The organism is Marinomonas foliarum, assembly GCF_016906065.1.
GTDB lineage: Bacteria > Pseudomonadota > Gammaproteobacteria > Pseudomonadales > Marinomonadaceae > Marinomonas > Marinomonas foliarum.
On the sequence record NZ_CP070273.1, the window covers coordinates 115343 to 173013 of the forward strand.

Below are 57671 nucleotides of genomic sequence, written 5' to 3' on the forward strand. Positions count from 1 at the left end.
TCGCCTCTATTGGTTGGTTCGCCTTTAAATTAGGGCGATCACTAACGTCTGGAGCCACCAGCGGCTGGCAGATAGGCCTTGCTTCACTATACCGAAGACTGGTTCCAAACCTGTTCCAACTATTGGTGTTCACATTAATCATTATGCTCACATTAATCCTTATTGGAGTCAGGTCAAATTTGATTGCAGATTGGCAACAACAACTTCCTGAAGATGCACCAAATCACTACTTATTCAACGTGCAGGCAAACCAGATTGAGCCAATTAATGCCCAAACATCTGAATTAGGTGTACAAGCATCTGCTTGGTATCCAATGGTTCGAGGTCGTGTAACTGAAGTAAATAATGAAACAGTACAATCACTTTATCCTGAGGAAAGAGGTGAACCAGAGTTATATGAGCGCGAACTTAACCTGACATGGTCAGACACACTTGGACAAGGTAATGAGCTGGTTGCTGGTGATTTTTCTGCACAAGGTCTTTCTGTTGAGCAAGATGCTGCTAAAGAAGCGGGTTTATCACTTGGGGATGAGTTAACAATTAACATTGGCGGCAACCTCGTCACCTTGCCAATCACATCTATTCGCACGGTTGATTGGGGATCAATGCAACCTAACTTCTATTTGATCCTACCTAAAAATGCGTTAGAGGATTACCCTGCCAATTTTGTTAGCAGCTTGTTTGTTAGTGATACCGAAGCTCAGTCTTTCTATCGAGCGATGGCGCAGTATCCTACGGTATCTATCTTGAACGTGGGTGATATCTTAAAGCAGATACAAGCCATCATAGGGCAGCTTTCTAAGGCAATTCAATTGGTATTGTTTTGTATATTGAGTGCTGGTGCCTTGGTGTTGTTAGCTAGTGTCCGCTCAACTCTAGAAGAGCGTCTCGAAGAGGGTGCGTTATTGCGAGTTCTCGGCGCAAGAAGTGCATTAGTTAGACAAGCTCTTCTCGTGGAGTTTGGTGCTCTGGGCTTCTTTTCTGGTTTGATTGCTGCCATAGGGGCAGAAACCTGTTTGTTTGGCTTGCAGGTATTTGTATTCAACGCTGAAGCGAGCTTTCACCCACTACTATGGATACTAGGCCCTGCTATTGGTGTTTTGGTAATAACAACCATAGGCGTGTTTGCCAGCAGAACAGTACTAAAAGTGCCACCCATGCTACTACTGCGTGGGTTATAATGTAGACCATTTTAAAAATACATTAGGCTGTTTAGATGTTTGTAGAAAAAACTGGCTATATTGTGAGCCGTCATACGCGCGAGGTTGACGGCCATATTGAAATGAGCCTTTTTATAAAAACTCCAGAGGGAACCGTAAAGGTCCTTCCAGATAGACAGCTGAGTGTATTTTTTACAGATGCGCCGTTAGAGAAACTTCCCAAAGATATCGCTGGCATTCAATGTTCAGCATCACAATTGAAATCATTTAATAACGAACCGGTTTCATTGGTTCAAAGCAACAGCCTGATGCTACACCAGCAGATGATTAAGTGGGTTAAGAACAATGGCTTTGCTGTTTTTGAAGAAGACATAAAAGCCCACAACCGATATTTGATGGAACGTAATATACGTGGCGCAGTGCGCTTTATTGGCATCCCCGATTCTAGTAATCAAACGTTTCATCAAGCAAGAGTCATTGCAGGGGATTGGCAACCCGATTGGAATGTTTGGTCTTTGGATATTGAGACGTCAGTTTCAACCAATACATTGTTGTCTATTGGCATTACAGCTCGGGATCAACGCATTGCATTTGTTGTAACTGAGCAAGAAAAAGCTTCCCACATTATTCATCGTTTTAGCGATGAAAAAAATTTATTACTGGCGTTTATTCGTTATGTACGAAAGCATTCCCCAGACATTTTTATCGGCTGGAACTTAATTGGCTTTGATTTGCAGTTTATTGATCAGCGCTGTCAGATATTAGGTATTCGCCCAGCATTTGGTGTGAATGGGGAGAGTTGGAATATTCGCTCCTCTGACAATCAAGGAAGGTACTTTGCCAGTATTCCTGGGAGAGTCGCCTTAGACGGTATTACTTTACTTAAAGTTGGCGGATATCATTTCGAGTCTTATAGCCTAAACAATGTCAGCAATGAAATACTCGACGATGGAAAGCTGTTACATGGCAGTGAGCGCTGGCAAGAGATTGAACGCCTTCACAAGGAGGACCTTGAAGCTTTTGTTGCCTACAACCTTCAAGATTGCGATCTTGTTATGCGCATTTTTGAAAAATTAAAACTCATAGAGCTACAACAAACCCGTGTGGATTTAACTGGTATTCCGTTTGAACAAACTGGAGGCTCCGTTGCGGCTTTCGAGAATTTATATTTACCTAGATTACACTCTGCTGGCTGGGTGGCTCCTGCTTGGAGCACTGATGATTTCGTCGCCAGTCCAGGTGGTTTCGTTATGTCATCCATACCTGGACTTTATAAAAACGTCTTAGTGTTTGACTTTAAAAGTTTGTACCCCAGTATTATTCGCACTTTTTATGTTGATCCTTTGGCTCGCATAACGGCTCAACACTCTCAAAACCTTTCAGCTCAAGACAAATCATCATTACTGCTGGTTCCAGGCTTTCTCGGTGCTCATTTTGATCGCCAACGAGCTATTTTACCTTCATTGGTCGGGGAGCTTGCCCAAGCACGCGAAGAAGCAAAAAAGACAGGTAATAACATCTTAAGCTATGCAATCAAGATTATTATGAACTCCTTTTATGGAGTACTGGGCTCAAACGTCTGTCGCTTTTACCATGCCGAGCTCGCAAGCTCGATTACAATGCGAGGCCATGAATTACTAGGAAGAACGCAAGTATGGATGGAAGAACGAGGCGCAACAGTAATATATGGCGATACAGACTCTCTCTTCGTAATTCTTAATAGCGATATAGAAGACCCACAAAAGCAAGGCGAACAATTACGCGATGAAATCAATGCTTGCTTAGTCAACTGGTGTAAGGAATACGCTCAGCTTGATTCCCACCTAGAATTGGAATTTGAGCGTGTCTATGAACGGTTTTTTATGCCGACCATACGTGGGCAGGAAGAAGGTAGTAAAAAACGCTATGCAGGTTTATCAAAGGGGGAATTAGTCTTTAAAGGTTTGGAAGCAGCTAGAACAGACTGGACACCTTTGGCTCGCAAATTTCAGCGCACTTTATTTGAAAAAGTGTTTAGTGACGAAAATCCTATTACTTATATCCAAGAAACTATTAGTAACCTTAGAGCGGGAGTCTATGATGACCAGCTGGTTTACAGTAAACAACTCAGCAGACCTTTATCATCTTACACCAAAAATAAGCCGCCTCATGTCAGAGCTGCTGCCATGATAGATCAAAAAAGAGCAGAGCAGGGACTTCCTTTGGAATACAATAAAGGCAGAAAGCGCGTTTACTATCTATATCAACGTGCTGGTGTGGTGCCTTATGAAAGCAGTGAGGACTTAATTGACTTGGACTACGAGCATTACATCGAAAAGCAGATAGAACCTATTGCTGACAGCATACTACCATTTTTCAAATCCAATATGGCGAGCCTGCTGTCACAACAAATTTCCCTACTCTAAAGTCATGTGGTTTGTACGCTTCCACCTTAAAGACTTAGAGGCGAATACCGAAAACTCGCTCAGTATTTTCTGTGGTTGTTTTAACTAATTCCTCAAGCGAAATACCTTTTAGCTTGGAAACCTCCTCAGCAACCCATGGCAAAAATTTGGGGTGATTCTTTTTTGCACGTGGGCGAATATTTCGTGGCAATAGGTAGGGGGCATCCGTTTCTAATAGCAGCCTATCCAGCGGAATGTGAGGAATAGATGCTTTTAAGTTTGCGCCTCGACGTTCATCGCATACCCAGCCAGTAATACCAATACTCAACCCCAGAGCCAAATAACGATCTAATTCTGCTCGAGAACCGGTAAAGCAATGAATGACTGATTTCTTAGCCAAGTTAGGAAACTTGGACAGCATTTCTATCATTTCTTGGTGTGCATCTCGCTCGTGAAGATAAAGCGGTAGCTGATACTGACTAGCAAGCTCAATTTGCTCACTAAACGCATAGCGTTGTTCGGCAGGCGTAGAATAATTACGATTAAAATCAAAGCCCGTTTCGCCTATCGCAACAGGCCTTGCTTTGTCGATAAGAGAAGCTAGTTCAAGTTGACTTTGTGCGTTCCAGGTTTTCGCTTGATGAGGGTGACAACCTAACGTATTCCAGAGCATTGAATGCTCTAGGCTTAAAGATTGAACAAGCTGACTTTCAACCATATCTGAAGCAATACAAATCATGCCTTTCACGCTAGCTTGCAGCATATCTTCTATGGTTTTGTCTAAATCATCCAGAAAGCATGAATGGTTAATATTTACACCAATATCAATCAAAATGCCCCCATTTCTCTAGCATCTTTTAAACTCTTCACATACAACTCTCTAAGGGATTCTTGAGTTATTTCTCTATCTATTAAGTGATCAAATGGAATTTTCGACCACTGACCAGCCTCATAAGCCTTAACTACTTTCAACACCCCACCTAAGTTACCTTTTGATTCAATGAGGGCAATCTTAATATTCTCTTCCAAAGGAAGATCTTTTAATAACACCTCCAGCTCTTCATCTAAGAAACTAGGCAAATATGAAAAGAGACCAACCAAAAAAGCACCTTCTAATTTGGGAAATAGAAGAGCTGATAAGTTATTGCAAAAACAGGCTCTAGAAAGCGCCATGGAGAATATACAAGCGGGCTTTCCATCGACACTGCCAAGCATAACGAGGCTAACCCATTTGATTAGATCCCTGATACCTATGATCTCAATGGCTCGTTGAGCGTTTGATACATTGAATTGACTGCGATACATAGCAGAGTGGGTAAGCTTAATAATGCGATATGTTAGCGTTGGATCACGTTCAATGCATTCTGCTAATTTTTTAGGTGAGGTCTCACGATTATTAAGAGCGGCTAATAGGTCAATCAAAATAGCCTGATAAGCTAAAATTCGCTTACCTTTTACAGACGTCATTTTATGGATGAAATTTCCGCTAAACTGACCAACTGGCAATTTTTCCTGTAAAAGCGAATATTGATCCGCTGTTTCTACTTTATTCACCCAAATTGTTTTAAGTTCCAAAAGTGGGCCAGCTAAACGTGATATCACATCATTAACAGACGTCCGATCTAGTGAAAAATGTACATGGGTAAATATATTAAAGAACTCTGACGAAAAGTCAGATACCTGAGGATTAGAGATCCCCAATACATGACCTTGCAAACGTAAATCAGAGAGGATTTCAAAATTTTCTTCATTTAATTCAGCTGCATTTAAAAAAAACACGGCATGAATGTTATTTTGTAATGGCAATGCTTGAAGTTCGTCTAAACTAGTCTTTATGTAGATAGTTTTTTGTTGTGTAATCTCGCTAAGATTAACATCTACAAACAAGGCACTTAAAAATAAAGAATTGTGGCTATCTGAAGAAGCTACAGGGTGCAGAATATAATATGCAACGGTATCCGAACCGCGGTTAACAACTGCCTTACGGCAGAAAAGTATGTCGTTATTACTCATTGCACATCCTTGAAAGAAGAGTTGACGCAAAAAAATACTGTAACCGTCAGCCGAATACAATATCATGGTAAGAATTGATTAACGCCTTAAATTTAAAATGTTTGGAGTAAAATATGGCAAGCATGTTAGACGCTGTAGACCAAAGAACCAAGTTAGTGGGTGAAAACCGCTTGGAACTACTCATGTTTCGACTTGGTGGAATGCAAATGTTTGCAATAAACGTTTTTAAGGTTCAAGAAGTTGTCATGCTTCCTAAGCTTAATTTAATGCCACATCGTCACCCATCTGTAGCAGGCGTTACACATTTTCGAGGTAGAACGGTACCCGTTATCGATTTATCAGAAGCTGTCGGCATGAGACCTATTGACCGCACTCAACCATGTAACTTAATTGTGACAGAATATAACAATACCGTTCAAGGTTTTATGGTTGGTGAAGTAGATCGTATAATTAACATGAACTGGAACGAAATATTGCCACCGCCAGATGGCACAGGTCGTCAACATTACTTAACGGCCATCACTCGCGTCAATGATCGCATCGTTGAAATAATTGATGTGGAGAAGGTCTTAGCTGAAATTTCACCTTATGACGGCAGTATCAGTGATCATGTTATTGATAAAGACCTATTATCTCTTGCAAAAGGTTTAGAGGTTTTAATTGTGGACGATTCATCTGTTGCTCTTGCCCAATGTCGCTCCACATTAAATTTTTTAGGTATAAAAGTGCATGAGGCGACCAACGGAAAGCGTGGCTTAGAGACCCTTAAGAAGTGGGCTGATGAAGGTGAAAATGTTCCAGAAAAGCTACTGATGATGATCACTGACGCAGAAATGCCTGAAATGGATGGGTATCGTTTAACGCGAGAAGTGCGTGAAGACCCAAGACTGAAAGATCTTTATATCGTTTTACATACATCACTCAGTGGTAGCTTCAATAAGGCAATGGTGCAAAAGGTGGGCTGTGATGATTTTTTGTCTAAATTTCAGCCAGATAAACTAGCTACTTTGGTTCAAGATAGAATGAGAACCGTCGTTGATCAGGAATGATATTTAGACTAACTTTTGAATTGTTAATCTTGACCAGTTGATTTGACCCGACAAAAAAGCAGACTTGTGTCTGCTTTTTTGTCGGTTTCTCCCATGGCTAGGAAGGATGTTTTATCTTATGCCAACAATAGAAATGATTATACTATTGCTCTTTATTGGAGCTACCACAGGCTCTATTACTGCTTTAATCTCTATTGCTCCAACACTTATTGCTATTCCTGCTCTGTATTTATTTTTGCCTATATTTGGGTATTCATTAAACGAATTCATGCTGACAGCAGTAGCGACCTGTATTACCGCTTTTATCCCAACGCACCTTTTTGCTTGGATCCACTCAATGAAACAGGGTGCAGTCGATTCTCAGCACCTAATTCGCTTTTCTCCTGGAATTGCTATGGGTGGTGTCATTGGCGCTCAGTTGCTTTCATTAATCAGTTTCGATGTATTCAAAATCTGCTTTAGTACGCTGGTTGTTATCACTATCATCGGCATGATGTTTCGCTCATCGCTATCAAATAGTAAAAACCTTGCAATTCATAAAAGCACTGCATTACCAATAGGTTTAATTATTGGAACCTCGTCCGTCATTTCTGGGCATTGTGGGAGTGTGCTCGCGTATGGCTTAGAAAAATTCAACAAAACTGACACGAGACTGAGTACGGGGACAATTAATGGCTTTGCCGTATTCACATCTATTGCAGCACTAATTGGTTTTGTTTTTCCAGCAAAAGCATCTGAAATCGTTGAACTATCAGGTTTTGCCGGCGCAATACATATCCCATCCATGTTGATTCTAGGGCTGAGTCATTTTGCCTTCTACTTATTATGTCGTGACCGTGGAAATGCGCTTGATAAAAAAGTTTTATCAATTGGCTTTATCGTCTTTCTGGCCTGCTCATTAGTCCGCCTGTGGATTGCTTAATTGTACACTCTAAAGTAAAGAATCACGTGCCGGTAAACTTGGTATTTCCATTATTGTCCCAATTGTATGGGTTTATAATAAACCTAGGATCTAAATCAAAAGGTATCACATGAATAACTTAAGTAATTACGGTGTTTTGATGATGAATCTGGGAACCCCAGATGGACCTCAAGCATCTGATGTTCGTCGCTACCTTAGAGAGTTCCTCTCAGACAAGCGCGTGGTAGACGTCAATCCTTTTATTTGGCAGCCCATACTGAACCTCGCTATTTTACCTTTTCGCTCTCCTAAAGTTGCAAAAGTCTATCAACAGGTGTGGATGGATGAAGGGTCACCTTTATTGGTATTAAGCAATCGCTTAAAAACAAATGTAAAGAAAGCCTTATCTGACAAAGCAGGGCACTCGGTCCCGGTTGAGTTAGCAATGACTTATGGTAACCCTAGCGTAGAGTCAGCAGCAAAATCCTTAAGAGAACAAGGTGTAAAAAATATCGTAGTGATTCCTATGTATCCGCAATTTTCAGCGACAACAACTGGTGCAGCCTACGATAGGCTAATGATATCTCTTAAAAAATGCCCTCATTGGCCGTCACTTCAGCTTTTGCATGATTATGCCGACCATCCAATGTACATTAAGGCCCTCGCTAATTCCGTTCGCGATCAATGGGATAAGCAAGGCGAAAGACGTCACCTTGTCTTGTCTTACCATGGCATACCAAAGCGCTACGTTTCTAACGGTGACCCTTATGCTCGCCGCTGCGAAAAAACTAGCCAGCTAGTAGCAGAGCAGTTGGAGCTAGGAGATCACGAATGGACTCATGTTTACCAGTCCAGATTTGGTCGTGAAGAATGGTTGAAACCTTATGCTGACGCAACTTTAAAAGCACTTCCTTCAATGGGAATTAAAAAAATCAATGTCATTAGCCCTGCGTTTTCTATCGATTGCATAGAAACCCTTGAGGAGGTTACTTTAGAGCTTGGTGATGAGTTCAAAGACAATGGCGGTCTGGCATTTGATTACATACCAGCCCTAAATGATACGCTGGACCAAGTCGCGTTATATGTAAACCTAATAGAAAAAAACACTCAACAATGGTCATGAAATGCTTTTAAATAGTAACCAAATACAAACAATCGCTTTTGATGCAGACGACACTTTATGGCGAAATGAAGACATCTTCATAAATGCGCAAAGCGATTTTATAAGTCTACTTTTGCCATACCACGACGATGACTATGTGCGCTCTCATTTGGCGGCAGTACAGATTAAAAATTTAGAGTATTTTGGTTATGGTATTAAAGGCTTCACCTTATCCATGATCGAAACCGCCATAGAACTAACCGAAGGTCGTATTTCAGGCACAGAAATTCACCAAATCATCGAGCTGTCTAAGCGTATGCTTGCCTCTCCAGTTGAATTATTACCAGGCATAGAGGAAGTATTATCTAAATTAAAAGGCCGCTTCCGCTTGCTGGTAATTACAAAAGGGGACTTGCTTGATCAAGAAAGTAAATTAGCGCGGTCAGGTATCACCGATTACTTTGATGCCATAGAAATTGTCAGTGATAAAAATCCAGAATCGTACCGACAGATACTTCAGCGTCACCAGATTTCAACTGACAATTTTTTGATGGTAGGGAATTCATTAAAATCCGATATAATACCTGTATTGGATCTTGGGGCCCATGCTATTCACGTTCCTTATCACAGCACATGGGAACACGAAGAGGTTTCCGATGACGCTTTATTGCTGTATCCGCAACTAACGAGTTTAGTGGATATTTCTGAGCTAATGTCTTGGTTAGACCTTAAATCTCAAAGCACCACATCCACAAACGAGAAGGCAGCATCGTGAACTGTTTTAAAGTATTTATTGTCACGCTTTTTTTAATATCCTCTTTGGTGCAGGCAAATGAGTCGACGTTTGATAAAGCAAAAAGCGAAACTGAAATATTATGGAATAAAACCAAGTCTACAACTGCTGAAGTAATTGATAATACATCGGAAAAAGCTTCAGAGTTTGGCGAAAAAGCATCGGAGTTTGGAAGAAAGACTGCTGAAAGAGCCAAAGAAACAGGCGCTACTGTTTGGAAAAAAACAAAAGAAGTAGGTAATGCTGCCGCTGATGGTGCTCGTGCAGGCGCTTCGAAAATTAGATCGTTAGCAGATGGCAAAAAGTGTGAAGAAAACAGCGCAACCTGCCACAAAAATAAAGAGTAAAACAGTGAAGGATGAGGATCGTAAAAACACCGCAGCTAATAATTGGGAGCAAGAGTTCTTAGAACAAGATGATGCCCATATTACATCGGCAAAAGTGCGCTATCGTTGTCCTAAATGTGAAAGCCTATTGATTTTAAAAGAAGGTGCTAATGGCGAATTTTGGGGATGTGAGTCTTACCCATCCTGCGATTACACCGCCAATAATGAACAAGGGAAGCCGGTTAGAACAAAACGTTACCTTTGCCCAGCCTGCCAATCACCTTTACGCAGAAAGGTATTCAAAGACAACGCTTTCTGGGGGTGCTCTAATTATCCCGAATGCAAGGTCACAGTCGAAGATGACAATGGAACCCCATCAAGTACAAAGAAATACCCTTGTCGTGCCTGTGGCCATTACCTAGTGCGCAAGAAGAGTAAAAACGGATACTTTTGGGGCTGTATTACTTACCCTAAATGCACCAACACTCTTAACGATGATAAGGGTCTGCCTGTATTAAAGAAAAAACGTTAATTATGTTTTTTCTAATAGCGCAGAGCAATGTCTGATAGTGCACCTTCAACATCATCAAACTTAAACTCAAACCCTTTTTGCTCCAGCCTATGAGGTACAATTCTTGCGCCTTCTGTTAACAAAGATGCCATTTCTCCCAACATAAGATCCAATAGCCATTTAGGCATTGGCAAAAAAGCAGGGCGCTTTAATGAAAGCCCGTAAGCCTTTGCAAAGTATTTTTGCTCTATGAATTGAGGAGCCACTAAATTATAGGTTCCACTGTAAGAGTTATCGTTCATTGCAAAACAAATAGCCTGTAGTACATCGTCTATGTGAATCCATGGAAACCACTGCTTTCCACCAGCAATAGGGCCGCCAAGTCCAAGTTTAAAAGGCAAGCGCATTTTTTCTAATGCTCCTCCCACACCCAACACAACACCTAAACGATAAATCACAACACGAGTTTGTTGGGATGAAAAACTATCTGCCGAATGCTCCCAAGCTGCACATAGATCGTGCGCAAAACCAGGTCCAGGCGGGGTGTTTTCGTAAAAGGTGCCATCTGTTTCCGCCCCATAAAAGCCCACAGCAGACATAGAAATTAACGTTTTAGGGGGCTGCTGCAAGGCACTTTTAACACGGTTAGTCAAAGTCACTCGACTTTCAAAAAGGGCCCGCTTGCGCTTTTTGGTCCAAGGCTTGTTAGCTATGTTTTCTCCAGCTAAATTGATAAATACATCAAAACATTCGTCGATGAGCTTTAAATCATCTATTGATACCTGAATAATGCGAGGATCTAACTGCTGACTATTCATTCTAACAAGCGCATAAATCTGATGGCTTTCATGCAATAAAGTGGAAAGCAAAGAACGACCAATAAACCCCGTCGCACCAGATAGCAAAATTCTCATAAAACACGCTCTCGATATAAGTGGATAATAAACATACGTACAAAAAAAGAAATAGGATCAATAACTTCCTGATACTTCAGAATAGATTGTATTTCGCAAAATATATGCAGAAGATGATAAGGTTTTTTGTTCTGCACCTTCTTTTTCTGGTATAGGATGGCTAAAATGGGGAATCGAGAAACATTAGGTATCAAAATGCTACGCAAAGAATACGATCACATCATACTTCTTGCACACGGAAGCCCCGATCCTCTTTGGAAACAGCCCTTCGAGTCACTCTACCATCAAGTGTCACTAACTTATGGTAAAGATAACGCGAGTTTAGCTTATATGGAGCTTACCACTCCTTCTTTAGAAGATGTTATCGAGAAGTTAGGGGAAGAGGTTAAAACTGTTGCCGTGCTGCCACTTTTCTTAGCCGTTGGCCGACATCTAAGACACGATGTACCTGCGCAAATAGCAGCACTACAAAGCGATGACCTACAGATAGAGCTACTGCCTCCAATCGGTGATGATGACTTAGTAAAGCAAGCTATGCAAACTGTCGTAGCCAACCATTTAGGTAAGGTTTAAACATGCCATTCGTTTTCGATAATTCAGGGAGTCGGATAAATGCTATTTAAACATTTACCTGATGAAATATTTCAGGCTTTGAGCGGATCTAACAGAGCATTAATTGAAGCTGTGCTGAACGATCTTGCGGATGTTTTTTATGATCATGCAGAAGACCCAATAAAAGATAAATCAACCATTATTGAGTCGATAGAAGACACGCTTCATAAGTTAGACACGCTTGCTTGGCATGACGATCAGAAAGAATCTTTTGATTCTCCAAAGACCATCCATGATTACGCATTAAGAATTTACCATCGTTTGGTGAATACAGGATGGCTAGTGGAAGAGCAGGAGTTGTATCGTGTCAGTGTTCTCATGACACCACAAATATCTATGCTGTTGCGCTCTTTAGTCGAAATTAGCCGACATGGTAAACGCAACTATGGGGCAACCGTATTAAGCATTTTGAGTAATTTGGAGTCCGTTGCTAAACACCCCAAAGAACGAGGGGTCACTTTACGCCAATCAGCAGAGGCATCAAGAGACTTTTCAGCTCACCTCAATCAGATATTACTTGGTATACGCAGTTTGCAGAGAGAACTCTTTGCCAGCCGAGACCCTAAAGCCATTGTTGCCGGTTTTTTTGACTTGTTTGTTGAGGGCATATTAATCGCCGATTATAAAACCATCAAAACGAGCAACAACCCATTTCGGTTTAGAAGACAAATACTAGAACTAACACAAGATTTCTTAAGTAACCCTGAAACCATGGGGCAAGTTGCTCAGTGCTACGTTGATCAGCAACTCATTACTATGGCTGAAGCACAAGCTATGGTTGAGAAAGATTGTCGAGACATTATCCAAACCTTCAGCAATATTGAACAGCGCCTAGAACGTATTGACGAATATCGATATCGCCTTGAAAAACGAGCGGCTGATACGGCACGTTATATGGACAGCTCTCGTCCTGGCATGGCGAACAAAGTCGCAGGTATTATTGCGGATGTTGCAAAATTCGACAAACTACCAATATTAAAAGATGTTATTGGTGCTCGCTTTGTTGGCATGGCATCTGCTGCACAACCAACAAAACGTCGAGAGCCACCACCACCACGAGTAATGACACCTTCGGAAGTATCAGCGGATGCGATAAAGTTGCGCGATCATCAGCGTCGCTTCCATGAAGCTCGACAGGTTACCATCCCGAAAATGCAAAATTATTTGGATAAACAAATAACCATCGGTGATAGCAAGCACATTTTAGACTTTACCATTGAATCAGTAGAAGACTTTGTTTGCTTTGATCATTTGCGTTACGTCGGATCTCTTGGCGTAAGTGCTAAGAAAATAGAAGAGTTATTTGAGATACAGTTTACTGACCAGTATTTGGATGTGCATAATTTCGTTGAATGTCGTGAATTTACTGTAGTGCGTAGGAGCAAAGCGTAATGCTTAGAGAATTAAAAAAAGTCGTTGAAGAGTCAGGCAAAGACGCTCAAGAATTCCAACAAACGGCAAATTTTGTGATTGCGAATCAGTTTGCCAGCGCCTACAAACATGGCCAACGAAAACATTATTTGCTGCTTGAATCCTATCAAGACTACTTTGATAACCTATTCGATGCTTTGGGTATGAAGCTCTATATCAATGAGAATGAACGTCTTGCTGGCGTCTTGCCAATCCAAAAAGAGGCTTTTGTTCGTTTGAAAACGGACGAAACCTTGTTCTTGTTGGTCCTTCGTCAAATTTACGAAGAAAAAATCGAGAACTTTGAGGTTGATAATGGTTTTGTGGCAACCAATACACACACCATATTAGATAGATTCGTACAGCTAGTTAAACGCGAAATTCCAAACGAAACCCGATTCAAAGATATTCTGGCCTTATTCAGCCGTCATGGCATTGTCATTCGAGGCAAATCCTATGAAGAAGACAGTAAGAACCAGATGATTAACATAACACCTGTGGTGAGATTGATCGTGACGGAAGCATACCTAAGACAATTAGAGTCATTCAATGGTACGGATCCAGATGAAGACGACATAATGGAGACAGATGTCGAAACAGAAACACCACTAGAAACGACTCAAGACTAGGGCCAAGATATGAAAAAGTTAAATCGCATCGTATTAGTAAATTGGTACCTGTTGGGTGCAGAAGAGATAAGTATTCGTGGCAATACAGCCATAATCGGGCCAACAGGCTCTGGTAAATCCTCTTTACTTGATGCCATACAAACCGTATTGACCGGTGCCAGCAAACGACACCTAAATTACAATGCCAGTGCCAATGATGGTAAAGCAAGTGGCCGAAGCATTCGTTCCTACATTTTAGGGATGATAGACTCAGGCCAAGCTAATGCCAAAGCTTTCGGTACCCAGCCAAGACAAGATGCAACCAGTTATCTTGCATTGGTTTTTGAAGATAGCATCACAGGAAAAGAATCCACCGTTGGTATTACATTGAGTGCTTCCTTAGCGTCGCCCGAAGAAGATGTACTTGGTCGCTTTGTACTTTCTAATTTTGGAGCTCGCAAATCTGATTTTATTGATGCGATGGAAGGCAAAAGTTACAAAGCCAAGCCTTGGATTGAGGTGCGTGAAAATCTGAAAAAAGTCTGCCTTGACCCATACATCAAGTCCGGTAGCGCCTCTGCTACTCAATATATCAACCGCTACTTGGAAGAACTTAGTCCAAGTTCTGATCATTTAATTACGCTTGATAGCTTTCTTAAAAACTTCAAAAATGCCCTTAAGTTTGTACCTATTGCTTCACCTACACGCTTTGTACAGGACTTCGTCTTGGCAGAAGCACCGTTGCAAGTAGGTGCTTACCAAAAATCTCTAAATGAATACCGCCAACTAGAAGCGAAAACACTAGAAGTTTCTAAACGTATTGATGATTTAAAACTCATCCAACAAGATTGTGAGAAAAAACATCAGCAAGAACAAAGTGCGATTAACTATCAATGGATTGCGACAGAAGCGCGTTTTGATGAGCTAGGTAGTAAGCAAGACGACATCCAAGATCAGTATGAACTTCAAAAAGAACGTGAAGAAGAGATAGAAGAAGAACTCACCACTCAAGGTAGCTTATTAAAACAACTGCAGGGGCAATTACTGCGTTTTGAACAACAATATGAACACTCTGACGTTGGTCTAAAGCTGCAGCAACTAGAACAAAATAAGAAGCTATTAACGCTACAAGGTCAACAAGATCAAAAAGCGATCTTACAAGTACGACAGCTCACTGTATTGCTATCGGCGCTTAATTCATTTGAAGATATACTTTCAAAAGAAACAATTGCTTTGGTGGGTGAGCTTTCATCATTTACTGGTTTGATTTCAGAAGACGGCCGTGTCGAAGGTAATCTAAAACCTTTGACTCAAAAATTAGTCGCGCTTAATGAATCGCTAGACAAAGAAAAATCTCAAGTATTTGGTCAGCGCTCTGAGCTTAACCGAACAATTTTGAATTTGAAGGATGAGTGCAAGCAACTTGAGTCTGATGTTTCCTCTTTAAAAGGCGGTGTCAGCCCGCTTTCTCAAAACACAAAACGTCTCATCGCGCTATTAAGAGATGCCAATATCACTGCCACACCATTGAGTCATTTGTCTGAAGTAACAGACCGAAAATGGCAAGACGCTATTGAAGGGTACCTTGGCGCACAACGTGAAGCTTTGATTGTAGAGCCTGAAGACGCAGAAGAGGCGATTCGTATTTTTCGTGCTCATCGACGTCAGTTAATGGGCTGTCGAGTTATCGACACCACACAAACTCGACTTTGGTTGAATCGTGGTGACAATAATTCAGCATTGCGCTTTATTCGTTGCAACAATGATCACGCTCAAGCTTATTTGAATCGTCGTTTAGGTGGAATTAAGCCTGTCGATACAGAGCGTGAGTTGCTACGTGAAGACAGCGCAATGACTGCGGATGGCATGTTAAAGCTTGCAGGTACTATTTCTACGATTCGTTTTGTTCCTCACATGATGGTTGGTATTAATACAGAAGGTATGCGTGAATCTCGTGAAAAACAATTAGTCAGCTTAAGTGGCGAGCTAATGAATTTCCTTAAAGCGGATCAACGTCTGGAACAAGCAGATTCATTGCTTGGTCGTATCATGGCGAACAACCAGTTTGATGCAGATACAATAAGTAATGCGAGCCATTCGGTCACTAGATTAACTCAAGAACTAGAGTCCGTTGAAGCTGAAATCATGCAATTACAAAAACATGATGATACCGAGCTACAAGAACGTATTGAAGAACTAAAATCTCGTATTGCTAATGTTGAACTAGATCAGAAAAAACTCGACCGTGAACGCCAGCAAATTGCTGAGCAATTTGGTGCGCTAAACACACAGAAAAGCCAACTAAGCTCTGCTTTATCGGCCCTTGATGAAGAGCGTAATAGACTTACATCAAATCCAAAATACGATGCCGAATTCGCCAGTGAACGCTATGCGTTATTGGAAGGTAGTATGGTAAATGGCGCTGCCATTTATAAAGAAGCCATCAGCCGTGCTGAAAAGGCCAACGAAAAAGCCCGTAGTTTCGATCAAAAAGTTCGTAAAGAAGTCGCAGACCATTATGGTAAATACCATCATGCCAATCTCGACAATGATGTTCAATTGGATTATCTAGAATCGAAATTTGAAGAGTTCGAACATTATGTTTCTTACCAAATCGATATTCTTAGCGAAACTGAATTGGCAAAATACGCTAAACGTGCGGAGTTAGCCCGTCGAGAAGCCGAAGAAACTTTCCGTTCAGATTATGTATCTAAACTGAAAGACTCTCTTGACCAAGTGGCACACATTATTCGCGAACTAAACCACAGTTTAAAACGCCGTCCATTTAACCAAGAAATCTATCAATTCCGCTATTACCCAAATGGTGATATGAAAGACATCTTGGATCTAGTAGAACGCTTTAGCGCTCAAGACCAAGCGAATGTAGGTGGACTATTTGACCCAAATTTAAGCGACGATCCAGATCATGCTCGCGCTATAGAATCTATTCAAGAGCTGATTTCAGATGATGAGAAACAACAAGATCTTGCTGACTATCGTAAATTTTATAATTTCGAAGTCGATATATTAGATGCCGATGGTAACAAGAAGACGACGCTAAGCCAGCGAATTCAAACTGGCTCTGGTGGAGAACACCAAATTCCATTTTACTTGGCTATTGCAGCGGCCTTGTCGACCACTTATCGTTTACATGAAACTATGGATGGGGAAATTGTTGGTGGCTTCTCTTTGGCGATGTTTGACGAAGCTTTCAACAAAATTGACATGGTGAAAACATCGACTTGTATGGGCTTTATGAAAGACATTGGTCTACAGGTTATCGCTGCAGCACCAGATGATAAGCGTGCGGTTATGGCAGCGAACATGGATACTATTATTAGTGTTTGGCGAGAAGGTGGCGCAGTCTCAATTGATGTTGCTTACCCTAAAGAAAAAGGCCAAACCTTGCTAAATGGCCAAGTAGAAACGCTACCGACTCCAGCTTAATAGAGAGCGAAATGATCGTACAAAATCAGATAAACACACGTATTAATGAAAACTTAGACGTACAGCATATGACTCTCGAAAACGAGAGCCATATGCATAATGTACCAGAAGGCAGTGAATCTCATTTCAAACTTGTTTTAGTTAGTGATGCTTTTGAAGGGAAGAGGCTAGTTCAGCGCCATCAACTTGTCTACGCTACACTGAAAGAAGAAATGTCGATGATTCACGCCCTTGCTATGCACCTTTACTCTACAAAAGAGTGGCGTGAGCGTAACGCGCTTGCCCCATCATCGCCAAAATGCCACGGAGGCGAGTAGATCAATTGATCCCGCTCGATTAGCATATGAGTATTTCAGTTACTGTAAACGAAGAAAAAGACCTAGTTACCATTAATATAATTGGAAGTTTCGATTTTTCATTATTTAATGATTTTCGTGAAGCCTATTCCTCATTGACGAGTACATATAAAAGCTATGTTGTCGATATGAGCATGGTCGAGTATTTAGACAGTGCTGCACTTGGCATGCTCCTTAGCATGAGAAATGCAATCGAGTTGGACAGCGCTATTAGACTAGAAGGAGCTAATGACTTTATTAAAAACATTCTAATGATTTCACGCTTCGATAAACGCTTTGACATTCAGTAAGGCTAAGTAGATGAAATTATTATGCGTAGACAGTGAGCCGGTTTACCGCGAAATTATTTCTTTATGTGCAGAAAGCGTCGGCGCAAAGGTTAAGAGTGTTGATTGCTTTGATGAAGCAATAAGTGCCTTTTCTGACTTCGCACCAGATATTGTCATCTTGGACGTTATTATTAAAGGTGGCAGCGGAATTGACCTCGTTAAACAAATGAAAACCATGTCTGGCAATCGCTTCGTTCCTATCATATTTTTGGCATCACAGACGTCAGACGCTGTCATGGGTAGTTGCTTTCAATGTGGCGCTGACGATTTCATCCCTAAGCCATTCAGTGAAATTTTGTTCAATATTCGACTCAAGACACATATGCGTCATGTCGAATTGATCAAAGAAATGTACCGTAAAAACAAAGCACTCACATACTATCAAACCATGATTGAACGAGAGCACGAAATGGCTCACCATGTTCTTGACCATATCCAAACGCGTAGTGAACGAAATTCCGAATACGTTGCTATAACTCGATTATCAGCAGCGAGCTTTAACGGTGACCTAGCGCTTGTAAAAACACGGTCTGATGGTGCTCGTTTAGCTTTTGTTGGAGATTTCACTGGGCATGGTTTGCCCGCATCGATTGGGGCTTTACCAGTGATGCAGGCTTTTTTTGATGCAGTAGATGATTTGGTTGATATCAATAAATTAGCAGAAAGAATCAACCGAATTTTAATCAGTGTTTTACCCGATTATATGTTTTGCGCTGGGTACTTAGTGTTAGTAGATCCCAATGGGAAAATTTTGTACTGGGGCGGCGGTATGCCTAATGCATTTATCCGTCGCTCGACTGGTGAGCTCGACTACCTTAGATCCAATCACATGCCTCTTGGTATTTTGTCAGTTAGAGAATTTGAAGCGGACTTGCAAAACGACAAACTAGACACAGGTGATACGCTGATAATTATGTCTGATGGTGTATTAGAGTTAAAAAACACCTCTGAAGAAATGTTAGGGAGCGATAGAGTAGAGGTTATCATTAATGCGTCTTATGCAGAAAAAAGCTTAATAACGGCGCAAAAAATAGCAGAAAGAAAGTTGGCGGAGTACCAGGGGGAGTCGATTCAATTAGACGACATTACATTACTTGCACTTAGAAGTACCTGCTTGCAATAATTTACAAGCAGGCATTACGAATATTATCGCTTACCACCTTTCTTTTTGTTTTTATTATTGCCTTGCTTAGGCTGTGCTTTAGGAAAAGGGCGCTTTTCTGGCTCAGTACGAAGCACTAAGAATAAATCCGTTACCACTTCTGGTATTTGTGCAATGCAAGAGTTGGTCAATTTTTCACTTTGGCGAATTTGTACCACTTCTTCATCGTCAAACAAATCAGACGCAACCATAATCGGCAATAAAAGCTCAGCTACAACTTCTTCCTTTTCAGACTCAAACCATTGGCTTTCAGTCATAAACACGCCTTCCATAAAGCCTGTGGCCCATTCTTGCAGCTCACTTAACTCTTCAGGAGATTGACCCATTTCTAACTCACAAGGAACCATAAAGCCATCTTCAGATTCTAGCTCTTTTTGAATATCAACAAAAAGACGGGATAAATACTGGGTGATTTGCTTTTCTTGCTTTTCATTTTCGAACTGTGGCGCCTCTTCGAAAATAACGGGTAACCATTGATTGTCCGCTGTCGGTGCAGGACAAATAGCTAATGCCGTCAAAAAGCCATGAGCCATCACAAAGTTCTGACATTCCTCATGAACTTGATCCGATTCCAAAAAATTTTCTAACGTCTCTAGTTCAAGATCATCAAGAGGTTGATGTGCCATGTATATGTTTCCCCGATACAAATTAAGTTTATGATTCTAGCGAAAAGAGAGCGAAAAATCGATGCAGAAAGCAGTGCGTTAAGGGATAATTCCTAAATGAATTTAAAGACACTCACACTTTCCCGCTTAGGTTACTCAGAATATCGCCCATTACAAGAAGTGGCGATCGATGCTTTGTGCGCAGGGCAGGATGTTTTACTTGCTGCGCCTACGGGCGGGGGCAAATCCTTAGTCTACCAATCCGCAGGTTTGATCAGGCATGGCGTGGCAGTCATTGTTAGCCCATTACTGTCTTTAATGTCTCAGCAAGTAGAAGAGTTAAGCAAAAAGGGGATTCGAGCTAAGTTTCTAAACTCCACTCTAAACCCTGGTGAGCAAGATGACTTAATCTGGGCTCTAAGACACGAACATATCGACTTGCTTTACATATCGCCTGAAAAGTTAGTCCAACCATCTGTTATCGGCTTTTTACACAGTTTTAATATTTCTTTATTTGCCATAGATGAAGCACATTGTATTTCTCAATGGGGGAGTTTTTTTAGGCCTGAGTACAGTCAGTTGGGGCAACTAAAAGAATCTTTTCCAAACGTCCCCATCATCGCTTTAACCGGAACTGTCGATAAAGAGACAATAAACACGATTCAAACATCTCTACGATTGAATAATTGTCAGGTTCTGCGTAGCAGTTTTGATCGATCAAATATAAAGATTCAAATCGCCCAAAAACGTAAAGCCAAGCAACAAGTGTTGTATTTTTTACATCATGAAGTGCCAGGTGAAACGGGCATTATTTATTGCAGATCAAGAAAGAAAACTGAAGAGCTTGCAGATTGGCTTAGTGAACTAGGTTTGCCAAGCTTATGCTATCACGCTGCAATGACCGAAGAAGATAAGCAAGCTAATCACAATGCTTTTACTCAACAACCAGGGACCATAATGGTAGCGACAACAGCCTATGGCATGGGGATTGATATTGCACATGTCCGATTTGTTGTTCACATAGACCTACCCAGTAATGCGGAATCTTATTTTCAAGAAGTAGGCCGCGCGGGACGAGATGGAAAGCCTGCTAGAGCACTGCTTTTGTACGGCCTGCAAGATATGATTCAAGCTCAGCAATTAGCCTCATTGCAACCTTTTTCTGCTAACAAGGAATTGGCGAGTGTAGGTAAATTTTTTCGAGTTTTAGAAAGTAGGGGCTGTAGAAGACAAAATTTATTGGCGCATTTTGATGAAGACTTGCCCGTATGCAATAACTGCGATAGGTGCCTTTCCAATACATCTGAACAAAATGTGACGATAGCAAGCCAAAAGCTGCTTTCATTAATTTATTACACACGAGGCATTCAACCTTTCTCTTTACTAATTCAGATATTGCTGGGAAAAAAAACCAAGTCTGTACTGGCAGCTAATGCTGAAAAATCTCCATTATTTGCTAAAGGAAAAGAGCTTAATGAAGTTCAGTGGAAAGCCATCATTCGCCACCTAATTGCATTCGATTACATAACACTTGGCACAATTTCTGCTTTTTCAGTACACATAAATGAAAAGTCACGATCTGTATTAAAAGGTAAAACTCAGATCATTATTCCCAATGAGCAGTACTACCCAACTCTACATGAAGACAACCTTGAAATAGGTAGTGTAAATTGGCATAAAGTAATAGCGTGGAAATACTCTTATGGTAAAAATGTTCTCAGTGACAGCCAACTAAGATTAATCTGTCGCCATAAACCAAAATCTATCGCATCCCTAAGTAGACTAACCGGTTTATCAAAAGACCGAGTCATAGATTTTGCAGATACACTGCTAGAAATAGTACATGAAATGGATGCTTTGGAGGTGAGTCCTCAATGATGGAGCAATTAGAGTTAACCACTCAAGAACACAAAGCAAACGCCTTAAGTCATATTATTGATAAAGCAAATGACTGCTTTGATAAGGCAGATGAATTCTTTGGCAATAAATTTAAACGTTCAACATGTAATCTAAAACAGCGAGGTCGAGCTGCAGGCACGGCGCACTTACAAAAAAACGAGCTGCGATTTAACCTTTTTATGTACCAGCAAAACCCAACTGAGTTTATTAACACTGTGGTTCCACACGAAGTATCTCATCTAATTGTTTTCCAGATTTATGGTAATTCAGTGAGGCCTCACGGGAAAGAATGGCAAGCTGTAATGAGAAAAGTGTACGGCATCAACCCCAGTAGGACCCATACTTTTGAAACACCACCTCAAAAACAGCCATATGCTTATCGCTGCTCATGTCAAAAGCATCAGTTCAGTAAACAGCGCCACAATAGAGCACAAAAGGGAGTTGAGTACATTTGTAAGGGGTGTAAAACAAACTTACAATTTATAGGAGAAAACAGCTAGGGCGTAATAAAACTCTTATAATAGTGATTTAACGTGCACTTTTGCCCTGAAACCTTCATTTTTGATGCGATGGCGTTATCCTTATAGTAATATAGCGTCGTTTTATTTATAGCGTGTTTATGATGGATTTATCTAGTCGACCTAAAGAAAAGTTAGAGCTTAACAAGCTCCAGAAACGTCTGCGCAGACTGACAGGCCAAGCGATTGCTGACTTCAACATGATTGAAGATGGTGACAAGGTAATGGTATGTTTATCAGGCGGTAAAGATTCTTATACAATGCTGGAGATTCTTCGCAATCTGCAAGCAAGTGCGCCGATAGACTTTAGTATTGTCGCTGTCAATTTAGACCAAAAACAACCTGGCTTTCCTGAGCATATTTTACCTGCTTACTTGGAAGAATTGGGTGTTGATTACCACATATTAGAGCGCGACACTTACAGTATAGTAAAAGAGATTGTACCTGAAGGAAAAACCACTTGTGGGTTATGTTCAAGATTACGTCGTGGCTCGCTATACGGTTTTGCGGAAGAAATTGGTGCTACTAAAATAGCTCTTGGTCATCATAGAGATGACATTCTTGAAACCTTGTTTTTGAATATGTTCTTTGGTGGCAAGCTCAAATCTATGCCGCCTAAGCTATTAAGCGATGATGGCAAACATGTGGTTATTCGTCCTTTGGCTTACTGCAAAGAAAAAGATATCGAAGCCTTTGCTGTCATGAAAGAGTATCCAATTATTCCCTGTAATTTGTGTGGATCACAAGAGAACCTTCAAAGACAAGTTGTAAAAGACATGCTTCAAAAATGGGAAGTTGAATTCCCAGGTAGAACAGAAACTATGTTTTCTGCAATGCAAAACATTGTCCCTTCACACTTAGCAGATACAGAGTTATTCGATTTCAAAGGCTTGAAGCAAAACCCTGATGCTTTGAACAGATTAAACATTATTTCGTTATAGGATTTTAAAAATGAACATTACTTGTAAAACACTATTATTGACCGCTGGTATTTTAGGCGCATCAGTCGTAAACGCAGCGTCGACTGCTGGCGTAAGTTTAACTAACGAAACAGTAAAAGGTGATGTTAATTTTGACATGGGTACGTTCGGCGTAGACGCTGGCGTTGCTTATGACAAAGATGAAAGTTTCACAGCGACACACATTGGCGTTAACGTACAAGATGCAGACACAAGTGGACCATTACAAGTTGGGATTGGTGCTCGTGTATATGGCATCGATGCGGACGTAGAAAATGATAGCGATTTATCTATGGCACTTGCTTTAGGTGGTTGGTACCGCTACACACTACCTCAAGCAAACCGAATCAGCATTTATGGATCTATTTACTATGCCCCAGAAGTTTTATCTTTCACAAACTTAGACCATATGTATACCTATGAATTTCGTGCTGAGTACATGACAATGCGTAATGCCCGTGCATACATCAGCTATGGAAAAACAGTTGCAGTTTATGATAACAATAGCCGTGTTGAAGCGAATGAAGGCTTTGCAATCGGTGCCATGGTTGATTTCTAATAGTTGTAAGGCTCTAACACAAACTAAAAAGGTGGCTAAAGCCACCTTTTTTCTATCCTTAAAATGCTCAAATAGCGATATCAATCACCATCATAAGCACAAAGGCTAAACACTGGTATGTTAGTGTCTCGTAGTTTTTGACTGCCGCCAAGGTCTGGCAAATCAATAATTGCTGCAACCTCTTTAATATTCGCACCTTGTGCTGACAGTAATTCTATTGCGGCGAGAAGAGTTCCACCTGTTGCTATTAAGTCATCAAACAATAAGACTTCATCACCTGCTTTAACCGCACCTTCTTGTATTTCTAACTCAGCCTCTCCGTATTCTAAGGCATACTTTTGTGAAATAGTCTTGCCTGGCAGCTTGCCTTTCTTACGAACCAAGATCAGTGGTTTTTGTAATTCATACGCAAGAACAGCAGCAATAAGAAAGCCACGAGCATCAATACAGGCAATGTGAGTAATATCAGAAGAAATATAGCGATGCACATAAGCATCCACAACCATTCTCATCCCTTTTGGGTCACTAAAAATGGGAGTAATATCCCGAAAACTGATGCCTTGCTTAGGCCAGTCTTCTATTGTTTGTATTAGTGACTTAACGTAAAAATCATCGTAGAGCATTATGGTATTGCCTCAATATATCAATCAAATTTGACTGATTTTACCACAATCACTCGCAACCCCAACGAGTTTTTGCATTTCTGGGAAATCAACGATTTCAATCTCTTTACCATCGACATGTATCAACTCATTTTTTTGAAAACGAGTAATAACACGACTAACCGTTTCTACCGCAAGCCCTAGATAATTACCAATCTCTCCACGAGACATAGACAAACGAAAAGAGCTGGCTGAGTATCCACGCTTTTTAAAACGGTTAGATAAGTTCAGTAGAAAAGAAGCCACTTTTTCATCTGCGTTCTTTTTACCCAAAAGCACCATCATCTGTTGATCATCAGATATTTTACGGCTCATAACTTTAAAAATTTGATGTTTTAAGGAGGGGATTTGTGATGAAAGCTCTTCTAGATGACTAAACGGAATTTCACATACGGTCGTAGTCTCAAGTGCTTTTGCTGACACAGGGTAGGCTCCTGAATCAATTCCACTTAAACCGACCAGCTCGCTAGGACAATAAAAGCCTGTAATCTGCTCTTCTCCAAAGGAGGTAATGTTAAATGTTTTTAACGTACCTGAACGTACAGCATAAACAGAATCAAAGGCCTCACCTTGGCGAAACAAGAACTCTCCCTTTTTAAGGGGTTTTTTACGCTCAATAATCTGGTCTAATCGATTAATATCTTCATCTGCAAGTGCGATTGGAAGGCAAAGTGCGCTCAAACTGCAGTTTTGGCACTGTGAAGTGAGCGTACTGTTAAATCGTGAGTGTGTGTGTGTCAGTGACATATCAATCTCCCTGATATTAATTCAAATAACTTTTGAGAATTTTACTGTGCTATTTAAATGCTTATCGAAAACCATACAAATACAGCGAATAAGCAAGCGTCCACGGCCTGTGATCTTAATAGTGGTCTGCATTCCACTTCGATCAAACTCCAACATTCCATCCTGAAGCATGGGAGTTAAGCTATCTATTTCCTGTGAGAAATACTTATCAAAATCAATACTAAATTTTTGCTCAACTAACGTCATGTTTAACTGAAACTGTGATATTAGAGTCATGATGACATGATGGCGTATTCTATCATCACAGTCACTAATATATCCCTTAGCAATAGCTAACTGACCTTTTTCAATACTACTCCTATAAGTAGGTAAGTCAGTATAATTCTGAATATATACGCCATTTAGTTCACTAATTGCAGAAACACCAAATGCGATTAAATCCGTGCCCGCATGTGTAGTGTAGCCCTGAAAGTTTCGTTGTAATTCTCCCTGTTTTTGAGCTATGGCTAGTTCATCATTCGGTTTTGCAAAATGATCCATACCAATGTATTCGTAACCAGCGGCCAATAAGTATTCTATGCTCATTTTAAGCAAATCAAGCTTCATACTAGATAAAGGCAAAGAGTCATCACTTATGCGTCTTTGAGCGCGAAAACGATCAGGTAAATGTGCATAATTAAACAAAGAAATCCGCTCTGGTGATAATGAAACAACCTGTTTAAGCGTTTCTTTAAAGCCTTCAATAGATTGATAAGGCAAGCCATAGATTAGATCGAAATTAATCGATTTAATGCCTAACTTCCTAGCGTCTTCAACAAGGCTTTCAACCATACTATAGGGCTGTACTCTATGTATTGCTTTCTGAACCTTATGATCAAAGTCTTGGACGCCAACACTAATTCGGTTGATACCCATTTCAGTCAGTAGCTCAAGTTTTGAGTAGTTAATCTCTCTAGGATCGATCTCAATACTGTAATCCTGTGAACCATCATTAACCAAATTGAAATATTGTTTGACGCTATCAAATAATACTTTAATAAGATCTTCTGTCAGGAAAGTAGGGGTGCCACCACCAAAATGGAGCTGTGTGACCTTCCTTGAGTCATCAAGCATAAGACTACGCAGTCTCATTTCTTCACCTAACAACTCAACATACTCTATCCCTTTATCGTATTGCTTAGTGACAATCTTGTTACACGCGCAGTAGTAACAAAGGTGCGCGCAAAATGGAACATGAAAATACAAACTAAGATCTGCTTCCGATGGCATTAACATCTTGTCAATCAGCGCTATTTTGCTGATTGAAGCGTCAAACTGTGGAGCAGTAGGATAAGAGGTATAGCGAGGCCCAGATAAATCATACTTACTAATAAGTGCGGAATCCCAGATCATTATTCGTTCCTATTAAAATTTCTAATAGGAATTCTACTCTTTCAAGCAAGAGCTTATTCTGACACAGATCAATAGTTATCTTCCTGAATGTTGAAAAAACCGACTTCAATTTCTATAAAAAATTGAATTTAGTTCTAACGCTAAGATGAATCTGATTTAATAGTGGCTTTTAAGCATGAAAGTATGAAAACACTCCCTATATACTTTGCTCATGGGGCTGGAGCAGGTCATAAAAACGACTTTTTAGTACGCCTTTGCAACGCCCTTAATGAGCAAACCAAACAAGTCGTACATCCTGTTACTTTCTCATATATGGCAGAACAGGAGCGTACAGGTAATAAAAGGCCACCACCGAACTTCAAGTCTCTTATCCCAGAGTTTGAACAACTTATCGAAAATGAAGACGCATGTGTGGTTGCTGGCAAATCGATGGGAGGGCGTGTAGGCACTCAATTGAGTCATCTGCCTTGTGTCAAAGCGGTTATTTGTTTTGGCTTCCCCTTTTACCCAGCTGGCAAGCCTGAAAAAAATAGGTTGTCGTTTCTTGAAGGGTTAAAACAACCATGCCTTATTATTCAAGGAACAAGAGATCAGCTTGGTTCTCTAGATTGGGTGAGTCGACAGTCATTGCCTGATAATGTCGAAGTTCTATGGATTGAAGGTGCTGATCACGACTTCAAAACCCTTAAAAAGCTCAACAAAAGCATAGACGATACCATTCTAGAATTAGCAGCACACACAAAAAAATGGCTCGAACTTAATACCTAATCAAAGGGAAAACATTATGGAACACCAAGCACTGCTTGATGCAACTGATTTACTTTGCCCAGAACCCGTTATGATGCTGCATGTTGAGATGCGAAAACTCACTGCAAAAAATGTACTCAAGGTTATTGCAACAGACCCATCAACAACAAGGGACATCCCTAAATTTTGCCAATTTCTTGGCCACAAGCTTATGAAACAAACGCAAGAGGGTGATATTTACTATTACTGGATTGAAAAAAAAGAAAGCTAACTTAAATAAAAAAGCCCAGATCAAAATCTGGGCTTTTTTGCTTATTAAGTGAAGTAGGGGAATTAGGCTACTTTCAACTTTCTTGAGTGCTCTTTATGTCCAAGAATGGCACTTTCATAAGTCTGTTCAAAGCTAGAAAAGCCAACATCAATATCCAACCTTAACTGACGAGCCACATCACTTGATGACACTAGGCCACGAATGGCTTTTGTTTCTTCATCAATCACTAATAAATGCTGCAGCTTATTGTTACGCTGGCTAAATAAAAGTGACTCTATATCTGAATGCTGCAATGAAGTATAGGACAAAGCAAGTAGCACCTCCTTTGATCTCATTAAATCAGCAACCATCAGTTCAGAACGATCAAAACCATTTGCAACCTGTTTGATAAAGACATCTTCAGACAGATCCTCCAAGCTGACAATACCGACAAAATGGTTATCGGCATCAACCACTATTTTCATGCGTACGTGCTCTTTTCTCATTAATTGCACCAGCTCATCGGCACGAGTATTAGATTCAATTACCCGAGGCCCCGCTTTTTGAAAGTCCGTAAACACAGTGACGGCAGGAGAATAGATATTAATGTTTTCAATAGTAGCAGGCCATGTAAGTTCATTTACACTTTTTGTTGATACGTAAGTTAATGTTTTCATGATAGATCCCCAATAAAAAATAGTTAAATAAAAATAGGGTGAGTTATATCAATGAAAATGGCGGAGCTCTTGGATTAACATTACGAATAACTTTGGCACTGGCAGCAAAGGCATCAAAAATGTATGAATTAGATTGGAGAAGTGGGGCGTTAACATAAGATAAACTTAAAAATAAGCAACCTTTATCTGATCCAGTATCTTTGTCAGGAGTAACAACCTCATGACAAACCTGCTCAACTGTAGGCTCTAACCATCGAAACTGGTTTACTTCTTGAGCATTTGCACGCTGAGAGATCGTCAGAATAGACGATACAATCACTGCAATGATCATAAGTAATTGAGTTTTCATTGGAATACCTAAACATTAAATTGTCTACTTAATATAGGCTTGCTTGAATTTAAATCCCAGTATTAATTGCAAAATGCCGTGTATTTACACTATCTGAAGGTTTGTCAAAAAATTGTGGCCAGTGCAGCATTGCTTATTACAGGCCATAAGTAAAACGCCAGCTTATGCTGGCGTTTTACTTAATTCATATCACCTTAAGCTTTATGACAGATGCTTTAGTAAAGCTTCTACACTTTCTTTAGCATCACCAAATAGCATACGAGTATTTTCTTTGAAGAACAGAGGGTTTTCAACACCAGCATATCCTCGGCTCATTCCTCGCTTAAGAACGATTGTCTGTTTACCGTGCCAAGGTTCTAACACTGGCATGCCGGCAATAGGGCTATCAGGCTCTTCATTCGCTGCGGGATTAACAATGTCATTTGCCCCAATAACGATAGATACATCGATGTTTTTAAAATCATCATTGATCTCATCCATCTCATAGACGATATCATATGGCACCTTAGCTTCAGCTAATAAAACGTTCATATGACCGGGCATACGACCCGCTACTGGGTGAATACCAAAGCGTACATTCACCCCTTTATCACGAAGCTTCTTGGTGATTTCATACACAATATGCTGTGCTTGAGCTACTGCCATACCATAGCCAGGTAAAATCATCACTTCTTTCGCATCAGCCAAGGCTTGCGCCGCTTCTTCAGCTTGAATTTCGATAATAGTACCTTGCTGCTCAGCGCCTGTAGTACCGCTTGCTTTGTTGACCTTGCTTCCACCAATGCCACCAAGAATGACATTTAGGAACTTACGGTTCATAGCACGACACATGATGTAGCTCAATATCGCACCACTACTACCAACCAATGCACCAATAACAATTAGTAAGTCGTTACCTAACATAAAGCCCATTGCCGCGGCGGCCCAGCCGGAATAGCTGTTTAGCATAGAAACCACGACAGGCATATCTGCACCACCAATAGCAATGACTAAATGCGCCCCAAAAACAAAAGCCAATAAGGTAATTATCGCAAGATAGTTCATGCCTTCTGCTGCACCAACCTGAGCAAACTGCACAACCAAATACACAACAGCAATACAAATCAGAAGATTAAGTAAATGACGAGCAGGTAATCTAAGCGGCTTGCCAGAAACCTTGCCACTCAACTTTAGATAAGCAACTAAAGACCCTGTAAATGTTACCGCACCAATAAACACACCTATCGCTGTCTCTACATCATGTATGCGTTGAGCAACCAAAGAATCATATTGCCCATGGCCTAATGCATTCGCAAAGCCAACAAAAACAGCAGCCAAACCAACTAGGCTATGGAGAATAGCCACCAGCTCTGGCATTTGTGTCATTTCAACGCGTTTGGCAAGCAACCAACCAATTAAACTACCGGGTACTATGCCGAGTAGCAGCAATTCATAGTTATCAGTTACGGCACCAGCAATAGTGATAACAACTGCGAGAGCCATACCCAACATGCCATAAATATTACCGCGTCTTGCGCTTTCTTGATGACTTAGTCCAGCTAAGGCCATGATAAACAACGCACTAGCCCCTATATATGAGGCTGTCATTATTCCAAAGTTCATTGTTTATCTCCTATTTACGGAACATTTTTAGCATGCGATGTGTCACGGCAAAACCGCCCACAATGTTGATGCTGGTAATAAAAATCGCCATCGCAGCTAGAATAGATACGATTGGGCTGTCACTCGACACTTGGGTAATAGCACCAATCACAATAATGCTACTAATCGCGTTTGTTACACTCATAAGTGGCGTATGAAGAGAGTGACTCACCCCCCAAACCACCATGTAACCAACAAAGCATGACAATACAAAAACCGTCATGTGAGCCATAAATTCCGCTGGCGCAATGGTGCCCAAACCAAGCAGCAATGCCCCCGTAATAAGAACCGGTAAGAGGAAGCCAAAAGCACTCGGCTTTTTCTCTTTGGCTTTTATATCAGCTTTTTCTGGTTTCAGTTGTTCGCTCACATCCGATTTTGGTGCTGCTGAAAGTCTAGGTGCCGGTGGTGGCCAAGTAATACTGCCATCTTTCACAACCGTTGCTCCACGAATCACTTCGTCTTCCATATTGAGATCGATCTGACCGTCTTTATTCGGGCATAACTCAGTAAGAAGGTGATAAATGTTAGTAGCAAATAACTGACTGGACTGAGCCGCCATACGGCTTGGCAGATTGGTATAGCCGATAATAGACACACCATGTACATCAATCACTTCATTGGCTTGTGTTAAACGACAGTTGCCACCTGTCTCTGCCGCCAAGTCAACAATAACGCTGCCGGGCTTCATTGAGCGAACCATGTCTTCGGTTATAAGCTCAGGGGCGGTTTTGCCTGGAATTAATGCTGTCGTAATAATGATATCTACATCTTTTGCTTGTTCCGCAAACAGCGCCATTTCAGCAGCAATAAATTCTGCGCTCATGGTTTTAGCGTAACCACCTTCACCACTGCCATCTTCATCGTTAAAATCTAACAGTAGGAATTCGGCATTCATACTTTCGACTTGTTCTTTTACCTCTGGGCGAGTGTCGAAAGCACGCACAATAGCACCCATGCTTTTGGCGGCCCCAATTGCGGCTAAACCCGCAACACCAGCACCGATTACAAGCACTTTTGCAGGTGGAACTTTACCCGCTGCTGTAATTTGTCCAGTAAAAAATCGACCAAAGTGTTGAGCCGCTTCGACGACAGCACGATAACCAGCAATATTAGCCATCGAACTAAGAACATCCATTTTCTGAGCTCGTGAAATACGTGGAACGGCATCTAATGCTACGACATTCGTTCCACGCTCAGAAAGCTGCTGAAGTTTGTTCGCATTTTGCGCTGGGTGTATCATACTGATTAGAGTTTGACTCTTACCTAACAACTCAACACCATAAAACCCAAGCTCAGGGTGCTCAACAGGAGGGCGAACCTTTATCAGGACGTCAACCTCATGCCAAAGCTTTTTAGTATCCTGTGTTATTTCAACACCAGCCTCTTCATAGGCTTCGTCTGAGTAGGAAGCTGCAGTACCAGCTCCGCTTTCCATTACGATATCAAACCCTAACTGCTTCACTTTGGAAGCAATAGAAGGGGTCATGGCAACTCTTAGTTCGCCATCTTCTATCTCTTTTGGGATTCCAATTTTCATATTAATGCCATTTTATATTTATTAACGTTAGCCTGAATATTCATCCAATATGTCTGGAAGATACTGCCCTTGTTTCCTACTGAGTAAACGAGTACGAAGTGAGCACAATTAAAAACCAGCTGCTTGTTAATCTATTGCATGCCAGCGTCATCAGCTGTTGTCATAACGACGTTTTATTGAGTTCGGATCAGACGCCAATGCATTGTCTTAATTTTTCAATTGAATAATTGATTCGATCCCGCTTACCTTAAAGAAGCAGGGAGAGCGTATCTCAAGATATAAAATGTCGTAATGAGATAAGTTGAACATGAGGGGATGTGCGATCCTGCGACATTGAACGCCGTATGCGACCAGGGATGAAATGTCTGAATCTCGACATTTTATGATGGTGAGTAAGCGACAATATCGCCTAAATATCATGAGGTATTATTTTTTGGTTCAGGGCGAATGTGTGCTTTGCATCAATAGGTACTACAATAAAAATAACACTCCCGCCTGTATGAGTTTTTAGCGACTAAGGCGGTTGTAGGAGGATTTATAATAATGACTACACCGAGATTCGTGACTTGGGAACCTACCGTCGGTCAATCCATCATTGATGAGTTTAAGGCCAAGCCAGGCGCCTTACTGCCACTTTTACATGCTATACAAGATCGTTTCTCTTACATCCCAGAAGAGGCTGTAGCGCTCATTGCAGCATCTTTAAAATTAAGCCGTGCAGAAGTTCATGGCGTAATCAGTTTTTACCATCACTTCCGAACTAAGCAACCCGGGCGTCATGTCGTCGAAGTATGTCGTGCAGAAGCTTGTCAAGCTTTAGGATCTCGTAGCCTAGAAGCTCACGCTAAAAGCACTTTGGAAGTGCAGTACCACCAAACAACTAGCGATTACAATATTACCCTAGAGCCTGTTTATTGCTTAGGAAACTGCAGCTGTGGTCCATCAGTACGAGTGGGCGATGAAATTTATGCAGACGTTGATAATCAACGTTTTGATGAGTTGATCAACAGCCTTAAAACAGAACGTTTGGAGGTTCAATAATGGTTCAACGTATATACATACCTTCAGACACGACCGCTAAAGCGTTAGGGGCAGACCGTCTTGCTAAACTGATCAATATCATGGCAAGCGAACTGGGCGTTGAACTGGATATCAAACGCAATGGCACTCGCGCATTATATTGGTTAGAACCTTTAATAGAAGTTGATACTACACAGGGTCGCTTTGGTTTTGGCCCTGTCAAAGAAGCCGATTTAGAATCCCTTTTTGAAGCCAAATTTTGGCAAGGCGACGTTGAGCATCCTTTAGCACTCGGTTTGGTAGATGATATCGAGTACCTCAAAAAGCAACAGCGCCTAACCTTTGCACGTATCGGAGAGATAGACCCTTTGTCTTTGGGCGATTATCAAACCTTAGATGGCTTCAAAGGTCTAAAAAAAGCCCTCAAAATGGATCCGCAAGCACTGGTCGACCAGGTTAAAGAATCAGGCTTGCGTGGTCGAGGCGGTGCAGCATTTCCAACTGGTATCAAATGGCAAACCGTATTAAATGCACCAGCAGAACAAAAATACATTGTCTGTAACGCAGATGAAGGCGACTCCGGCACCTTCGCGGATCGATTGGTGATGGAATGTGATCCCTTTATGTTGATAGAAGGGATGATTATTGCAGGCTTAGCTGTTGGCGCCACTCAGGGCTATATTTATCTCCGCTCTGAATACCCACTGGCCTACAAAACACTCAATCAAGCTATTGCTCTGGCTTATGCCAACAATTTACTTGGTAGCAGCATCCAAGGCAGCGAAAAGCATTTCGACTTAGAAGTTCGTCTAGGTGCTGGAGCTTATATATGTGGTGAGGAAACGTCATTACTTGAAAGCCTTGAAGGTAAGCGCGGATTAGTACGTGCCAAGCCTCCATTACCCGCAATTGTTGGCTTGTTTGGCCAGCCAACTGTCGTCAATAACGTTTTGTCCCTTGCTGCTGTTCCTTTCATATTAGATCAAGGTGCGAAAGCATATGCAGATTGCGGAATGGGACGCTCTCGTGGCACCTTGCCTTTCCAATTGGCAGGCAATGTGAAACGAGGTGGTTTGGTTGAATTAGCATTCGGACCAAAACTCAGCGAGCTAATGTTTGATTTTGGTGGCGGCACCAGGAATGGTAGACCGCTACGCGCTGTTCAGGTTGGGGGGCCATTAGGGGCTTATCTACCAGAGTCTCAATGGGACACTCAGCTTGATTATGAAGCCTTTGCTAAAGAGGGTGCTGTACTAGGTCATGGTGGTGTGGTGATGTTTGACGACACTGTTGATATGAGTGAGCAAGCTCGATTTTCAATGGAATTCTGCGTGGCAGAGTCTTGTGGTAAATGTACGCCTTGCCGTATAGGTTCTACTCGCGGTGTTGAAGTTATTGATCGTATTCGTTCTGGTGAAAATGTGGATAGCAATATTGAGCTATTAACAGATCTATGTGAAACCATGGTTGACGGTTCACTCTGTGCAATGGGCGGTATGACGCCGTTCCCAGTGCAAAGTGCGATGACACATTTTAGAGAAGATTTTGTTAAAAACGCATCTTCAGCCACGAATACAGAGGAGGTCTAGACATGTTGCAGTATTACGATCCAAATAAAGCTGATCCAAGTAAAGATTACGGAACACCTGCCTCACTTAGTGAAAAGCTGGTAACACTAGAAATAGACGGCGTTGAGACCTGCGTTCCAGAAGGGACTTCTGTCATGCGTGCTGCTGCTTTAGTGGATATAAATATCCCTAAACTGTGTGCAACTGATAACTTAGAAGCCTATGGTTCATGTAGACTTTGTGCCGTTCAAATTGAAGGTCGTCGTGGCACACCTGCGTCATGTACTACACCAGCAGAGCAGGGCATGAAGATTTGGACCCAAAACGAAAAGTTAGCCAAACTTCGCCGTAATATCATGGAATTGTATATTTCTGATCACCCGCTTGATTGCTTGACCTGTCCTGCGAATGGCGACTGTGAATTACAAGATATGGCAGGTGCTGTCGGCCTAAGAGAAGTTCGCTATGGCTTTGAAGGTGAAAACCACTTAGACGCCCCTAAAGATACGTCAAACCCATATTTCACCTTTGATGCCAGCAAATGCATTGTCTGCTCACGCTGCGTACGTGCCTGCGAAGAAGTCCAAGGCACCTTTGCCTTGACGATTGATGGTCGTGGCTTTGACTCAAAAGTGGCTGCTGGCCAGAATGAATCCTTCTTAGACTCTGAATGTGTTTCTTGTGGTGCCTGTGTGCAAGCGTGTCCAACCGCAACGCTTTCTGAGAATTCAATTATTGATTTGGGCCAGCCAGAGCACAGCGTAGTAACGACTTGTGCATATTGTGGTGTTGGTTGTTCGTTCCGTGCAGAAATGAAAGGTGATCAACTTGTGCGCATGGTGCCTGATAAAGGCGGTGATGCAAACCATGGTCACTCTTGTGTGAAAGGGCGTTTTGCTTTTGGCTATGCAACACACAATGACCGTATTAAAACACCAATGATTCGTGATTCTATCGACCAGCCTTGGAAAGAAGTTGGTTGGGAAGAAGCCATCTCTTTTGCTGCAAGCCGCCTAAAAAGCATTCAAGCAGAACATGGCCGTGAAAGCATTGGTGGTATCACGTCTTCACGCTGTACCAACGAAGAAACTTACCTTGTGCAAAAGCTGATTCGTGCGGCATTTGGTAACAACAACACGGATACCTGTGCCCGCGTTTGTCATAGCCCAACTGGCTATGGATTAAAACAAACCTTAGGTGAATCTGCCGGAACTCAGACCTTTGATTCTATTATGAAGTCTGACTGTGTATTGGTTATAGGTGCAAACCCAACCGATGCTCACCCAGTATTTGGTTCAATGATGCGTCGTCGTTTACGTGAAGGGGCAAGTTTGATTGTTGCCGATCCACGTGAAATTGATTTGCTGAAAACGCCGCATCTAGGTGATTCAGCGCACTTACCATTACGCCCAGGCTCTAACGTTGCCATGGTTAATGCTTTGTCTCATGTTGTTATCACTGAAGGTTTGGAAGATACAGATTTCATTGCGAAACGCTGTGAAAGCGATGCTTATGCGAAATGGCGTGCATTTATTTCAGAACCTCGTAACTCGCCAGAGGCGGTAGAAGAAATTACTGGCGTATCAGCGACTGCGGTACGTGAAGCTGCTCGCACATTCGCTAAAGCACCCAACTCTGCCATTTACTATGGCTTGGGGGTTACTGAACACAGCCAAGGCTCCACTATGGTTATGGGGATCGCCAATCTTGCATTAGCAACGGGGAACATTGGTCGTGATGGTGTGGGGGTTAATCCACTACGTGGCCAAAATAACGTTCAAGGCTCTTGCGATATGGGGTCGTTCCCGCATGAGCTACCAGGCTATCAACACGTTTCTGACCCGATCGCACGTGGGCGCTTTGAGGCAGCTTGGGGTGTAAGTTTAGACGATGAACCAGGTTTGCGAATTCCTAATATGTTTGATGCAGCTATCGCTGGACAATTTCGTGCCTTATACGTTCAGGGTGAGGACATTGCACAATCCGATCCGAATACCCAACACGTTGAGGCCGCTTTAAAAGCATTGGATTGCCTCATTGTTCAAGATATCTTTTTGAATGAAACAGCGAAATTTGCCCATGTATTGTTACCTGGTTCTTCTTTCCTTGAGAAAAACGGCACCTTTACAAACGCAGAACGTCGAATTAACCGTGTACGCAAAGTAATGCCCGCCGTTGCAGGAAAAGAAGATTGGGAAGTAACCGTCGATCTGGCAAATGCTTTGGGTTATCCAATGAGCTATAACCACCCGTCCGAAATTATGGACGAGATTGCCTCCTTGGCTCCAAGCTTTGCCGGTGTAAGTTACGAGAAACTCGATAAACACGGCAGTTTACAATGGCCTTGTAATGATCAGTTTCCGGATGGCTCACCAATAATGCATATGGAAAGTTTCCCGATGCCAGAAGGCAAAGGACATTTTGCTATCACTGAATTCGTACCAACTACAGAACGGGCAAACCGCAAATTCCCTTTGCTGTTAACCACTGGGCGAATTCTGAGCCAATACAACGTTGGTGCACAAACACGACGTACAGACAACCAAGCATGGCACGATGAAGATATTTTGGAACTTCACCCTCATGATGCGGAAGAAAGAGGCATCAGTGATGGCGACTGGCTTGGCATCACGAGCCGAGCAGGGCACACGGTCTTACGGGCACGAGTTAGTGTGCGAATGCAACCGGGGGTGGTTTATACCACATTCCATCATCCTGGAAGCGGTGCAAACGTAATCACTACCAATAATTCTGATTGGGCAACGAACTGTCCTGAATATAAAGTCACGGCAGTACAAGTTGAGAAAGTCTCTCAACCCTCAGAATGGCAAAAAGACTTTGTGGCGAATCATCATCGTCAGAATAAGTTTTTAGCAGAAGCCTCGGCCGTTGCAGCCAGTGATGAATGATAAATAAGCTGATGTGACTGTCCTTCTGGTAGGTCAGTCACTATTAGTTATTATAATGAAACAGCTGTAGTGAGAGTTATGTATGCACCAAACAGAACAAGAACATTTAATTGATATGATCAATCAGATTGCTGTTAACAATATCAGCCTAGGTGATGATTCCGTTGTGGCCGATATGATTGCAGGACATGTTAAGAAGTTTTGGCCACGTCGTATGAAAGTCATTTTGAATGATTATGTGGTCAATGAAGGGGGAGAGCATCTTCACCCTGCTGCTTTGTTGGCAAGCAAGAAACTGTCGAAAGAAGGATAATCACAAACCCCAGTTTTACTGGGGTTTGCTTTTTCGCGATGCAAAAGCCTAAAGTATAGATAAAGACTCTTTTTGATGGCACGATTGCATTTACGCTGGCAGCATAATCGTTGCTTCACCAGTCACAACAACTTTACCATCACACTCGCACACGGTTTTCAATGTCGCACGGCGACGGCGTTCGTTAATATCCGTTACCGTTACTTTAGTCACGACTTCTTGACCAATGAAAACAGGTGAACGAAATTTCAGAGTCTGTTCTAAATATATACAGCCTGGCCCTGGTAATTGTGTCCCAATTGCTGCAGAAATAAATCCCGCCGTTAACATTCCATGAGCAATTGGCTGACCGAAGGATGTTGTTGCTGCATAATCCGAATCTAAATGAACAGGATTTGTATCACCCGTCACTTCAGCAAAAGCATGAACATCTGCCTCTGTCACCACTTTACGATATTCAATGCTTTGATCGACAGAAAGTTGCTCTAATGTATAGCCAGTAGTCATTACCAATCCTTATTTTGTCATTTTCGGTTATGGTACACTTTCGGCGGTTTATTCTTAAGAGGTATCTATGGTTAAGTTAGTTATTTTTGATTGGGACGGTACCTTATTCGACTCTATCGACAAAATTTGTCTAAGTATGTTAGAAGCAGGTCTAAACGTAGGTGCACCGCTCAAAACAAAAGATGACATAAAGAACATTATAGGTTTGTCTCTCGACAAAGCAGTCCATACAGTTTGGCCTGAATGTTCACCGCAAATGCAGAATGACATTATCGAACATTACAAAACACTTTACGTTGCATCAGATCAAGTACCACCACTAGCGTATCCTGGCGTCATGAATGTGCTTGATAAACTTCATGCTGCAGGCGTCAAGATGGCAGTAGCAACTGGAAAAAGCCGTCGTGGACTTAATCGAGTCATGTCGCTGACAAACACCAACAATTACTTCCTAACTTCCCGCTGCGCAGATGAGGCCGTATCAAAACCAGATCCCCTTATGCTTAACCAAATATTAGCAGAACTGGATATTCTCCCAGAACACGCCATCATGATTGGCGATACAGAATACGATCTAAACATGGCAACCAATGCTGGAATGAAAAGCATTGGAGTGACTTATGGCGCACATCAAGAGGAGCGCCTAAGAGCTTGTCAGCCACACGCTATCATTAAAGATTTCAATCAACTATCAAATATTTTAGGGCTATAGAAATGAGTTGGACAGAAGACGAAGATCGCGAGCAGTCACTTAAAAAAACCGAAAGCCCGCAAGCAACGACAGAAGAAAAATCAGAGACAGAGAGAGACCCAAACAAAGAAATATGGTCATTACTGGAAAAAACACTCAGTGAAAACCTTATTGAAAAACGCCGCGCTAGGCGCTGGAAAATTTTCTTTCGTTTTACCACGCTCGCTATTTTCTTGGCTGTGATTGGAGCTTGGTTTGCAAAATCAAACTTTCAAGACGTCACCCTAGAAGGGGACATTGTCGCCATGATCCCTATGCGTGGTGTCATCGGTGCTGATAATGAAATAGAGTCCTCAGAATTTGTAGGTTTGCTTGATGCTGCCTATCGCAACTCTCGCTTAAAAGGTGTCGTTATTGAAATGAATAGTCCGGGCGGTAGCCCAGTGCATTCCGGTATTATTTATGATGCCATTCGCGCCAAAGAGCAAAACTATCCAGAAATCCCGGTTATCGTGGTTGTTGAGGATATGGCGGCTTCTGGCGGATATTACATAGCATCTGCTGCAAATGAGATTTACGCAGATAAAGCCAGCTTAGTGGGCTCTATTGGCGTAATTTCATCTGGTTTTGATGCAAGTAACTTATTAGAGAAAATTGGTGTAGAGCGACGTACTTTCACTGCAGGACGCAATAAGGCCTTTCTTGATCCGTTTGCCCCAATGACAGAAGAAGCAAAATTAAAATGGCAGGCCGTATTGGATGAAACTCATCAGCAGTTTATCAATGCTGTTAAAGAAGGTCGTGGTGATAGGCTAGTCATTACAGATGATGTTTTCTCTGGCATGGTATTTACTGGCTCTCAGGCTGTAAAAATTGGTCTTCTCGATGGTTTAGCTAGTGTAAATGGCATATTAGACTCACGCTTTCCAGATGCTGAACCTGTTGTTTATGAGCCAAAACAAGACTCATGGAAAGAGCTAGCCAAAGAATTTGGTGTGGAAATGGCAACAAAAGTCATCAACACAACGAGTATTCAATAATTTCAATCGCAATGCTACTAAGCTCCTACGGGAGCTTTTTTATTGCCTAAAATTAACACTCAGATGTCGGTTCATGATGGATGAAGCTACCCGTTTGATTAAATTCATAAATAAGATAAAATAATTATATAAATTATCATATTTAGACTTGGAGACAATTGATGGCTCGTAAAGCGAACATAGCAAGAGAAGAAATTCACCAAGCCTGTTGGGATTTGATTGAAAAAAACCACTTCCCCAATATCCCTCGCTTAACTGAGTACTTTCTACAAAAGGATGGACGACGTTGTTCAAACACCACTTTTCTAAATGCGATTACTGACTGGGAAGAAACCTATAAAGAACAGCAGCAAAATGAATTAAGCGAGCTCAATGACGTGTTGCTTCCTGTTTTTAAACGATTCTCAAGAGAAGTCACTCAAAACCTCGGGAAATTGCTTGATGAAAAGTCGTCCGACATAGAGCAGCATCAAAAGCTTAAGCAAGAAGCAACACAAAGCGGTTATCTGTCTTTATCTTCAGCATTAATAGAGCTACAAACAGCGCATGACACATTAACGTCGGAACACAAGAAAGTATGCAATGAAGCCGAATCGCTCCGACAGAAACTTGCTTTTAGCGAACAAAGATACCAAGAGGTCATTGCTCAAAATTCAGTACTAACAAATCAGCTCAAACAAGAGCAAAAAGAAAGTACAGAGTTCAGAATTAATCTTGCTCAAAAAGAAGTAGATCTCGCCAAGCAAGACAATCAGCTTATAAAGCTAACCGAAGAAAACGTAAAATTAACCGTAATGCTCGAAGAACATCAAAACGATAAGACAGCAGATGAAGCGAAAAAATGGCAAGAAATGACAAAAAAACTTGATGCATTAACCAGTTCAATGAAAACCACGCAACGCAAAGATAGAGGCCCAAAACAATAACCGCTATAATGCCTCATTCGCCGTATCCGTGCATTCAAATTAAGAAGAGAAGATGAGCTACAAACAAACAGCCGTTCGAGATTTAACCACCATCAAAGACTACATTCGTTGGACATTCAGCCGTTTTCAACAAACGAACTTGTTTTACGGTCATGGTACAGATAATCCATGGGACGAAGCGGTTCAACTCGTAATGGGCGCGTTAAAGCTTCCTCTCGATTTTGATCGTGATATGCTGGACTGCGCACTGACTTATGATGAAAAAAAGCACATTCTTAAACTTGTTCAGACACGTATCACCAAGCGCGAGCCATTACCGTACTTGTTAGGCGAAGCTTGGTTTATGGGGTTGCCATTTAAAGTCACCAAAGACACCTTAATTCCGCGCTCACCGATTATCTCGCTACTTGAAAGCGAATTTACCCCTTGGCTAAAAAACTACCCATTAAATATTTTAGATATGTGCACCGGCTCAGGCTGTTTAGGCATTGCCGCAGCCCTAGTGTTTGAAGATGCTGAAGTCGATATTTCAGACATCAGCGAAGCGGCACTTTTAGTGGCCAATGAGAATATTCAGCGCCATCAAGTGGAAGACAGAGTTCATGCCATTCACTCAGATATGTTTAAAGGCTTAGCAGGCAAACAATACGATCTTATTATTTGCAATCCACCTTATGTAGATGCCGAGGACTTTGAAAGCGCGCCAGCTGAGTTCCATAACGAGCCAGAATTGGCCTTAACATCCGGTGAAGATGGACTTAATTTTACCCACGAATTTTTAGCCCAAGTCGCGCATTATCTGCAAGATGACGGTATATTAGTATACGAAGTAGGAAACACCGAAGTAGCGTTACAAGCTGCTTACCCTCACACCCCCTTTATGTGGGTTGAATTAGAGCAGGGTGGTAATGGTGTTTTTATCCTAACGAAAGAACAACTTAGCGAACTATTACAAGAGCAGAAATAAACTATGTCTGGTAATACATTTGGAACACTTTTTAAAGTCACCACTTTTGGTGAAAGTCACGGTCTTGCGCTTGGCGCCATTGTAGATGGTTGCCCTCCAGGCATTGAGATTTGTGAAGCAGATCTTCAGCGTGACTTAGACCTGCGTAAACCTGGAACATCAAAACACACCACACAACGTCGCGAAGCTGACGAAGTTAAAATCATGTCAGGTGTGTTTGAAGGCAAAACCACGGGCACACCAATTGGCTTAATCATAGAAAACACCGATCAGCGCTCTAAAGACTACGGTAATATTGCAGATACTTTCCGTCCTGCTCACGCTGATTATACCTATGATCAAAAATACGGTTTTCGCGATTATCGTGGTGGCGGTCGTTCATCTGCTCGTGAAACTGCGATGCGTGTTGCCGCTGGCGCCATTGCAAAGAAATACTTGAAACAACAATTTGGTATCGAAATCCAAGGCTTCCTATCGCAACTAGGCCCAATAAAGTTAGAAGTTAAAGACTTAAGCCAAGTTTATGAAAATAGCTTCTTCAGCCCAGATCCTGACGCTATTCCACAGCTCGAAGAATACATGACAGCACTTCGTCGTGAAGGTGATTCAGTAGGTGCGAAGATTACGGTTATTGCGAAAAACCTTATGCCAGGCTTAGGTGAGCCAGTTTTTGATCGCTTAGATGCTGACATCGCCAAAGCCATTATGAGTATTAACGCAGTGAAAGGCGTGGAAATTGGTGACGGTTTTGATGTTGTTGAACAAAAAGGCAGCGAACATCGTGACGAGATGACGCCTGAAGGCTTTTTAAGCAATCATGCTGGCGGCGTGTTGGGTGGAATTTCATCAGGGCAAGATATTGTTGTTCACATGGCACTAAAACCAACATCAAGCATCACGATCCCAGGTAAAAGCATCGACCGCGCAGGCAACTCGATCGACGTTATTACAAAGGGTCGACATGATCCATGTGTTGGCATAAGAGCAACGCCTATCGCAGAAGCTATGTTAGCTTTGACCATTATGGATCATTTGCTAAGACACAGAGCCCAAAATGCCGATGTTGTTTGTCCAACGCCTATTATTAAAGGGCAAGCATAAGCTTACAATAGTCTAAATACTAAGCCGCTATAACAATTATAGCGGCTTTTTTATTGTTACATTTTTAATTGAGGCAACTAAATGGCTAACAAACTAGGCTCCACCGTTATTCGAGTTTGTGTTGGATCAACCAATCCAGTCAAAGTAAATGCTGCTAGACAGGCTTTTTCGCAGGTTTTTCCTAATCACATCATTCATTGCGAAGAAATGCATGCACCTTCTGGTGTTGCTGATCAGCCCATGACCGAAGCAGAAACCCGTCTTGGCGCACAGAACCGCGCTCGCTATTGTTTTGAGAACCATGCTAGCCACCAAGATATGAATTTCTTTGTAGCAATGGAAGGTGGTGTCGATGAATTTGAGGAGGGCGCAGCTACCTTTGCTTACGTCGCCATTTTAAACAGTGAAGGGCATTTAATGACAGGACGTTCAGCTAATTTGCCTTTGCCGAATAAAGTTTATCAACGCTTACTAAGCAATGATGAATTAGGCGACGTTATGGATGAGTTATTTAATACAGATAACATCCGACAAAAAGGCGGCGCCATAGGCTTGTTTACTAATCATGCAGCCACAAGAGAAAGCGTGTACACCCAAGCTTTAGTGCTTGCTCTTGCTCCTGCGTTACACCCAGAACATTACATTTAAACACCTATATAAGTAGCAGATACGATGAAATATAAATGGGTCTTATTCGACGCTGACGAAACGCTATTTCATTTCGATAATTTCGCCGGCCTAAAACACATGTTTGCGCAACATGGCGTTACTTTTGAAAAAGCAGAATACGATGAATACCAAGTTGTAAATAAGCAGCTCTGGGTGGAATATCAAAACAATCAGATTAATGCAGAGCAATTACAAACTAGGCGCTTCAAGCTATGGAGCGATAGACTGGCTATAAGCACTAAAGAGCTTAATAAGCAGTTTTTAGACTCTATGGCGGATATCTGTAAAACGTTACCAGGTGCTGTAGAACTCGTAACGCATTTACATGAAAATAACGTAAAAATGGGCATCATTACCAATGGTTTTGTCCAGCTACAACAGATCCGATTAGAACGAACTGGCTTTTTGCCATATTTCTCACCAGTGGTTATTTCTGAGCTCGTTGGCGTTGCGAAACCACACGCGAAGATCTTTGAATACGCTTTAGAACAAATGGGCTCACCAATCAAAGAGCACATACTTATGGTTGGTGATACCTTGGAGTCGGATATTCTAGGCGGAAACAACTTTGGAATTGATACGTGCTGGCTAAACCATCACAACAAAGAGCATCCAATGGAGATAACTCCAACTCTCCAGATTAATTCCTTGGTAGATTTACTGGTTTGGTTGAAATCAAAATAGGGCATCAGGGTCTATATAATCCAATACAAAAATCCCCCATACAAACTGAAAATTATTTATATGGGGGATATTGCAAGAATATTTTATTACTTACTTTTTGTAGCGGACAGATACTTATCTAAGGTTTCTTGGCTTGCTGATTTAACTGTCATGCCGTTTGGTCCAGCACCAATATTTGTAAATTGTTTTGCTGGCTCACCATGCTCTTTAAAGAATTCTAACTCTTTGGAACCTTCTTCAAAGACCCAAAGACGACCGTCTTCAACTTTTGTTGTAAACCCATTGATGTCGTATTTGGACGCCATAGAATCTTCAGAAGACATTGAAGAACAAGCACTAAGGGAACCAGCAAGCAACGCAGCAATAATCAGTTTATTTTTCTTCATAAGATCACCTGTATAAATATATTTTTTAAAGTTAACAAAACTATAATGAAAGAGTTACGTTACAGAAAAATGACGAGAGATGATTTTTTACGCTGCATGTGCATGATTTTGTGGCGCAAGAGTAAAAGGCTTTTTGGGGTTCACATAGAGCCGTATACAACCAAACTATTTCCGATAAATGTTATTATCGGAAATAGTGTTTAATTGGAAATAGCGGCCTTTAACCGCTAAATCTTTTGAAATCTATTCAAATATCTTTATCTGCAATAATGCTACGGTTACGACCCTGTCCTTTAGCTTCATACAATGCATGATCAGCAAGTGACAAAGTTTCTGCTACTGTTAATCCACTTTCTACAAACCAGGCAGCCACACCGATTGATACAGTAATATTTCCTACAACGTCAAAGGCTTCCTCTGAAATGGCAATCCGTAATCGTTCAGCTATCAAAAATGCATCATCCGCAGTCGTTTCTTTTAACAACAACACAAATTCTTCACCGCCAGTTCGAGCCACCATATCACCATCACGGCAAAAGCGGTTTAATATTTTAGTTTGTTGCTTTAGAACATCATCACCAACACTATGACCGTAGTTATCATTAATACGTTTAAAGTAATCAATGTCTAATGCTAAAACAGAAAACGGCATTTCCAGCAAAGTAAGTTGTTTGAGCTTAAGCTGAAAAGCTCGGCGGTTATTCGCACCAGTTAATGGATCCGTTTCTGCATCTCGTTTTAGTTCGCCAATTTGATTTTGAACAAGCTTAACCCCGCTTAGCATGGCCTTTTTAAGTCCTAAGCTTTCTACATACCACGAATCAATACCTTCTATTTCTTCATTAACTGTAGGGCTATCAAGCGCCCCAGCTTTTTCAGCTAACTCCTGAAGAGGACGAGATATGGCTCGTGCAAATAACCAAATAAACAAGAAAACAGCTAAAGCCATGGGTAAAGTACGTAAAATCACCTTCTCCATAATGCCTATTAAAGGCGTCAACGTGGATTCCATTGGGCTCTGCGTGACAACGACCCAGCCGGTACTAGGAATAGTCGAATAACCAGCAAGCATTTTAACCCCTCTGCTATTTGTCAGTGACATCCCTCCTTCTTTCTGTTTCAGAATCTCATCAACACCATCATTTTCGGCGAGGAAAGAGCCGATTCTATTTTTCTCTGGATGGTATAGAATTTGTTTATCTTGGTCGATCACGTAGATGTAAGAGCCGTTTTTATAATGATGCTCACCCAATATTTCACTCAAAATATTAGGACTTTTTAGGTAGATAGAACCGCCAAGAAAGCCTAGATAGTTGCCGCTGAAATCAAAGACTGGTGCTGAAAGAAATACTATCAAGTTCTTTAAAGTAGAAAGGTATGGGTGGCTAACAAGTAGTTTTTTTTCCTCTATAGCCTCTAAACTACCGGCGGATTTAAGTTGCCTTCCAACTAAATCTAGCGTCTCTGGTGAAGCCGCTTGCGTTAACCCTGTTGCATCACTTATAACCACAGAATTAAAGCTGTCTGTTTGAAATTTCAATCTATTGGCTTCTGCTTGTAAATACTCTTCATCATCCATTTTGTCGAACAAAGAGCTAGCCGCATAAACCAGTTGTTGTTTGGATGACGCTATGAACACCTCTGTAGTATCAGCTAGCTTACTGGCGTAGGCTCTGTTTACCTCAATTGACTGCTTAATTAGCTGCTCCTTCTGCACTTCGTAGTTTGAATAAAAACTATTCGCGAAGGTTAAAACTGTCGCGGTCAGTGCCAAAAATAAAATGAGACGATTTAGCTTGAAAAACTTACTTCTTAACGTAGTCAAAACAGTACATCCGTTGCATTGGTTTAAGCATTATTTATTAGGTATTGGCATAAAAGCCAACAGGCTGTTGTGCTTCAATTGATCGAGACCATTATCATTTAAAAAATATTTATCATTCAATCATGATACATACGATTAAACAATGTGCATTATCGATACGTCATGTCTCAACTTATAAAATTCAACAGCAAAGTATGAAACGAGCTTGAAGAAGCATAAAAAAGAGCGCATTAAGCGCCCTTCTATTTAGCAAAAAATACAGTCACCTTAAGCCGCTTTTTCATGGCTTAAGTCTGCAGGTGCGGTCGCTCTTATACGACGATTTAGCCAAACCATAATTAGTGCGAGGAAAGATAAAACAGCAGCAGCACTTGGAACCCAGTCAAAACTAAAGCCAATACTTATCACTAATCCGCCTAAAGCAGCGCCTAATGCATTACCTAAATTAAATGCACCAATATTAATAGAAGATGCTAAGCCTGGTGCTTTGTCTGCAATTCTCATAACCTGCATTTGCAATGGAGGCCCACTACCAAAAATGACCACGCCCCATAATAAAGTTGTCAATCCAGCACCAACGACCGTTGTTGAGGTAAAGCGAAACATCAAGAGCACTAATATCTGTAAAGATAGAAAAGTAAACAGCGCGAAATCTGGAGATTTATCGGTTACTTTTCCACTAATGTAATTTCCTAAGGTAAAGCCTATACCAACAAGCATCAGCATAGTGGCGATGGCGTTATCAGATGCTTGCGCTAAAGTCTGCATAATAGGAGCGATATAGGTATAAAGCGTAAACATGGAACCCGCACATAAAACTGTAGTCGAGAATGCTCGCAATGCAGCAGGCTGCATGATCGCTTTAAGTTCATTTTTTACATCGGGTCGAACCGCTTTAGCCATAGCAGGTAAACTGCGGGTAATACCAACAATCGCCACAATACCTAATACGGCGGTTACTGCAAAAGAAATTCGCCAATCGAAAGTCTGGCCCAGCCAGGTAGTAATCGGAACACCAACTATATTTGCAATGGTTAAGCCCAAAAATATGGACGCTACTGCAGAGCCTTTTTTGTTAATAGGTGCAAGATTCATTGCCACAACGGCACCGATACCAAAAAAGGCACCGTGAGAAAGGCTAGTGATCACACGAGACACTAAGAATGTCTCATAGTTAATAGAAATAGCTGATAGCACATTACCGATAACGAAAACTACCATCAACGCAATCAAAGACGTTTTGTGACTGTATCGCGTCAAATACAAAGTAATTAAAGGAGCACCTATCATTACACCAACAGCATAAGCACTAATTAACAAACCAGCAGCCGGAATGGAGGCATTCACACCATCCGCTATAACCGGTAACAAGCCCATAGGCATGAACTCGGTTGTCCCTATTCCAAAAGTCCCTAATGCAATGGCGAAAATGCCCCACTGATAAGCAAGCATAAAAGCTCCCAAGTTTAATTCAAGATTTGTTAGTAGAAATAATGGCGTAGAGTTAAAAACAAAATAAGCCAAGAGCTTGCACTCTTGGCTTATTAATCAATGTAAATATTTTACAACACTTGCAGCATGATTGCTTATTGAAAAGTTCTCTTAATGATAGTTACTGGGCTTATTTATGATGGCGTGGCCACCAAAACCAGTAAACAACAAACATAATTAGCAAAAAACCTATCATATTAATGATTATGCTCATTTATCCTCCTCAGCACTGTTTTGATTTGAACGAGAAATACGGAACAATCTAAGTCTATTAGCATTAGTGACGACAGTGACTGATGATAAAGCCATTGCGGCGCCAGCAATAACAGGACTTAATAACCATCCAGTAAACGGAAATAAAATCCCCGCAGCAATAGGAATACCTAAACTGTTATAGGTAAATGCCCCCCATAAGTTCTGCTTAATATTCCTTAAGGTAGCTGAGCTTATTTGAATAACATCAGCGACACCGTTTAAGTCATTATGTATCAAAGTGATATCAGCGCTTTCCATAGCAACATCGGTTCCTGCCCCCATCGCAAAGCCCACATCGGCCTGAGCTAAAGCAGGAGCATCGTTGATGCCATCACCAATCATTCCAACCACTTCGCCTTGGGCTTGAAGCTTCTTAACCCAGTTCAACTTATCATCTGGCATCAGTTGCGCATGATAATCTTCAATACCAACTGTATTGGCTACTGAAGCGGCTGTTTCTGGGTTATCCCCAGTCAACATAACGACTTTTAAACCCTGTTCTTTGAAGTTCGAAATAGCTGTTTTAACGCCTTGTTTAATGGAGTCTTCAACATAGAAAACAGCCAATAACGCAGTATCATCAGAAAGATAGACACGGGTTGCCGTATTGTATTGCCGATCAGGAGTATTTAAATCTAGAGAAACCACCTTTTCTTTCATCAGACGCTCATTACCAAGATAATAAGTCTTTCCTTCAATACGCCCTTTCACACCTAAGCCAACCAATGATTCAAACTCATCCAGGGCAACGCTTTCTTTTTCTGCAGCATCCGCCTGACAATACTCCGATAAAGCATCCGCCAAAGGATGGTTGGCTCGCGCCTCTAAAGATGAAACTACCTGAGCCACAAAACCTTTATGAGCTTGCTCACTTAATGTTTCATTTACGACTTTTGGTTTGCCTTCTGTAATAGTGCCCGTCTTATCCAGCACCACAACAGTCAATTCACTTGCTCTTTGTAAGGCTTCACCGTTACGAATAAGGCCACCATATTCTGCAGCTTTACCTATCCCTATCATTGTAGAAATAGGTGTTGCTAACCCCAAAGCACATGGGCAAGCAATTATCAGTACTGAAATGGTTGTTACCAACATGTAGGAAAAGACAGAGTCATTGCCCACATCAAATATAGAAAGGTTAAACCAAGCAAGTGCTGTCATAATAGCGATAATGACCACGCTTGGCACAAAAATAGAAGACACTTTGTCGGCTAACACACTAATCGGTGGTTTTGAGTTTTGCGCCTTTCCCACCATGGTTATAATCTGAGCCAGTAAGGTCTCAGATCCAACTCGGGTTGCTTTAAATAGTAAGCTGCCTTGTCCGTTTACGGTACCAGCGGATAACAAGCTCCCAGAACTCTTTTCTATTGGCGCTGCTTCACCTGTCAGCATGGATTCATTTACTGTCGAAAGACCCTCTATGACTTCGCCATCAACAGGAATTTTGTCACCAGAGCGAACCCGCAAAATGTCATTTACTTTGATATCTGACACATTTATAAGAGATTCGGTATCACCATCTACCAGAGTGGCCATTTTAGGACGTAAGTCTAAAAGCCGATGCAAGGCTTGGCTCGTTTTACGACGCGCTCTCAACTCTAATGCTTGACCAAGATTGATTAAACCAATGATCATAACTGCAGCTTCAAAATATAAGTGACGAGCGTTATCAGGCAACCAAGTCATAGGCGCAAGCACAACTAACATTGAGTATAACCAAGCACTACCAGTGCCTAACGCGATTAATAAATCCATATTAGCCTGATGGCTAATAAAGGCTTTCCAGGCGCCACGAAAATAATGCTTACCGGCACTTACCATAATCAACAGTGACGCAACACCAACAACAAACCAAACAACCCTATCAGTGAGCGAGCTCACCATCATGCTTCCGCCCAACAAACCATATAGCATCAAGGGGACCCCTAGACCTAAACCCAGCGCCGATGATCTACGTTTATAGCGATACTCAGCAAGCTCCCTTTCACCTCGCTCTTCTTCATTTTTTTCAGCATCAAGGATAAGGTTTGCGTGATAGCCTGAATTCTCCACTGCTTTGATTAATGCATCCGAAGAACCTTTAGTGACGACTTGTGCTGTATGGCTTGCGAAATTAACGTCTGCGGAAATAACGCCCTCAGAATTCAACAACGCCTTTTGTACTGTATTAACACAACCGGCACAGGTCATCCCACCAATAGAAAATTGATAGTTAACAGAGTCGTCTACTTTATCGGAGCTGCCCTGCTGTTTACCTGTAACCTCTTTGTCTATGTCGACTCCTTTCCTGCTATTTGAATGAGCTAGCTCATCAAAACTAAACAACCCCACTGAATGATAACCAGCCTCCTGAACGATGGCTTCAATAGTTGCCAAATCTAAATCCGACGTAACAGCTAGTTTATGCTCTTTCGGCATACCTTCGATGATTGCTTCTGGGCTTTTCTCTTGGATAAGCTTGCGCACTTTCGATACGCAGCCTTGGCAAGACATTCCAGTAACCTTCAATGTAAGCACTGCATTTTGATCAGCTATTTTTGAATCTGTTTGTGTCATTTCAACCTTCCTCTTAGTAGCGCGCTTAATCGTCTTACTTGACATCTTCCCAATCTTCAATCAAACAGCAGATGGAATGACCATCAGGCGCACCATTTGGCATGTTCTCCCACGCAGCTAGAGCGTCCTCCATCTTGATTAAATGAGCCTGCAGCTGGGCTATTTTTGATTTGGTTTCTGGAACTTTCTTTTCCAACAAATCTCGAACCATTGGGCAAGGAGAGTCCCCACTATCGGAATGCTGAAAAATCTCTTCGATCTGCTTCAAGCTAAAACCCAATTCACTGGCTTGGCGAATAAAGTTCAATCGCTGCAAAGCCACTTTATCGAATATTTGATAACCATTATTTGGATCACGATCTGCACTAATCAGTCCAAGCCTAGTGTAGTGACGCACAGTCTCAGCCGTTACCTTGCTTTTTTTAGCCAGTTCACTCACTCGCATAGGGACTCCTTAGCCTTTATTTTTTGAAACAATAACCCCAGTGTAAAACCTATGGGTAGCACATAGGTCAACTTTATAATAATTTGCGTGCGAAAATGTTGAGCAAAAAAAAACCGAGCTCAAAATGGCTCGGTTTTTTTAACGGAAAAATTGTTAAATATATTAGTGTAGTTTCAGCTTAGGCTTAACGACTTTACCTATTTTTTGTGCAGCCATAATGACTGTTGCTTTAATCCAGCCATGTATTGCGATCAGGTGAAGTCTGTATAAAGAAACATAAACGAAACGAGCAAGGCGACCTTCAATAAACATTGAGCCGCCCATTAAATTCCCCATAAGACTTCCCACAGTACTGTAACTACTCAAGTTCACCAAAGACCCATAGTCCTTATAAGTATATTCTTTTAATGGTTCACTCAAAAAAGATGCCTTAATATTATTAAAAACCAACGCTGCCATTTGGTGAGCCGACTGCGCTCTAGGCGGCACAAAAGACCCATCGGGCTGCTTGCAGGCGCAGCAATCTCCAATCACATAAATGTTGTCAAAGTTTGTTGTTTGCAATGTCCCTTTAACCAATATTTGGTTGTTACGTGTCGTCTCAAAACCTTCTATATCGGCTACAAAATCTGGCGCCTTAACACCTGCAGCCCATATCATTAGATCAGCTTCAATACTTCCTTCATCGGCGGTTTGAAACCCACCGTCATAAGCACGCACTACTCGAGTGTTTTGACTAACCGTAACGCCAAGACGAACCAGCTCTTTAGTTGCTAATGACGCAATGCGATCAGGCAGAGCTGGAAGAATTCGTTGCCCAGCTTCAATTAATTGCACTTGAACCCGTTTACCAGACATTTCAGGCATACCATACGCTTTTAGCATATCTGCGACATGAAACAACTCCGCAGATAATTCAACACCTGTTGCCCCACCACCAACAATGGCGAGTTTGAGTTTAGCGTCTGAGCCTTCTTGATGAACACGCAAGAATTGATTCAATAAGGCTTGCTGGAAACGTTCAGCTTGTTTGTGAGAGTCGAGGAAGTAGCAATGATCAGAAACCCCTGGCGTGCCAAAATCATTACTGACACTACCTACAGCCATAATCAGAACGTCATAAGAGATGGTACGTTCTGGTAGGACAACATGCCCCATGTCATCAGACAAAGAATCCAATCTTAGCGTTCTAGCTTCAGGGTCGACTCCCATCAAGGTACCTAACTGAAACTGGTAGTGATGCTTGGCCGCGTGCGCTCGATAATTTAAACCATCGCTATTTATATCTAATGATCCAGTCGCAACTTCATGCAAAAGAGGCTTCCAAATATGCGTCTGGCTTCGGTCAATGAGCACAACATCAGCTTGACGTTTTTTCCCAAAGGCATGCCCTAACTTGGTTACTAACTCCAAGCCACCAGCGCCACCACCAACAACTACGATTTTCTTCATACAAAATCACCTATAAACGTTAAATAATTTTGAAAGCAATCATCAAAACACTTTCCAAATTATTCAATGAGACTTTCCAAGCAGTTTTTATTTCACTCTTTGGGCTAACAGCTTATCCAATGTATTTGCAAACGCCATTCTATCTTGTTGATTAAAGGTTGCTGGTCCGCCCATTTGCACACCAGATGAACGCATCTGCTCCATAAAATCTCGCATTCCTAAACGCTGCTTTATGTTTTCTTTGGTATAAAGTTCACCACGAGGATTTATGGCTAACGCACCCTTTTCAATAACTTCAGATGCCAAAGGAATATCTGCAGTGATCACTAAATCGTGAATATTGATATTGTCAACGATGTAATTATCGGCAACATCAAAGCCAGAACTAACTACGCGGCGTTCTATCCATTTTGATGGCGGAATGGATATGGCTTGATTAGCCACTAAGATACAAGGAATTTCAACTCGCTCAGCGGCACGGAAAAGAATGGTTTTAATAACATTAGGACAGGCGTCGGCGTCGACCCACAAGCGCATAGAATTCCCCTTTTTGTAGGGCACTATTATTGATCAGTCGAAATATGAAATCCAGTAGTGAATAAGAACAAACGGAGCACATATAAGTGATCCGTCTGCGCAAACCCTTTGAAATACTACATATTTGGGTAGTTCGGACCACCAGAACCCTCAGGTGTCACCCAAGTGATATTTTGTGCTGGGTCTTTAATATCACAGGTTTTACAATGAACGCAATTCTGTGAGTTAATTTGGAAAATAGATTCACCATTAGACTCTACTACCTCATACACCCCTGCCGGACAATACCGTTGAGCAGGCTCACTATATTTAGGCAGGTTACTTTGTATTGGAATAGCAGCATCTTTTAATTTCAGGTGACATGGTTGATTTTCTTCATGGTTAGTATTCGACAAGAACACAGAAGATAATTTATCAAAGCTTAATAATCCATCTGGCTTTTTATACTCAGGTGCCACATGCTTCTCAGCTAGTTCCATACAAGCATAATCAGGAATCATATCCTTAAACGTAAGTGGCAACCCACCAGCAAAAATGTTTTGGTCCAACCAGTTATATGCGCCACCCCAGAAAGTGCCAAATTTATGCATCACAGGGACAAAGTTACGCGCTTGCTGTAACTCTTTTCCTAGCCAAGAGCTTTGCAGCACATCATTAAATTGCTCTAAATCTGCTGGTGGAGTTTCTAACTGCAATGCATCATAAACACTTTCTGCTGCTAGCATACCGCTCTTCATCGCAGTATGAGTACCTTTGATCTTCGCAGGATTCAACGTACCCGCATCACAACCAATAACTAAACCACCAGGGAAGCTCATCTTAGGTAAAGATGCCCAACCACCTTTGGCAATCGCCCTAGCACCATAAGAAACACGTTTTGCATCTTTTAAATGCTCTGCAATAACAGGGTGATGCTTATACTTTTGGAATTCATCGTAAGGACTTAGATAAGGGTTCTTGTAATTCAGATCGACAATTAATCCTACAACCACTTGATTGTTTTCAAGGTGATACAAAAAACCACCACCGCCAGCTTCATTACCTAACGGCCACCCAGCGGTATGAATTACAGTACCAGGTTTACTTTTACCTTCTGGAACATCCCATAACTCTTTAATACCAAGTCCATAATGCTGAGGTGCTTTGTCTTTATCTAAATCGAAGCGTTCAAGAAGCTCTTTGCCAAGATGCCCACGACAGCCTTCTGAAAAAATAGTGTACTTAGCTTTAAGTATCATTCCTGGCATATAGCCGTCTTTTTCTGAACCATCCTCTGCTAAGCCCATATCTCCGGTAATCACCCCTTCAACATTACCCTCATCATCGTAGGCAACCTGAGCGGCAGAGAAACCGGGGAAAACCTCAACACCTAATGATTCAGCTTGCTCAGCAAGCCAACGACAAAAGTTACCTAGGCTAATAATATAATTTCCGTCGTTATGAAGTGTTTTTGGAATCATCCAATTACCGAATTTTTTCGAGGCACTATCGGAACCAAGCCAATGTAATTCGTCCACACTAACTTTAGTATGTAGTGGCGCACCCATTTCTTGCCACTCGGGGAAAAGTTCGTTTAAGGCTTTTGGATCAACAACAGCACCTGATAAAATATGTGCTCCTATTTCAGAGCCTTTCTCAACCAAACAGACACTAATCTCTTTTTCTTCAGCTTGTGCTTTTTGCATAATTCGACAAGCAGCAGATAACCCAGCAGGCCCACCACCAACGATCAAAACATCAAATTCCATTACTTCTCTATCTGACATGTTTTGTCTCCCTATACGGATACATTTTTATTTTTAGGGCATTCTTTATAAACATCAAATGCTTTTTATCGATTGAAAGCATTTCTGTTTAGTTTGTCAACTGTTGAAACCCCAAACATTATTGAGTGACTGCACCCAAAAGCGCGTGGCAATACATGATCACAGTAAAATGCTGCTGAATGCTCCCAAGAGTCTCTTTGCTCTTTATCAAGTTTGCTATCATTCTGTGCTGCATATAATGCTCTGACTTGCAGCCAAGCACCAATCAAATACCCCATGAGCATCATATAAGAATACGCTAAGCCGGTTCCTATAACAGGGTTCTTTTCCATTTCAGTCAAACAGGTTTGCGTAGCTGCTTTTGCTTGCTCTAATACGAGTCGGACCTTTTCAGCATAATCACTGACATTAGATTTTTGCCATTCAACCACTTCTGCTTCAATATCTGCTAACAAAGACATCATGGCAGCCCCTTTGTCGGAATGTAGTTTACGGCCAATCAAATCGATCGCCTGTATTCCATTCGTGCCTTCATAAATCGGTAAAATCCGAGCATCACGAGCGTGCTGAGCAACGCCTGTTTCTTCAATAAAACCCATACCTCCATGCACTTGAATTGCTAAGGAAGTAATTTCTTGAGCCTGTTCAGTAATCCACCCTTTAACAATCGGTGTATAAAGAGCCGTTCTTGCAATGGCGAGCTTCTGATCTTCTCCACTAGCAAAATGCGACATATCATTCTCAACCGCTGCTACATAAATAAGCGAACGCATCGCATCAATCTGCGACTTCATCGTCATTAACATACGAAGCACATCTGGGTGCTCAATGATAGCGACACGCTCTGTTCTATCCGCGTTCATTCCTTGTTTGCGCTCCAGAGCATAGGCTAATGCTTGTTGGTATGCTCGTTCAGATATGGCTAAGCCTTGTAAACCTACACCTTGTCTAGCGTTGTTCATCATGGTGAACATGGCTTTAATACCTTGATTCTCTTGCCCTACTAGATAGCCAACAGCACCTTCCTTATCACCAAAACTCATGACACAAGTTGGAGAAGCATGAATGCCCATTTTATGCTCTACAGAAACAACTTGAACATCATTGCGTTGACCAGGCTCACCCTGATCATCTAACAGGAATTTTGGCACAATGAATAAAGAAATACCTTTTACACCTTCAGGTGCATTTGGCAAACGAGCTAACACCAAATGAATGATGTTATCGGTCATTTGGTGGTCGCCCCAGGTTATAAATATTTTCTGACCTTTGATTCGAAATGCATCTCTGTCAGGTATAGCTTTACACGCGATAGCAGCAAGATCAGAACCTGCGTTAGGTTCGGTAAGGTTCATGGTACCGGCCCACTCGCCAGCCAACATTTTAGGAAGGTAAAGATCCTTTAACTCGTCACTCGCATGCAAGCTAATGGCTTCAATTGCACCAAGACTTAATAAAGGACACAAAGAAAAGGCTAGGTTAGCAGCTTGAACTCCTTCGTTGACAGCCGTTGCAACATAAGAAGGTAGGCCTTGGCCACCGTATTCGGGGTCACCAGACAACCCTATCCAACCTCCTTCTGAATAAGCCTTAAAAGCCTCTTTAAAGCCTTTTGCCTCGATAACCTCGCCATTCTCAACACGAGAGCCTTCTTTGTCGCCACTAGCATTTATAGGCGAAATAACTTGCTCCGCTAATTTGCCAGCTTCACCAAGAATAGCGTCTAAAAGATCGCCATCAACAGCGTCATCTATATAAGGTGTAAGGCGGTCAGTTTTAGCAACGGAACGTAAGCTGAATAAGATGTCATTGATTGGGTATAGGTATTCGCTCATTTTTTATTCTCCGGTTAGTTATCCGAGCGGATTTATACCTATAGAATGAAAAAATAAAGCCAATCTCTCAATAACAATTCAGACCTATATTTCTAACAAAAACATTCATCAAGTAAATTTGATTGTGTTAACGGCCTATTTTATAGGCGTTTCATCGCTTTACCGAATTTCAGGTATTCCTCACTTTTTCGATATTCGCCCGGCGTCATACCAGTCCACTTTTTAAACGAACGGAAAAATGCACTTGGCTCATCAAATCCCATTAATGCAGCAATATCATTAATACTTAGCTGTGGCGCATTCATATAAGTGATCGCGGCTTCTTTTCGACAATCATCTTTGATGTTTTGGTAGGAAGTCTTTTCATCATTCAGACGTCGACGTAAAGTGGACACACTCATATTGAGCGCACTTGCCACTTCATCAGCACTTGGCATTTCGCGAGAAAAGTCTTTCCCCAACATTGCCATCACTTGTGATTTGAGACTGTTGTCATTTTCTACCATGACTAACAATTGATAGGGAGCTGTTTTTAAAAAGCCTCTCAAACTGTCTTCTGTTTGTACTATGGGCATATCAAGATAGCTGGCAGGAAAAACCAACGCATTAGCGTGTTGGTTAAACTTCACTTCAGACTGAAATAATGTTTTATAGTATTCAACATCATCTGGGCGCTCACTAGTAAAGTAAGCCGCCTTTAAATTTAATCGTCGCCCTATTAACCAACAAATAAAATGATGCCACATAGACAGGGTGGTTCTTAACTGCTCTTTTGATTCTGGTACGACCAGCTCATCGATATTGCCTTCAGATGAGTCCAAGGGCGCAAAAGTCACCATTGCAAAGCGACCTTTCTTAATCAGAACAGGCTTGACGGTTGGACCACGACAAATTTCATAAAAATCGCTACAGCGATATAAAGCATGAGCAAGACTTCGTGCATGTATAATGCAAAGACACATCATCCTAAAAGTGCCGTTCGGAACCTTACCGCCACTTAACATACCGAAAGACTCATCTTGCATGAGCCACATGATTTTCTGATATAACATGCCATATCGATATGCTGGAAAAGTGTCACTCTGCTCTATCTCATCTTGCGT

General features: G+C 41.6%; 54 protein-coding genes (2 of these 54 running past the window's edge). 32 read left to right on the forward strand and 22 right to left on the reverse strand.

The genetic code is table 11. From position 1 onward, the window contains the following. Positions 1-1181: the end of an ABC transporter permease gene (locus JSY38_RS00575; protein ID WP_205114746.1), read on the forward strand. Its footprint begins 1279 nt before the window's first position; 1181 of the gene's 2460 nt are visible here — the last part of the coding sequence; its start codon lies off the left edge, out of view; its stop codon occupies positions 1179-1181. Between the two features lie 35 nt (positions 1182-1216). Next, positions 1217-3565, forward strand: a complete 2349-nt coding sequence (locus JSY38_RS00580) for a DNA polymerase II (RefSeq protein ID WP_205114747.1) — start codon at positions 1217-1219, stop codon at positions 3563-3565. A gap of 34 nt (positions 3566-3599) precedes the next feature. Here JSY38_RS00580 and JSY38_RS00585 read toward each other — a convergent pair whose 3' ends face one another. Beyond that, positions 3600-4376, reverse strand: coding sequence for a TatD family hydrolase (locus JSY38_RS00585; RefSeq protein WP_205114749.1), 777 nt, complete (start codon positions 4374-4376; stop codon positions 3600-3602). Continuing rightward, positions 4373-5557, reverse strand: a complete 1185-nt coding sequence (locus JSY38_RS00590; RefSeq protein ID WP_114413585.1) for an EAL and HDOD domain-containing protein — start codon at positions 5555-5557, stop codon at positions 4373-4375. The genes JSY38_RS00585 and JSY38_RS00590 overlap by 4 nt, the downstream gene beginning before the upstream one ends. A 113-nt stretch (positions 5558-5670) precedes the next feature. Between JSY38_RS00590 and JSY38_RS00595 the strand changes: the two genes are divergently transcribed. From JSY38_RS00595 to JSY38_RS00620, 6 genes are all read left to right on the forward strand, one after another. After that, positions 5671-6606 (forward strand): chemotaxis protein CheV, encoded by a 936-nt coding sequence (locus JSY38_RS00595; protein WP_114413584.1) that lies wholly within the window; start codon positions 5671-5673, stop codon positions 6604-6606. Positions 6607-6724: 118 nt separating this feature from the next. Beyond that, the gene (locus tag JSY38_RS00600; protein WP_205114751.1) at positions 6725-7528 is read left to right on the forward strand and encodes a sulfite exporter TauE/SafE family protein; all 804 of its coding nucleotides are present in this window, start codon (positions 6725-6727) and stop codon (positions 7526-7528) included. A gap of 109 nt (positions 7529-7637) precedes the next feature. Continuing rightward, positions 7638-8630: a ferrochelatase gene (hemH, locus tag JSY38_RS00605; RefSeq protein ID WP_114413582.1), complete on the forward strand. Its 993-nt coding sequence runs from the start codon at positions 7638-7640 to the stop codon at positions 8628-8630. Between the two features lies 1 nt (position 8631). After that, on the forward strand, positions 8632-9384 hold the full coding sequence (locus tag JSY38_RS00610; protein ID WP_114413581.1) for an HAD family hydrolase: 753 nt from the start codon (positions 8632-8634) through the stop codon (positions 9382-9384). Next, positions 9381-9749, forward strand: coding sequence for a hypothetical protein (locus JSY38_RS00615; protein ID WP_205114753.1), 369 nt, complete (start codon positions 9381-9383; stop codon positions 9747-9749). Before JSY38_RS00610 ends, JSY38_RS00615 begins: the two co-directional genes overlap by 4 nt. Positions 9750-9753: 4 nt before the next feature. Continuing rightward, the gene (locus JSY38_RS00620) at positions 9754-10260 is read left to right on the forward strand and encodes a DNA topoisomerase family protein (RefSeq protein ID WP_114413579.1); all 507 of its coding nucleotides are present in this window, start codon (positions 9754-9756) and stop codon (positions 10258-10260) included. Between the two features lie 11 nt (positions 10261-10271). Here the strand turns inward: JSY38_RS00620 and JSY38_RS00625 are convergent, their stop codons facing one another. Then, positions 10272-11153, reverse strand: a complete 882-nt coding sequence (locus tag JSY38_RS00625; protein ID WP_205114755.1) for a TIGR01777 family oxidoreductase — start codon at positions 11151-11153, stop codon at positions 10272-10274. Between the two features lie 165 nt (positions 11154-11318). Here JSY38_RS00625 and JSY38_RS00630 point away from each other — a divergent pair, with 165 nt between their 5' ends. The 7 genes from JSY38_RS00630 to JSY38_RS00660 are packed head-to-tail and all read left to right on the forward strand — an operon-like array spanning position 11319 to position 19038. Continuing rightward, positions 11319-11726, forward strand: a complete 408-nt coding sequence (locus JSY38_RS00630) for a sirohydrochlorin chelatase (protein ID WP_205114757.1) — start codon at positions 11319-11321, stop codon at positions 11724-11726. A 39-nt stretch (positions 11727-11765) separates the two neighbouring features. Next, positions 11766-13157 (forward strand): Wadjet anti-phage system protein JetA family protein, encoded by a 1392-nt coding sequence (locus tag JSY38_RS00635; protein ID WP_205114758.1) that lies wholly within the window; start codon positions 11766-11768, stop codon positions 13155-13157. Then, positions 13157-13804: a DUF4194 domain-containing protein gene (locus tag JSY38_RS00640; protein ID WP_114413575.1), complete on the forward strand. Its 648-nt coding sequence runs from the start codon at positions 13157-13159 to the stop codon at positions 13802-13804. The genes JSY38_RS00635 and JSY38_RS00640 overlap by 1 nt, the downstream gene beginning before the upstream one ends. 9 nt (positions 13805-13813) lie before the next feature. After that, positions 13814-17230 carry an SbcC/MukB-like Walker B domain-containing protein gene (locus JSY38_RS00645; protein WP_205114759.1) on the forward strand — a complete coding sequence of 1139 codons (3417 nt, stop codon included), beginning with the start codon at positions 13814-13816 and terminating at the stop codon, positions 17228-17230. An 11-nt stretch (positions 17231-17241) separates the two neighbouring features. Beyond that, complete coding sequence (locus JSY38_RS00650) at positions 17242-17547, forward strand: BolA family protein (RefSeq protein WP_114413573.1); 306 nt, start codon at positions 17242-17244, stop codon at positions 17545-17547. Positions 17548-17573: 26 nt separating this feature from the next. After that, positions 17574-17876, forward strand: a complete 303-nt coding sequence (locus JSY38_RS00655; protein ID WP_205114760.1) for an STAS domain-containing protein — start codon at positions 17574-17576, stop codon at positions 17874-17876. A 10-nt stretch (positions 17877-17886) separates the two neighbouring features. Further along, a complete protein-coding gene (locus tag JSY38_RS00660; RefSeq protein ID WP_205114761.1) occupies positions 17887-19038 on the forward strand; it encodes a fused response regulator/phosphatase in 1152 nt (383 codons plus the stop codon). A gap of 23 nt (positions 19039-19061) precedes the next feature. Here the strand turns inward: JSY38_RS00660 and JSY38_RS00665 are convergent, their stop codons facing one another. Further along, positions 19062-19703, reverse strand: a complete 642-nt coding sequence (locus tag JSY38_RS00665; RefSeq protein WP_114413570.1) for a UPF0149 family protein — start codon at positions 19701-19703, stop codon at positions 19062-19064. 96 nt (positions 19704-19799) lie between these two features. On the opposite strand from JSY38_RS00665, the gene JSY38_RS00670 reads away from it, so the two are divergent. The 4 genes from JSY38_RS00670 (at position 19800) to JSY38_RS00685 (ending at position 23617) form a co-directional block, all read left to right on the forward strand. Continuing rightward, positions 19800-21560 carry a RecQ family ATP-dependent DNA helicase gene (locus JSY38_RS00670; protein WP_114413569.1) on the forward strand — a complete coding sequence of 587 codons (1761 nt, stop codon included), beginning with the start codon at positions 19800-19802 and terminating at the stop codon, positions 21558-21560. Next, on the forward strand, positions 21557-22081 hold the full coding sequence (locus JSY38_RS00675; protein WP_114413568.1) for a SprT family zinc-dependent metalloprotease: 525 nt from the start codon (positions 21557-21559) through the stop codon (positions 22079-22081). Before JSY38_RS00670 ends, JSY38_RS00675 begins: the two co-directional genes overlap by 4 nt. 119 nt (positions 22082-22200) lie before the next feature. Continuing rightward, on the forward strand, positions 22201-23040 hold the full coding sequence (ttcA, locus tag JSY38_RS00680) for a tRNA 2-thiocytidine(32) synthetase TtcA (RefSeq protein ID WP_114413567.1): 840 nt from the start codon (positions 22201-22203) through the stop codon (positions 23038-23040). A gap of 10 nt (positions 23041-23050) precedes the next feature. Next, positions 23051-23617: a YfaZ family outer membrane protein gene (locus tag JSY38_RS00685; RefSeq protein WP_114413566.1), complete on the forward strand. Its 567-nt coding sequence runs from the start codon at positions 23051-23053 to the stop codon at positions 23615-23617. An 80-nt stretch (positions 23618-23697) separates the two neighbouring features. On the opposite strand, the gene JSY38_RS00690 is transcribed toward JSY38_RS00685, so the two are convergent. The 3 genes from JSY38_RS00690 to hemN are packed head-to-tail and all read right to left on the reverse strand — an operon-like array spanning position 23698 to position 26418. Beyond that, on the reverse strand, positions 23698-24240 hold the full coding sequence (locus tag JSY38_RS00690; RefSeq protein WP_114413565.1) for an adenine phosphoribosyltransferase: 543 nt from the start codon (positions 24238-24240) through the stop codon (positions 23698-23700). A 24-nt stretch (positions 24241-24264) separates the two neighbouring features. After that, positions 24265-25026 (reverse strand): fumarate/nitrate reduction transcriptional regulator Fnr, encoded by a 762-nt coding sequence (fnr, locus tag JSY38_RS00695; RefSeq protein ID WP_114413564.1) that lies wholly within the window; start codon positions 25024-25026, stop codon positions 24265-24267. A gap of 21 nt (positions 25027-25047) precedes the next feature. Next, positions 25048-26418: an oxygen-independent coproporphyrinogen III oxidase gene (gene hemN, locus JSY38_RS00700; protein WP_114413563.1), complete on the reverse strand. Its 1371-nt coding sequence runs from the start codon at positions 26416-26418 to the stop codon at positions 25048-25050. 183 nt (positions 26419-26601) lie between these two features. Here hemN and JSY38_RS00705 point away from each other — a divergent pair, with 183 nt between their 5' ends. Further along, positions 26602-27186 carry an alpha/beta family hydrolase gene (locus JSY38_RS00705; RefSeq protein WP_205114762.1) on the forward strand — a complete coding sequence of 195 codons (585 nt, stop codon included), beginning with the start codon at positions 26602-26604 and terminating at the stop codon, positions 27184-27186. Between the two features lie 16 nt (positions 27187-27202). Beyond that, a complete protein-coding gene (gene tusA / locus JSY38_RS00710; RefSeq protein ID WP_114413561.1) occupies positions 27203-27436 on the forward strand; it encodes a sulfurtransferase TusA in 234 nt (77 codons plus the stop codon). Between the two features lie 62 nt (positions 27437-27498). Here the strand turns inward: tusA and JSY38_RS00715 are convergent, their stop codons facing one another. The 4 genes from JSY38_RS00715 to JSY38_RS00730 all read right to left on the reverse strand — a co-directional run bounded on the left by JSY38_RS00715 (position 27499) and on the right by JSY38_RS00730 (position 31622). Beyond that, complete coding sequence (locus JSY38_RS00715) at positions 27499-28092, reverse strand: CBS domain-containing protein (protein ID WP_205114763.1); 594 nt, start codon at positions 28090-28092, stop codon at positions 27499-27501. A gap of 43 nt (positions 28093-28135) precedes the next feature. After that, complete coding sequence (locus tag JSY38_RS00720) at positions 28136-28441, reverse strand: hypothetical protein (RefSeq protein ID WP_205114764.1); 306 nt, start codon at positions 28439-28441, stop codon at positions 28136-28138. Positions 28442-28642: 201 nt separating this feature from the next. Next, a complete protein-coding gene (locus tag JSY38_RS00725) occupies positions 28643-30043 on the reverse strand; it encodes an NAD(P)(+) transhydrogenase (Re/Si-specific) subunit beta (protein WP_205114766.1) in 1401 nt (466 codons plus the stop codon). A gap of 10 nt (positions 30044-30053) precedes the next feature. Continuing rightward, positions 30054-31622, reverse strand: coding sequence for a Re/Si-specific NAD(P)(+) transhydrogenase subunit alpha (locus JSY38_RS00730; protein WP_205114767.1), 1569 nt, complete (start codon positions 31620-31622; stop codon positions 30054-30056). A 543-nt stretch (positions 31623-32165) separates the two neighbouring features. Here JSY38_RS00730 and JSY38_RS00735 point away from each other — a divergent pair. From JSY38_RS00735 to JSY38_RS00750, 4 genes are all read left to right on the forward strand, one after another. Continuing rightward, positions 32166-32663 (forward strand): formate dehydrogenase subunit gamma, encoded by a 498-nt coding sequence (locus JSY38_RS00735; protein WP_114412545.1) that lies wholly within the window; start codon positions 32166-32168, stop codon positions 32661-32663. Then, positions 32663-34231 (forward strand): formate dehydrogenase beta subunit, encoded by a 1569-nt coding sequence (locus JSY38_RS00740; RefSeq protein ID WP_205114768.1) that lies wholly within the window; start codon positions 32663-32665, stop codon positions 34229-34231. Before JSY38_RS00735 ends, JSY38_RS00740 begins: the two co-directional genes overlap by 1 nt. A gap of 2 nt (positions 34232-34233) precedes the next feature. Beyond that, positions 34234-37119 carry a formate dehydrogenase subunit alpha gene (fdhF, locus tag JSY38_RS00745; protein WP_205114769.1) on the forward strand — a complete coding sequence of 962 codons (2886 nt, stop codon included), beginning with the start codon at positions 34234-34236 and terminating at the stop codon, positions 37117-37119. Positions 37120-37201: 82 nt separating this feature from the next. Beyond that, on the forward strand, positions 37202-37432 hold the full coding sequence (locus JSY38_RS00750; protein WP_205114770.1) for a formate dehydrogenase subunit delta: 231 nt from the start codon (positions 37202-37204) through the stop codon (positions 37430-37432). 90 nt (positions 37433-37522) lie between these two features. Here the strand turns inward: JSY38_RS00750 and JSY38_RS00755 are convergent, their stop codons facing one another. Beyond that, positions 37523-37939, reverse strand: a complete 417-nt coding sequence (locus JSY38_RS00755) for a MaoC family dehydratase (protein WP_114412541.1) — start codon at positions 37937-37939, stop codon at positions 37523-37525. 67 nt (positions 37940-38006) lie between these two features. Between JSY38_RS00755 and JSY38_RS00760 the strand changes: the two genes are divergently transcribed. The 7 genes from JSY38_RS00760 (at position 38007) to yjjG (ending at position 44017) form a co-directional block, all read left to right on the forward strand. Next, entirely contained in the window at positions 38007-38651 is a 645-nt protein-coding gene (locus JSY38_RS00760; RefSeq protein WP_205114771.1) for an HAD-IA family hydrolase, read from the forward strand. Positions 38652-38653: 2 nt separating this feature from the next. Then, on the forward strand, positions 38654-39670 hold the full coding sequence (gene sppA / locus JSY38_RS00765; RefSeq protein WP_205114773.1) for a signal peptide peptidase SppA: 1017 nt from the start codon (positions 38654-38656) through the stop codon (positions 39668-39670). Positions 39671-39831: 161 nt separating this feature from the next. Continuing rightward, on the forward strand, positions 39832-40596 hold the full coding sequence (locus JSY38_RS00770) for a hypothetical protein (protein ID WP_205114775.1): 765 nt from the start codon (positions 39832-39834) through the stop codon (positions 40594-40596). A 52-nt stretch (positions 40597-40648) separates the two neighbouring features. Continuing rightward, positions 40649-41563, forward strand: coding sequence for a 50S ribosomal protein L3 N(5)-glutamine methyltransferase (prmB, locus tag JSY38_RS00775; protein WP_205114776.1), 915 nt, complete (start codon positions 40649-40651; stop codon positions 41561-41563). Positions 41564-41566: 3 nt separating this feature from the next. After that, a complete protein-coding gene (gene aroC, locus JSY38_RS00780; protein ID WP_114412536.1) occupies positions 41567-42664 on the forward strand; it encodes a chorismate synthase in 1098 nt (365 codons plus the stop codon). Positions 42665-42745: 81 nt separating this feature from the next. Further along, on the forward strand, positions 42746-43312 hold the full coding sequence (yjjX, locus tag JSY38_RS00785) for an inosine/xanthosine triphosphatase (RefSeq protein ID WP_205114777.1): 567 nt from the start codon (positions 42746-42748) through the stop codon (positions 43310-43312). Positions 43313-43336: 24 nt separating this feature from the next. After that, complete coding sequence (gene yjjG, locus JSY38_RS00790) at positions 43337-44017, forward strand: pyrimidine 5'-nucleotidase (RefSeq protein ID WP_205114778.1); 681 nt, start codon at positions 43337-43339, stop codon at positions 44015-44017. Between the two features lie 86 nt (positions 44018-44103). Here yjjG and JSY38_RS00795 read toward each other — a convergent pair whose 3' ends face one another. From JSY38_RS00795 to JSY38_RS00840, 10 genes are all read right to left on the reverse strand, one after another. After that, positions 44104-44403 (reverse strand): hypothetical protein, encoded by a 300-nt coding sequence (locus JSY38_RS00795; RefSeq protein ID WP_114412533.1) that lies wholly within the window; start codon positions 44401-44403, stop codon positions 44104-44106. A gap of 247 nt (positions 44404-44650) precedes the next feature. After that, complete coding sequence (locus JSY38_RS00800) at positions 44651-46228, reverse strand: sensor domain-containing diguanylate cyclase (protein WP_205114779.1); 1578 nt, start codon at positions 46226-46228, stop codon at positions 44651-44653. A 267-nt stretch (positions 46229-46495) separates the two neighbouring features. Beyond that, positions 46496-47680 carry an MFS transporter gene (locus JSY38_RS00805; protein WP_205114780.1) on the reverse strand — a complete coding sequence of 395 codons (1185 nt, stop codon included), beginning with the start codon at positions 47678-47680 and terminating at the stop codon, positions 46496-46498. A gap of 249 nt (positions 47681-47929) precedes the next feature. Next, positions 47930-50533, reverse strand: a complete 2604-nt coding sequence (locus tag JSY38_RS00810; protein ID WP_205114781.1) for a heavy metal translocating P-type ATPase — start codon at positions 50531-50533, stop codon at positions 47930-47932. A gap of 34 nt (positions 50534-50567) precedes the next feature. Further along, on the reverse strand, positions 50568-50978 hold the full coding sequence (locus JSY38_RS00815) for a MerR family transcriptional regulator (protein ID WP_114412530.1): 411 nt from the start codon (positions 50976-50978) through the stop codon (positions 50568-50570). Between the two features lie 162 nt (positions 50979-51140). Beyond that, positions 51141-52430, reverse strand: coding sequence for an NAD(P)/FAD-dependent oxidoreductase (locus tag JSY38_RS00820; protein WP_114412529.1), 1290 nt, complete (start codon positions 52428-52430; stop codon positions 51141-51143). Between the two features lie 87 nt (positions 52431-52517). After that, positions 52518-52967: a YaiI/YqxD family protein gene (locus JSY38_RS00825; protein WP_114412528.1), complete on the reverse strand. Its 450-nt coding sequence runs from the start codon at positions 52965-52967 to the stop codon at positions 52518-52520. A 116-nt stretch (positions 52968-53083) separates the two neighbouring features. Next, the gene (locus tag JSY38_RS00830) at positions 53084-54733 is read right to left on the reverse strand and encodes an electron transfer flavoprotein-ubiquinone oxidoreductase (protein WP_205114782.1); all 1650 of its coding nucleotides are present in this window, start codon (positions 54731-54733) and stop codon (positions 53084-53086) included. A gap of 65 nt (positions 54734-54798) precedes the next feature. After that, entirely contained in the window at positions 54799-56568 is a 1770-nt protein-coding gene (locus JSY38_RS00835; RefSeq protein ID WP_205114784.1) for an acyl-CoA dehydrogenase family protein, read from the reverse strand. A gap of 140 nt (positions 56569-56708) precedes the next feature. Continuing rightward, a protein-coding gene (locus tag JSY38_RS00840) for an AraC family transcriptional regulator (RefSeq protein WP_181858547.1) crosses the window boundary here: on the reverse strand, positions 56709-57671 show its 3' portion. Its footprint extends 105 nt past the window's final position; 963 of the gene's 1068 nt are visible here — the last part of the coding sequence; its start codon lies off the right edge, out of view — the gene reads right to left on this strand; it ends in the stop codon at positions 56709-56711.

What these genes read in the sequence shown, in the direction of transcription:
- JSY38_RS00580 (WP_205114747.1), top strand. Translation starts at nt 1,217, where the DNA reads ATGTTTGTAGAAAAAACTGGCTATATTGTGAGCCGTCATACGCGCGAG.
- JSY38_RS00590 (WP_114413585.1), bottom strand. Translation starts at nt 5,557, where the DNA reads ATGAGTAATAACGACATACTTTTCTGCCGTAAGGCAGTTGTTAACCGC.
- JSY38_RS00595 (WP_114413584.1), top strand. Translation starts at nt 5,671, where the DNA reads ATGGCAAGCATGTTAGACGCTGTAGACCAAAGAACCAAGTTAGTGGGT.
- JSY38_RS00600 (WP_205114751.1), top strand. Translation starts at nt 6,725, where the DNA reads ATGCCAACAATAGAAATGATTATACTATTGCTCTTTATTGGAGCTACC.
- hemH (WP_114413582.1), top strand. Translation starts at nt 7,638, where the DNA reads ATGAATAACTTAAGTAATTACGGTGTTTTGATGATGAATCTGGGAACC.
- JSY38_RS00610 (WP_114413581.1), top strand. Translation starts at nt 8,632, where the DNA reads ATGCTTTTAAATAGTAACCAAATACAAACAATCGCTTTTGATGCAGAC.
- JSY38_RS00625 (WP_205114755.1), bottom strand. Translation starts at nt 11,153, where the DNA reads ATGAGAATTTTGCTATCTGGTGCGACGGGGTTTATTGGTCGTTCTTTG.
- JSY38_RS00630 (WP_205114757.1), top strand. Translation starts at nt 11,319, where the DNA reads ATGGGGAATCGAGAAACATTAGGTATCAAAATGCTACGCAAAGAATAC.
- JSY38_RS00635 (WP_205114758.1), top strand. Translation starts at nt 11,766, where the DNA reads ATGCTATTTAAACATTTACCTGATGAAATATTTCAGGCTTTGAGCGGA.
- JSY38_RS00640 (WP_114413575.1), top strand. Translation starts at nt 13,157, where the DNA reads ATGCTTAGAGAATTAAAAAAAGTCGTTGAAGAGTCAGGCAAAGACGCT.
- JSY38_RS00645 (WP_205114759.1), top strand. Translation starts at nt 13,814, where the DNA reads ATGAAAAAGTTAAATCGCATCGTATTAGTAAATTGGTACCTGTTGGGT.
- JSY38_RS00650 (WP_114413573.1), top strand. Translation starts at nt 17,242, where the DNA reads ATGATCGTACAAAATCAGATAAACACACGTATTAATGAAAACTTAGAC.
- JSY38_RS00655 (WP_205114760.1), top strand. Translation starts at nt 17,574, where the DNA reads ATGAGTATTTCAGTTACTGTAAACGAAGAAAAAGACCTAGTTACCATT.
- JSY38_RS00660 (WP_205114761.1), top strand. Translation starts at nt 17,887, where the DNA reads ATGAAATTATTATGCGTAGACAGTGAGCCGGTTTACCGCGAAATTATT.
- JSY38_RS00665 (WP_114413570.1), bottom strand. Translation starts at nt 19,703, where the DNA reads ATGGCACATCAACCTCTTGATGATCTTGAACTAGAGACGTTAGAAAAT.
- JSY38_RS00670 (WP_114413569.1), top strand. Translation starts at nt 19,800, where the DNA reads ATGAATTTAAAGACACTCACACTTTCCCGCTTAGGTTACTCAGAATAT.
- JSY38_RS00675 (WP_114413568.1), top strand. Translation starts at nt 21,557, where the DNA reads ATGATGGAGCAATTAGAGTTAACCACTCAAGAACACAAAGCAAACGCC.
- ttcA (WP_114413567.1), top strand. Translation starts at nt 22,201, where the DNA reads ATGATGGATTTATCTAGTCGACCTAAAGAAAAGTTAGAGCTTAACAAG.
- JSY38_RS00685 (WP_114413566.1), top strand. Translation starts at nt 23,051, where the DNA reads ATGAACATTACTTGTAAAACACTATTATTGACCGCTGGTATTTTAGGC.
- JSY38_RS00690 (WP_114413565.1), bottom strand. Translation starts at nt 24,240, where the DNA reads ATGCTCTACGATGATTTTTACGTTAAGTCACTAATACAAACAATAGAA.
- fnr (WP_114413564.1), bottom strand. Translation starts at nt 25,026, where the DNA reads ATGTCACTGACACACACACACTCACGATTTAACAGTACGCTCACTTCA.
- hemN (WP_114413563.1), bottom strand. Translation starts at nt 26,418, where the DNA reads ATGATCTGGGATTCCGCACTTATTAGTAAGTATGATTTATCTGGGCCT.
- JSY38_RS00705 (WP_205114762.1), top strand. Translation starts at nt 26,602, where the DNA reads ATGAAAACACTCCCTATATACTTTGCTCATGGGGCTGGAGCAGGTCAT.
- tusA (WP_114413561.1), top strand. Translation starts at nt 27,203, where the DNA reads ATGGAACACCAAGCACTGCTTGATGCAACTGATTTACTTTGCCCAGAA.
- JSY38_RS00715 (WP_205114763.1), bottom strand. Translation starts at nt 28,092, where the DNA reads ATGAAAACATTAACTTACGTATCAACAAAAAGTGTAAATGAACTTACA.
- JSY38_RS00720 (WP_205114764.1), bottom strand. Translation starts at nt 28,441, where the DNA reads ATGAAAACTCAATTACTTATGATCATTGCAGTGATTGTATCGTCTATT.
- JSY38_RS00725 (WP_205114766.1), bottom strand. Translation starts at nt 30,043, where the DNA reads ATGAACTTTGGAATAATGACAGCCTCATATATAGGGGCTAGTGCGTTG.
- JSY38_RS00730 (WP_205114767.1), bottom strand. Translation starts at nt 31,622, where the DNA reads ATGAAAATTGGAATCCCAAAAGAGATAGAAGATGGCGAACTAAGAGTT.
- JSY38_RS00735 (WP_114412545.1), top strand. Translation starts at nt 32,166, where the DNA reads ATGACTACACCGAGATTCGTGACTTGGGAACCTACCGTCGGTCAATCC.
- JSY38_RS00740 (WP_205114768.1), top strand. Translation starts at nt 32,663, where the DNA reads ATGGTTCAACGTATATACATACCTTCAGACACGACCGCTAAAGCGTTA.
- fdhF (WP_205114769.1), top strand. Translation starts at nt 34,234, where the DNA reads ATGTTGCAGTATTACGATCCAAATAAAGCTGATCCAAGTAAAGATTAC.
- JSY38_RS00750 (WP_205114770.1), top strand. Translation starts at nt 37,202, where the DNA reads ATGCACCAAACAGAACAAGAACATTTAATTGATATGATCAATCAGATT.
- JSY38_RS00755 (WP_114412541.1), bottom strand. Translation starts at nt 37,939, where the DNA reads ATGACTACTGGCTATACATTAGAGCAACTTTCTGTCGATCAAAGCATT.
- JSY38_RS00760 (WP_205114771.1), top strand. Translation starts at nt 38,007, where the DNA reads ATGGTTAAGTTAGTTATTTTTGATTGGGACGGTACCTTATTCGACTCT.
- sppA (WP_205114773.1), top strand. Translation starts at nt 38,654, where the DNA reads ATGAGTTGGACAGAAGACGAAGATCGCGAGCAGTCACTTAAAAAAACC.
- JSY38_RS00770 (WP_205114775.1), top strand. Translation starts at nt 39,832, where the DNA reads ATGGCTCGTAAAGCGAACATAGCAAGAGAAGAAATTCACCAAGCCTGT.
- prmB (WP_205114776.1), top strand. Translation starts at nt 40,649, where the DNA reads ATGAGCTACAAACAAACAGCCGTTCGAGATTTAACCACCATCAAAGAC.
- aroC (WP_114412536.1), top strand. Translation starts at nt 41,567, where the DNA reads ATGTCTGGTAATACATTTGGAACACTTTTTAAAGTCACCACTTTTGGT.
- yjjX (WP_205114777.1), top strand. Translation starts at nt 42,746, where the DNA reads ATGGCTAACAAACTAGGCTCCACCGTTATTCGAGTTTGTGTTGGATCA.
- yjjG (WP_205114778.1), top strand. Translation starts at nt 43,337, where the DNA reads ATGAAATATAAATGGGTCTTATTCGACGCTGACGAAACGCTATTTCAT.
- JSY38_RS00795 (WP_114412533.1), bottom strand. Translation starts at nt 44,403, where the DNA reads ATGAAGAAAAATAAACTGATTATTGCTGCGTTGCTTGCTGGTTCCCTT.
- JSY38_RS00805 (WP_205114780.1), bottom strand. Translation starts at nt 47,680, where the DNA reads ATGCTTGCTTATCAGTGGGGCATTTTCGCCATTGCATTAGGGACTTTT.
- JSY38_RS00810 (WP_205114781.1), bottom strand. Translation starts at nt 50,533, where the DNA reads ATGACACAAACAGATTCAAAAATAGCTGATCAAAATGCAGTGCTTACA.
- JSY38_RS00815 (WP_114412530.1), bottom strand. Translation starts at nt 50,978, where the DNA reads ATGCGAGTGAGTGAACTGGCTAAAAAAAGCAAGGTAACGGCTGAGACT.
- JSY38_RS00820 (WP_114412529.1), bottom strand. Translation starts at nt 52,430, where the DNA reads ATGAAGAAAATCGTAGTTGTTGGTGGTGGCGCTGGTGGCTTGGAGTTA.
- JSY38_RS00825 (WP_114412528.1), bottom strand. Translation starts at nt 52,967, where the DNA reads ATGCGCTTGTGGGTCGACGCCGACGCCTGTCCTAATGTTATTAAAACC.
- JSY38_RS00830 (WP_205114782.1), bottom strand. Translation starts at nt 54,733, where the DNA reads ATGTCAGATAGAGAAGTAATGGAATTTGATGTTTTGATCGTTGGTGGT.
- JSY38_RS00835 (WP_205114784.1), bottom strand. Translation starts at nt 56,568, where the DNA reads ATGAGCGAATACCTATACCCAATCAATGACATCTTATTCAGCTTACGT.